The sequence below is a fragment of the Pseudobutyrivibrio ruminis AD2017 genome, assembly GCF_000424305.1.
Classification (GTDB): Bacteria; Bacillota; Clostridia; order Lachnospirales; family Lachnospiraceae; genus Pseudobutyrivibrio; species Pseudobutyrivibrio ruminis_B.
Genome location: NZ_AUJQ01000006.1, coordinates 115,343 through 173,013, shown reverse-complemented (window position 1 = coordinate 173,013; position 57,671 = coordinate 115,343). Strand labels below are relative to the sequence as shown.

Annotated in this window: 49 protein-coding genes (2 of these 49 running past the window's edge); 5 read left to right on the top strand and 44 right to left on the bottom strand. The window is 38.0% G+C overall.

Going from position 1 to position 57,671, the window contains the following annotated elements; all coding sequences use genetic code 11:
* The 3 genes from G611_RS15220 to G611_RS15835 all read right to left on the bottom strand — a co-directional run.
* Positions 1 to 555, bottom strand: the start of a protein-coding gene (locus G611_RS15220; RefSeq protein ID WP_051195088.1) for an HD-GYP domain-containing protein. The gene continues 786 nt to the left of window position 1, outside the view; the window shows 555 of its 1,341 coding nt (coding positions 1-555); its start codon is at positions 553 to 555; its stop codon lies beyond the left edge, outside the window.
* 22 nt (positions 556 to 577) lie between these two features.
* A complete protein-coding gene (locus G611_RS14015) occupies positions 578 to 2,314 on the bottom strand; it encodes an EAL domain-containing protein (protein ID WP_051195087.1) in 1,737 nt (578 codons plus the stop codon).
* A 138-nt stretch (positions 2,315 to 2,452) separates the two neighbouring features.
* Complete coding sequence (locus G611_RS15835; protein ID WP_196801542.1) at positions 2,453 to 2,602, bottom strand: hypothetical protein; 150 nt, start codon at positions 2,600 to 2,602, stop codon at positions 2,453 to 2,455.
* 272 nt (positions 2,603 to 2,874) lie between these two features.
* On the opposite strand from G611_RS15835, the gene G611_RS15215 reads away from it, so the two are divergent.
* The gene (locus G611_RS15215) at positions 2,875 to 4,524 is read left to right on the top strand and encodes a GGDEF domain-containing protein (protein ID WP_051195086.1); all 1,650 of its coding nucleotides are present in this window, start codon (positions 2,875 to 2,877) and stop codon (positions 4,522 to 4,524) included.
* A 66-nt stretch (positions 4,525 to 4,590) separates the two neighbouring features.
* On the opposite strand, the gene G611_RS0105485 is transcribed toward G611_RS15215, so the two are convergent.
* The 5 genes from G611_RS0105485 to G611_RS0105465 all read right to left on the bottom strand — a co-directional run bounded on the left by G611_RS0105485 (position 4,591) and on the right by G611_RS0105465 (position 10,487).
* Positions 4,591 to 5,688 carry a PfkB family carbohydrate kinase gene (locus tag G611_RS0105485; protein WP_028242776.1) on the bottom strand — a complete coding sequence of 366 codons (1,098 nt, stop codon included), beginning with the start codon at positions 5,686 to 5,688 and terminating at the stop codon, positions 4,591 to 4,593.
* A 15-nt stretch (positions 5,689 to 5,703) separates the two neighbouring features.
* Complete coding sequence (gene uxaC / locus G611_RS0105480) at positions 5,704 to 7,104, bottom strand: glucuronate isomerase (RefSeq protein ID WP_028242775.1); 1,401 nt, start codon at positions 7,102 to 7,104, stop codon at positions 5,704 to 5,706.
* Positions 7,101 to 8,597, bottom strand: coding sequence for a mannitol dehydrogenase family protein (locus tag G611_RS0105475; RefSeq protein WP_028242774.1), 1,497 nt, complete (start codon positions 8,595 to 8,597; stop codon positions 7,101 to 7,103). Before G611_RS0105475 ends, uxaC begins: the two co-directional genes overlap by 4 nt.
* Positions 8,598 to 8,663: 66 nt before the next feature.
* A complete protein-coding gene (gene uxuA, locus G611_RS0105470) occupies positions 8,664 to 9,731 on the bottom strand; it encodes a mannonate dehydratase (RefSeq protein ID WP_028242773.1) in 1,068 nt (355 codons plus the stop codon).
* A gap of 114 nt (positions 9,732 to 9,845) precedes the next feature.
* Positions 9,846 to 10,487 (bottom strand): bifunctional 4-hydroxy-2-oxoglutarate aldolase/2-dehydro-3-deoxy-phosphogluconate aldolase, encoded by a 642-nt coding sequence (locus G611_RS0105465; RefSeq protein ID WP_028242772.1) that lies wholly within the window; start codon positions 10,485 to 10,487, stop codon positions 9,846 to 9,848.
* Between the two features lie 123 nt (positions 10,488 to 10,610).
* Between G611_RS0105465 and G611_RS0105460 the strand changes: the two genes are divergently transcribed.
* Positions 10,611 to 11,489: a helix-turn-helix transcriptional regulator gene (locus G611_RS0105460; RefSeq protein ID WP_028242771.1), complete on the top strand. Its 879-nt coding sequence runs from the start codon at positions 10,611 to 10,613 to the stop codon at positions 11,487 to 11,489.
* Between the two features lie 4 nt (positions 11,490 to 11,493).
* Here the strand turns inward: G611_RS0105460 and G611_RS0105455 are convergent, their stop codons facing one another.
* The 4 genes from G611_RS0105455 to G611_RS0105440 form a co-directional block, all read right to left on the bottom strand.
* Complete coding sequence (locus G611_RS0105455; protein ID WP_028242770.1) at positions 11,494 to 11,886, bottom strand: hypothetical protein; 393 nt, start codon at positions 11,884 to 11,886, stop codon at positions 11,494 to 11,496.
* Positions 11,887 to 12,015: 129 nt separating this feature from the next.
* Positions 12,016 to 14,421: a glycoside hydrolase family 3 protein gene (locus G611_RS0105450; RefSeq protein WP_028242769.1), complete on the bottom strand. Its 2,406-nt coding sequence runs from the start codon at positions 14,419 to 14,421 to the stop codon at positions 12,016 to 12,018.
* 62 nt (positions 14,422 to 14,483) lie between these two features.
* Complete coding sequence (locus G611_RS0105445) at positions 14,484 to 16,865, bottom strand: ribonucleoside triphosphate reductase (protein WP_028242768.1); 2,382 nt, start codon at positions 16,863 to 16,865, stop codon at positions 14,484 to 14,486.
* A gap of 304 nt (positions 16,866 to 17,169) precedes the next feature.
* On the bottom strand, positions 17,170 to 18,123 hold the full coding sequence (locus tag G611_RS0105440) for a tetratricopeptide repeat protein (RefSeq protein ID WP_196801541.1): 954 nt from the start codon (positions 18,121 to 18,123) through the stop codon (positions 17,170 to 17,172).
* A gap of 91 nt (positions 18,124 to 18,214) precedes the next feature.
* Between G611_RS0105440 and G611_RS0105435 the strand changes: the two genes are divergently transcribed.
* On the top strand, positions 18,215 to 19,489 hold the full coding sequence (locus G611_RS0105435) for an HlyC/CorC family transporter (RefSeq protein WP_028242766.1): 1,275 nt from the start codon (positions 18,215 to 18,217) through the stop codon (positions 19,487 to 19,489).
* Here G611_RS0105435 and G611_RS0105430 read toward each other — a convergent pair.
* The 3 genes from G611_RS0105430 to G611_RS0105420 form a co-directional block, all read right to left on the bottom strand.
* Positions 19,452 to 20,198, bottom strand: a complete 747-nt coding sequence (locus G611_RS0105430) for a hypothetical protein (RefSeq protein WP_207636287.1) — start codon at positions 20,196 to 20,198, stop codon at positions 19,452 to 19,454. The genes G611_RS0105435 and G611_RS0105430 overlap by 38 nt on opposite strands.
* A gap of 83 nt (positions 20,199 to 20,281) precedes the next feature.
* Positions 20,282 to 20,803 carry a peptidylprolyl isomerase gene (locus G611_RS0105425; protein WP_028242764.1) on the bottom strand — a complete coding sequence of 174 codons (522 nt, stop codon included), beginning with the start codon at positions 20,801 to 20,803 and terminating at the stop codon, positions 20,282 to 20,284.
* Between the two features lie 12 nt (positions 20,804 to 20,815).
* Positions 20,816 to 21,676 carry an Mrp/NBP35 family ATP-binding protein gene (locus G611_RS0105420; RefSeq protein WP_028242763.1) on the bottom strand — a complete coding sequence of 287 codons (861 nt, stop codon included), beginning with the start codon at positions 21,674 to 21,676 and terminating at the stop codon, positions 20,816 to 20,818.
* Positions 21,677 to 22,080: 404 nt separating this feature from the next.
* On the opposite strand from G611_RS0105420, the gene G611_RS0105415 reads away from it, so the two are divergent.
* Positions 22,081 to 22,851, top strand: coding sequence for a threonine/serine ThrE exporter family protein (locus tag G611_RS0105415; protein WP_028242762.1), 771 nt, complete (start codon positions 22,081 to 22,083; stop codon positions 22,849 to 22,851).
* The gene (locus G611_RS0105410) at positions 22,851 to 23,309 is read left to right on the top strand and encodes a threonine/serine exporter family protein (protein WP_028242761.1); all 459 of its coding nucleotides are present in this window, start codon (positions 22,851 to 22,853) and stop codon (positions 23,307 to 23,309) included. Before G611_RS0105415 ends, G611_RS0105410 begins: the two co-directional genes overlap by 1 nt.
* On the opposite strand, the gene G611_RS14005 is transcribed toward G611_RS0105410, so the two are convergent.
* From G611_RS14005 to thyA, 29 genes are all read right to left on the bottom strand, one after another.
* The gene (locus G611_RS14005; RefSeq protein WP_051195085.1) at positions 23,272 to 25,026 is read right to left on the bottom strand and encodes a glycoside hydrolase family 2 protein; all 1,755 of its coding nucleotides are present in this window, start codon (positions 25,024 to 25,026) and stop codon (positions 23,272 to 23,274) included. The two genes, G611_RS0105410 and G611_RS14005, sit on opposite strands and share 38 nt — an antisense overlap.
* 168 nt (positions 25,027 to 25,194) lie before the next feature.
* A complete protein-coding gene (locus G611_RS0105400; RefSeq protein WP_028242760.1) occupies positions 25,195 to 26,559 on the bottom strand; it encodes an MATE family efflux transporter in 1,365 nt (454 codons plus the stop codon).
* 118 nt (positions 26,560 to 26,677) lie between these two features.
* The gene (locus G611_RS0105395) at positions 26,678 to 27,721 is read right to left on the bottom strand and encodes an electron transfer flavoprotein subunit alpha/FixB family protein (RefSeq protein ID WP_028242759.1); all 1,044 of its coding nucleotides are present in this window, start codon (positions 27,719 to 27,721) and stop codon (positions 26,678 to 26,680) included.
* Positions 27,722 to 27,739: 18 nt separating this feature from the next.
* On the bottom strand, positions 27,740 to 28,522 hold the full coding sequence (locus tag G611_RS0105390) for an electron transfer flavoprotein subunit beta/FixA family protein (RefSeq protein ID WP_028242758.1): 783 nt from the start codon (positions 28,520 to 28,522) through the stop codon (positions 27,740 to 27,742).
* Between the two features lie 30 nt (positions 28,523 to 28,552).
* A complete protein-coding gene (locus G611_RS0105385) occupies positions 28,553 to 29,722 on the bottom strand; it encodes an acyl-CoA dehydrogenase (protein WP_028242757.1) in 1,170 nt (389 codons plus the stop codon).
* Positions 29,723 to 29,746: 24 nt separating this feature from the next.
* A complete protein-coding gene (locus G611_RS0105380; RefSeq protein ID WP_028242756.1) occupies positions 29,747 to 30,619 on the bottom strand; it encodes a 3-hydroxyacyl-CoA dehydrogenase family protein in 873 nt (290 codons plus the stop codon).
* Between the two features lie 220 nt (positions 30,620 to 30,839).
* A complete protein-coding gene (locus G611_RS0105375; RefSeq protein ID WP_028242755.1) occupies positions 30,840 to 32,042 on the bottom strand; it encodes an acetyl-CoA C-acetyltransferase in 1,203 nt (400 codons plus the stop codon).
* A gap of 485 nt (positions 32,043 to 32,527) precedes the next feature.
* A complete protein-coding gene (locus G611_RS0105370) occupies positions 32,528 to 33,550 on the bottom strand; it encodes a hypothetical protein (protein WP_028242754.1) in 1,023 nt (340 codons plus the stop codon).
* A 212-nt stretch (positions 33,551 to 33,762) separates the two neighbouring features.
* Positions 33,763 to 35,883 (bottom strand): HAD family hydrolase, encoded by a 2,121-nt coding sequence (locus G611_RS0105365; RefSeq protein WP_028242753.1) that lies wholly within the window; start codon positions 35,881 to 35,883, stop codon positions 33,763 to 33,765.
* Between the two features lie 46 nt (positions 35,884 to 35,929).
* A complete protein-coding gene (locus G611_RS15210) occupies positions 35,930 to 36,277 on the bottom strand; it encodes a hypothetical protein (protein WP_051195084.1) in 348 nt (115 codons plus the stop codon).
* A gap of 118 nt (positions 36,278 to 36,395) precedes the next feature.
* Entirely contained in the window at positions 36,396 to 37,508 is a 1,113-nt protein-coding gene (gene glf, locus G611_RS0105355; RefSeq protein WP_028242752.1) for a UDP-galactopyranose mutase, read from the bottom strand.
* A gap of 99 nt (positions 37,509 to 37,607) precedes the next feature.
* Entirely contained in the window at positions 37,608 to 38,630 is a 1,023-nt protein-coding gene (locus G611_RS0105350; protein ID WP_028242751.1) for an acyltransferase, read from the bottom strand.
* Between the two features lie 37 nt (positions 38,631 to 38,667).
* Complete coding sequence (locus G611_RS0105345) at positions 38,668 to 40,905, bottom strand: polysaccharide pyruvyl transferase family protein (protein WP_081656976.1); 2,238 nt, start codon at positions 40,903 to 40,905, stop codon at positions 38,668 to 38,670.
* A gap of 35 nt (positions 40,906 to 40,940) precedes the next feature.
* Positions 40,941 to 42,113, bottom strand: coding sequence for a glycosyltransferase family 2 protein (locus G611_RS0105340; RefSeq protein WP_028242749.1), 1,173 nt, complete (start codon positions 42,111 to 42,113; stop codon positions 40,941 to 40,943).
* 14 nt (positions 42,114 to 42,127) lie between these two features.
* On the bottom strand, positions 42,128 to 43,216 hold the full coding sequence (locus tag G611_RS13995) for a glycosyltransferase family 2 protein (protein WP_051195083.1): 1,089 nt from the start codon (positions 43,214 to 43,216) through the stop codon (positions 42,128 to 42,130).
* Between the two features lie 16 nt (positions 43,217 to 43,232).
* Positions 43,233 to 44,279, bottom strand: coding sequence for a glycosyltransferase family 4 protein (locus tag G611_RS0105330; protein WP_028242748.1), 1,047 nt, complete (start codon positions 44,277 to 44,279; stop codon positions 43,233 to 43,235).
* The gene (locus tag G611_RS0105325; RefSeq protein ID WP_028242747.1) at positions 44,276 to 45,049 is read right to left on the bottom strand and encodes an ABC transporter permease; all 774 of its coding nucleotides are present in this window, start codon (positions 45,047 to 45,049) and stop codon (positions 44,276 to 44,278) included. The genes G611_RS0105330 and G611_RS0105325 overlap by 4 nt, the downstream gene beginning before the upstream one ends.
* Positions 45,046 to 45,807 (bottom strand): ABC transporter permease, encoded by a 762-nt coding sequence (locus G611_RS13990; RefSeq protein ID WP_051195082.1) that lies wholly within the window; start codon positions 45,805 to 45,807, stop codon positions 45,046 to 45,048. The genes G611_RS0105325 and G611_RS13990 overlap by 4 nt, the downstream gene beginning before the upstream one ends.
* Positions 45,807 to 47,372 carry an ABC transporter ATP-binding protein gene (locus G611_RS16040; protein ID WP_330362027.1) on the bottom strand — a complete coding sequence of 522 codons (1,566 nt, stop codon included), beginning with the start codon at positions 47,370 to 47,372 and terminating at the stop codon, positions 45,807 to 45,809. The genes G611_RS13990 and G611_RS16040 overlap by 1 nt, the downstream gene beginning before the upstream one ends.
* A gap of 53 nt (positions 47,373 to 47,425) precedes the next feature.
* A complete protein-coding gene (locus tag G611_RS0105310) occupies positions 47,426 to 48,838 on the bottom strand; it encodes a hypothetical protein (RefSeq protein WP_028242746.1) in 1,413 nt (470 codons plus the stop codon).
* 11 nt (positions 48,839 to 48,849) lie between these two features.
* On the bottom strand, positions 48,850 to 49,653 hold the full coding sequence (locus G611_RS13980) for a glycosyltransferase (RefSeq protein WP_036948260.1): 804 nt from the start codon (positions 49,651 to 49,653) through the stop codon (positions 48,850 to 48,852).
* Complete coding sequence (locus tag G611_RS0105300; RefSeq protein ID WP_028242745.1) at positions 49,619 to 50,788, bottom strand: glycosyltransferase; 1,170 nt, start codon at positions 50,786 to 50,788, stop codon at positions 49,619 to 49,621. Before G611_RS0105300 ends, G611_RS13980 begins: the two co-directional genes overlap by 35 nt.
* Before the next feature lie 13 nt (positions 50,789 to 50,801).
* Positions 50,802 to 52,238, bottom strand: a complete 1,437-nt coding sequence (locus tag G611_RS15205; RefSeq protein WP_081656974.1) for an LCP family protein — start codon at positions 52,236 to 52,238, stop codon at positions 50,802 to 50,804.
* Positions 52,239 to 52,457: 219 nt separating this feature from the next.
* Positions 52,458 to 53,174, bottom strand: a complete 717-nt coding sequence (gene deoD, locus G611_RS0105290) for a purine-nucleoside phosphorylase (RefSeq protein WP_028242744.1) — start codon at positions 53,172 to 53,174, stop codon at positions 52,458 to 52,460.
* Positions 53,175 to 53,211: 37 nt separating this feature from the next.
* Complete coding sequence (locus tag G611_RS15200) at positions 53,212 to 54,432, bottom strand: cell wall hydrolase (protein ID WP_028242743.1); 1,221 nt, start codon at positions 54,430 to 54,432, stop codon at positions 53,212 to 53,214.
* Between the two features lie 10 nt (positions 54,433 to 54,442).
* Entirely contained in the window at positions 54,443 to 54,952 is a 510-nt protein-coding gene (gene ilvN / locus G611_RS0105280) for an acetolactate synthase small subunit (RefSeq protein ID WP_028242742.1), read from the bottom strand.
* Between the two features lie 5 nt (positions 54,953 to 54,957).
* A complete protein-coding gene (ilvB, locus tag G611_RS0105275; RefSeq protein WP_028242741.1) occupies positions 54,958 to 56,649 on the bottom strand; it encodes a biosynthetic-type acetolactate synthase large subunit in 1,692 nt (563 codons plus the stop codon).
* A gap of 27 nt (positions 56,650 to 56,676) precedes the next feature.
* A complete protein-coding gene (locus tag G611_RS0105270) occupies positions 56,677 to 57,162 on the bottom strand; it encodes a dihydrofolate reductase (protein ID WP_028242740.1) in 486 nt (161 codons plus the stop codon).
* Positions 57,163 to 57,371: 209 nt separating this feature from the next.
* On the bottom strand, positions 57,372 to 57,671 hold the end of the coding sequence (gene thyA / locus G611_RS0105265; protein ID WP_028242739.1) for a thymidylate synthase. It continues 552 nt past the right edge of the window; only the last 300 of its 852 coding nucleotides appear in the window; its start codon lies beyond the right edge, outside the window; it ends in the stop codon at positions 57,372 to 57,374.

The following is a 57,671-nucleotide window of genomic DNA, read 5'->3' as shown; positions in this document are numbered from 1 at the left end:
ATCCTTTGTAGACTTAAGTGGTAATTCGGCTGAAGATGGAGAATCATCAGGATAATAAACGATATAATCCCCTTTTTTAAGAGGGATTAAAAGATCCTGCCCGGCAAGGTAATAATCAAGATTAATATCTTCAACATCATAGTTTCTAAGGTCCAAAACCTGAACCTTTTCCTTATCTGAAAATTGATGGACCTCGATTACACCATTCCATGCATTATTAAGATAGCAGTCTTCCTTGATGTTAATTCGAAGACGCCAGTCTGTTAATAGACATTTTGAATTGTTAGTTATGGTTGCCTCATAAATTTTGGCATTAATGACCTTATCAGGAAATGCATCATTCTTTTCCCATGCATCTGTAACCAGTCCTCTTGGATGAATATCCGTAGTAACCTCCATAGTTACAGATTCAGCAGTTACTTCTCTATCCATGCTATTAAACGAATTCGTCTGTATAACATGAAAGATAAATGCTATTAAAATAATTATTAAAATAGTTCCAAGGATAACGAATATCCTCTTCACCAAACCTTGCATCTGAACTAATGCATCCATTTAAACGTCCCCTAAAACATAATTATACAGAGCCCCTTTCCCACTCCATGCCTTTGTTATACATGGTATCCAACAGCTCTTCGAGTGGCATTGGCTTTCCAAAGAAAAATCCCTGTGCTCTTTCGCATCCTACTTCACGTAGGAATTGATAGTGCTCCTCAGTCTCAACACCTTCACATAAAGGTGATAGTCCCATTTCATTCGCAGTCTTTATTATATAACTCATTAACGTTCGTGTCTTCGGATTTTTGTCAATACTTCTAAGAAAAACCATATCAAGTTTTAGAACATCAAATTCGTAATCTGCCAAGGTAGTTAAAGATGAGTATCCACTACCAAAATCATCAATCCAAATTTCATGTCCTGCTTCACGAAGCTTCTTGCAGGAATTCATTATTAAACCAGTATTATCAGAAAAAGCACTTTCTGTGATTTCCACGTCAATCATATTTGAAGGCACATCATAGATTTCACAGTAATCTGATAGCATCTTATATACATCACATACTTCAAAATCAAGCCTAGAAATATTAACAGAAAATGGCACAAGCGCCTCTCCTTCCTCATACAATCTTCTGTAATCCTGACATACCTTTTTAACTACAAATTCATCAACAAAATGAATAAGATGGAAATGCTCTAAGGTCTCGATAAAGTATCCTGGAGGAAGCATTCCATCCTCTGGGTCCACCCATCTAACCAAAGCTTCATAGCCACATATCTCACCTGTTTTAACTCTGATGATAGGCTGATAAAATACCTTGATATAATCATTTGCAATAGCATCATCAATATTATCAACTACAAACTGCTGACGTCTTAGGCTATCGCGAATAATATCATCATAAATGCAGTAATAAACATCATGTCTACTCTTTATACTATTGCAGGCTAAACGAGCATGGTCGCAGGCTAATCCTACCTCTGCGCGCTGGTCATCCATGTAATAAATTCCAGCCTTAACCTTTATTTTTTTATTAACATCCTCATTAAGAAGCATAGTTCTATATACTTCTTCAACGCACTCTACCACCTCGGCCTTTGGCTGGGTTGTGAATACAACAAAGTGGTCATCTGAGAATCTGGCTACTGTAGCACCTAAAAATATATCCTTGATAGTTCTTCCCAAATCAATTAACAGCTCATCACCCATCTTAAAGCCATGGCGTTCGTTATACAGTTTAAAGTTAGGGATATCAAAATGAACGAAGGAAACATCCTGTCTTCGAATGTCTGGCTGAGATAGAAGAATCTGAACCTTATTATAAAAAAATGCCATAGTAAATAAGCCTGTAAGCTCATCAGTCTCTCTGTTAGATGCCAGAGCTTCGGCCTCAGCATAAGAATTTCTGTTTGAATTAATATATTCGTTTTGGTCAACATCCACTATGAAAACATAATAATAGCTTTTACCAGCTGTAGAATGGAGAAGGTGTCCAAAATCTTCAACATATCTTATATCACCCTTTTTGGTAACAATGCGGTAACGGACATAGTCATGGCGTTGTTCGGCGTAGATAGTCTGAGCCTCAATCTGATTTTCAATCTTATGCAAATCATCTGGATGAACCATACCTTTGAAGGTTCCCCCGATATAATCAATAAATTCGGCATAAGATTCGCAGCCAAAAAGCTTTACAATATTAGGCTCGGCAAAGATAATCTGTTCTTTTTCCCCAGCCTCATATATGAAAAAGCCTCCCGGCAACCCTGTAGGAATTACTCCACCCATTAGGGTATTGTAGTATTCTTCTCTCATTTTAACCCCCATTTTCCGGTGATAAATACCCCCATTCCGGACCTTGACCATTATCTGTGATTTTACTATACAATTGTGTCTAAAATAAGAAAAAAAAGAGATAGGCTAACCTATCTCTTGCTCCCCTCAAAAAAGTTCTTAACTCGCCTTTTTCTCTTGCATAACTCCAACGACCTGAAGAGTATTTCTTGCAATAAATACTGTTTTTACTCCCTTGTGCTGCAGGTCCTCTGCTCTCCTAAACAAATCCTCTGGACCTGTGCATGTAATAATTTCACCTATCGCCATTTTTTCATGCCTCCCCGTGGTGTGATATATTTTCTCCCACTGTGTTACTGCATCAGCAACCCAATGAACTTCTTTATAATAGTATCATTTACAGTGTTTGTCTATGCGAAAACTGTGAACAATTGATGAACTTCACTTAATCGTTTTCACAATTTTAACACATTCTAAAATACTTTCAGACTAGCTTAATGTATACAGTTTTTTCATATTTTTAAGATAATATGTAGTGTAGTCGATTATGACTAAAATTATATCCAGGACGTTGAGATTCTATGCAAAATAATCTGCTAAGAAAGATCACAACTGCATTTATCATTATCGTAGCTGCATTAGCCGTTTTGCAGTCTGGTTTTCATGTGCTTGTTCATTTTGAGAAGGTAGCTAACCATACTAAGGCTGAAGAAATAATTTCTCACGACTTAGCTGAAAACTGGAGTACAATGGACGAACAGCTTGCCACTATAAATGACATGATAAAAAACAAGCATCTTTACAACAATGATGCCGGGCGTCTTTGTGAACGAGCAAGTCTTATTTACCTTCAAAAAGGGGATTCCATTTCGTATTACAAATACTTAGGTTACGCTCTTTATTTTCTTAAAGACAGTCAGGACGATAAAACTGTAAATATCTATCTGGATCTTGCCAACTTCTATCTAAACAACTATGCATTTGATTATGCCGAAGAAATGCTAAAAAAAGCTGAGTCAATCAAGCCTATCGAAGACATTGAAAACCTACAAATTAAAAGCTATGCCTACAGAATGTCTGGCATAATGCATTTTATGAAATATGACTACAATGAAGCTGAAACTGATATCAACACTTCCCAGAAAATATTAGATACCATTCCTGATACAGTCTATTATGAAAGCTATTCCGCCATGAATGACGTTTGGCTGGCACGAATATACGAAGAAACCGGTCGTCTTCCAAAGGCCAAGGAAAAGCTGGACAAGTGGGATAACTCATATCTATTTGAATTAGATATTTACAGAAAGATATGTCTTAGAGATTTCATCATTCCATACTATCAGGCCAAATGTTACTATCTGTGTGCAGAAAACATCAAGGAATACTCAAACAATGTCAACATGGATAACGACGCCAAGGAACAGGCTGTAATAGATTACCTACGGGAATTTATGGTATTATGCGAGGAAAATAACTACGAAAAAGCTGAACTATACACTATCCTTAAGGTTCAAAGGGAATACCCAACCAGAAATGAAGCTATTCAAAAGGAATTAAACTTCATATCGAATCAACTATACGTTACACTATTCAACCAGCAAAACCTAACCTACGCCCATGTGATAAATGACATTGTACAGGATTCAAAGCTGGAACTGGAAAACAATTATTTTAACAGGCAGCTTACCAACAAACGCCGCTCATTAATTATATCTGCCTGCATTTTAGGTATAATCGTAATCATACTTCTATTTGTGCCTATACTTAATTCAAGATACGATTCCCTTACCGGCCTATACAATAGAGCGGTATTCAACCATAACATTACAAGGGTTAAAAAATCCAAAGTCCCTTACGGAATCATCATGATAGACATAGATGATTTCAAACGGGTAAACGACACCTACGGCCATCCTACTGGAGATTTAGTTTTAAAACGACTTGGAATGATTCTACTAAAGGAAGCCTCACCAGATGTTAAAGCGTACCGATACGGCGGTGAAGAATTCACCATCCTGGTGGAAAAAAATGCCCTGTTGCAAATAGAAAACATCGCAGAGCACATAAGATACTACATGGAAATCCAAGCCTGGGATTTCGACACCAACCTAACCATCACCGTAAGTCTTGGCTGTGCCACAGGAAGCGAACCCGTCGACGTAGTCAAAATCGCCGACGACAACCTCTACACCTCCAAGACCCGCGGCAAAAACCAGGTCACTATGTAATTAGCATGTGGATGCAGGGTGTAGGCCCTCCCTGCATACATATGCTAATATACTTTTAACCCACAATTAGCGTTTTACGCGGGCGCCGGCGCCACCCATGATGGCTTCGACTTCTTTGCAAGTAGCCATTGTTGTGTCGCCAGGTGTTGTCATGGCGAGGGCGCCGTGGGCTGTGCCGTATTCTACGGCCTTTGCTGCGTCGCCTGTTGTCATGAGGCCGTATACGAGGCCTGATGCGAAGGAATCACCACCACCAACACGGTCAAGAATTTCAAGACCGTTGTAATCCTTTGCCTTGTGGATTTGGCCATCGGCCCAGCAAAGTGCAGACCAGTCGTTAACTGTGGCTGTCTTAACTGTACGAAGTGTTGTAGCTACAACCTTGAAGTTAGGATAAACCTTTGCAGCTTCATCAATCATCTTCTTGTAGCCTTCGATGTTAAGCTCCTTAAGGTTTTCGTCATTGCCTTCAATCTCAAAGCCAAGGCAAGCTGTGAAGTCCTCTTCGTTTCCAATCATAACATCTACGTACTTAGCGATTTCCTTGTTAACTTCCTGAGCCTTTGCAAGTCCACCGATAGCAGACCACATAGATGCACGGTAGTTGAGGTCGTATGATACGATTGTGCCATATTTCTTAGCTGTCTTGATAGCCTTTACTACTGTTTCAGCTGACTTCTCTGAAAGTGCTGCATAAATTCCACCTGTATGGAACCATCTTACACCTAGTTCACCAAAGATATAGTCAAAATCAAAGTCCTCAGCTGTTGCCTGAGAAATTGCTGTGTTTGCTCTGTCTGAGCAGCTGAGAGCGCCTCTGATACCAAAGCCTCTTTCTACAAAGTTGAGACCATTACGGCATTCTCTTCCGATACCATCTGTCTTCTTCCAGTTGATTAAAGATGTATCTACGCCACCCTGAAGAATGAAATCCTCTACTAAATGACCAACCTCATTATCAGCAAAGCTTGTAATTACAGCTGTGTTCATGCCAAAGCATCTGCGAAGTCCACGGATAACATTGTACTCTCCGCCGCCTTCCCATACCTTAAACTCTCTGGCTGTACGGATACGGCCTTCGCCTGGATCAAATCGAAGCATTACCTCTCCAAGTGAAACTGCGTCAAATTTACATTCTTCTTTTTTTCTTAAATTCAAGTCCATCATATTTCTCCTAAATTACATATTAAAATATTCTAATGCGTTTTCTCCGCATATACGCTTTGTCATACTTCGTAAATACGATAAATCGTTAGGGTATTCACCTGCCTCTACCCAAGTGCCTATTTTGTTGCATAGGATTCGGCGATAAAGCTCGTGTCTTGGGAATGATAAAAAGCTGCGGGAATCTGTAAGCATTCCTACAGATGTAGAGATTAATCCAGCATCTGACATTGCTTCAATCTGGCGCTCCATTCCGTTTTTGTGGTCGCAGAACCACCATGCTGCTCCAAGCTGTACCTTTCCTTTAATACCCTCTTCATTGCTGCAGAAGGTAGATGCCATTACTGCAAGCATTTCTGTATCCTTTGGATTTAGGCAATATAATATTGTCTTTGGCAGTTCAGCTGTTTCATCCATTGCAGATAAAAGTGCTGCAAGCTGTGGAGCGTATGCAAAATCTGCCATGGCATCAAAGCCTGTGTCAGCTCCCAGGAGATTGTAGAAACGCTTTGAATTGTTTCTGATTGCACCTATGTGAAGCTGCATAACAATTCCAACCTTGTTATATTCCTTGCCAAGCTCAGTAAGAATATAGCCTTTGAATTTAGCTATTTCCTCTTCGCTAAGATCAGCACCAGCCAAGCCTTTTTTGAAGATGTCATTAGCTTCCTTTTCTGTTGCTTTTACGTAGAAAAGACCTTCTAAGCTGTGGTCTGATACTCGACATCCATTTTCCAAGAAAAACTTAAGTCTGTTCTTTAGTGCTGTGATAAGAGATTCAACATCTGTTATCTGAAGTCCTGCTGCACCACCAAGCTTTTCAATGTATGTGGCAAATTCAGGCTTTTCAATGCCCATAGCCTTCTCTGGTCGAAAACTTGGAAGCACCTTTATTTCAAAGCCGTCTTCTCTTATTTTCTTGTGCCACTCTAAACTATCTGCAGGGTCATCTGTGGTACATAGGACAGACACGTTTTGCATTTTTAGGAGGTTTCGAACAGAATACTCCTTTGTTCTAAGTAAGGCATTACATTTGTCCCAAATTTCCTTTGCAGTGTCAGGATTTAAAGGTGTTGTAATACCAAAGTAGCGCTGAAGTTCTAAATGTGTCCAATGATACAAAGGGTTTCCGATAAGGTTTTGAACTGTGTCCGCCCATGCCACAAATTTTTCAAATGGAGCCCCGTCTCCCGTAATAAGCTTTTCTGAAATTCCATTAGCTCGCATGGCGCGCCATTTGTAATGGTCGCCACCAAGCCAAACATCAGCAATATTATCAAAGCATTTATCTTCATAGATTTCCCTAGGATTCAAATGATTGTGGAAATCAATAATTGGAGCTTTTTCTACCTCTTTGAAAAGAGTTTTAGCTGTATCGCAGGTTAACAAAAAATCTTTGTCCATAAATGCCATCATAGATTGTTAAGTTCCTTTCTGATGTTGCCCTTTCCCTGAAGTCTTACGTATATTTCAAGTACTCTGGCTGCTAATGTATCCTCGTATAAATCTACCCCAAAAACATCTGTCCTCTTAAGCACATCCTTTGCAGGAAGCTTCTTTAACTCATCAAGTAATGGGTCTGGACTCTGCTCAAAAGCATTTCCTTCATCATCCACTCCCTCAAGATATCTTAAATATCCAGCAAGAACCAAAGGAATGATGTTAAGCTTTTCTGTTCCAAGTGAAGAATTAGCACGGTATGCCTTAATTGTTTCACCAAATCTGATTGGAAGCTTCTGAGATGTATCACAGGCAATACGCTGTGGTGTATCTGGCATAAATGGGTTTGGAAGACGCTTTGTAAGAACTGCATCAAGGAAATCGTTTGGCTTGATAACACCAGGATTTACAACAGTCTTCATTCCCTCTTCCTTACCAAGTATCGTTACCATTTTCTTTAATGCCCTGTCCTCCATTTCATCATGGATTGTCTTGTAACCAAGAAGGCATCCATAAATAGCAAGTGCTGTGTGAAGTGGGTTGAGGCAGGTGCAAACCTTCATCTTTTCAGTCTTATCAACTGTGATTCTATCCGTAAATACGATACCTCCCTTCTCTAATTCAGGGCGTCCGTTAGGGAATAAATCTTCAATAACTAAATACTCTGTTTCCTCCGCATTTACGAAGTTTGCAACATATGTATTCTTGCTGGTTACGATAGGCTCTGCACCTTCTACTCCATCCTCAATCAACATCTGCTTAACAGTATCATCAGGACGTGGTGTGATTTTATCTATCATTGTAAGTGGGAATGCAACGCACTTTGGGTTTTCCAAATAAGCGATGAAATCTGCCTCACACTTACCTTCCTTAAACCATTCCTTTGCAAGCTCTATAACAGCTTCCTTTAGCTTGTCACCATTGTGAGAGCAGTTATCCATACTTACGATGGAAATAGGAAGTGCGCCTGCTTTAAATCTTTCTAATATAAGGCCTACAACCTTTGACATATAAGCCTTTGTCTTATATCCCTTTTCTGTGATTGTAAAGCTTACCATCTGAAGAGATGGAGCTCTGAAAATCTCTCTTAATCTTTCGATTTCCTTTTCGTTTTCTTCATCTAAGATGCAAGATTCTGCAATAGAACCAACAACCTTTTTCTCAACTGTTCCATCAGCCTTTAATGTGGCAAGAATGCTTAGGTCATCACATGGTCTGTTGTACTTTTCAATGATTTCATAGTCATAGCCTTCTGCAACAATTAAACCAGTATCAAGTACACCTTCATCTAAAAGCTTGTCTACCACATTAGCCTGAAAGGCTCTGAAAATATTTCCTGCTCCAAAGTGAATCCATGTTGGGTTCTTCTTCGTATTTGCGATAACCTTTTGTCTATCATAATCTGGAAGCTTATAGCCTTTTGACTCCCATGCAGCTCTATCCTTTATGCCTTCATTGTTTAATACCATAATAAATCTCCTCTTTTTTACCCTCATCAGTCAGCTACGCTGACAGCTTCCCCCAGTGGGGGAAGCCTATTTGTTGCTCTTTTCTATAGCTTCCCAAAGTCCGTTGATGTAGGCAGCGCCGAGGGCTCTGTCGTAGAGTCCATATCCTGGCATAGCCTTTTCTCCCCAAATCATTCTTCCGTGGTCTGGGCGGATTGGGCCTGTGAAGCCTATATCATAAAGTGCCTTTACGATTTCATACATATCGAAGCTTCCGTCTGAAGAAAGATGAGCAGCCTCCTCGAAATCTGTAGGTGAATTGAACTTAAGATTTCTAACATGTGCAAAATGAATACGTCCCTTTAAGCTTCTAATCATATCTGGCAAATCGTTTTCTAGATTTGTTCCATAAGAACCTGAGCAGAAGGTAACACCGTTGTGTGGGTTATCTACCATCTTCATCATTCTATGGATATTTTCCTTGTTGATGATGATACGAGGCAAACCAAATACAGGCCATGCTGGATCATCTGGATGAATAGCCATGTTAATGTCGTACTGGTCACAAACAGGCATTATTCTCTCTAAGAAATATTTGAGATTCTCAAATAAATCCTCATCAGTAATATCCTTATATTCCTCGAAAAGCTCCTTAACATGAGCAAGTCTGTCTGGCTCCCAGCCTGGCATTACAGAACCATTTGTATCACCAGAAATAGATTCAAACATCTTCTCAGGAACAAGTGCATCTACTGCCTCCTGAGTGTATGCAAGAACTGTAGAACCATCAGGTCTTTTTCTTGCAAGCTCTGTTCTGGTCCAGTCAAATACTGGCATAAAGTTATAGCAAACAAGATGAATATCTTCCTCGCCAAGATTCTTTAAAGTCTCAATATAATTATCAATAAGCTCATCACGGCTTGGCTTGCCAAGCTTGATATCTTCATGAACATTTACGCTTTCAATTCCAGCGACCTTAAGGCCTGCAGCCTCTACTTCAGCCTTCATGGCATGGATGCGCTCACGGCTCCATACCTCACCTGGCTTTGTGTCATACAGTGTAGTGATTACACCGTGCACTCCCGGTATCTGTCTAATCTGCTCAAGTGTTACGGTGTCGAAATCCTTGCCGTACCATCTAAGTGTCATTTCCATCTATCTACTCCTCCAAATCCGGCTGTTACGCAGACAATGATTGTATTACAACGTCGCGAGATTGGCTCCTTTTGTAATACAATCATTGTCTACTACAGCCTCATCTAAATAATATTATGCTCTAATTTCCTTTACGATATCGGCGGCCTCGTGGGTTAGGGTCTCGATTTTTTCGAAGTCACCGCTTGCAATCATGTCGCCTTTGACCATCCAGGTGCCGCCGCAGGCTACGATGCGATTGCACTTAAGGTAATCGCGTACATTTTCCTTATTAATTCCACCTGTTGGCATGAAATTAAGCTTTGTGTATGGTGCTGCAACAGCCTTAATCATTGGAAGGCCGCCTGCTGGCTCAGCTGGGAAGAACTTTACAAAATCAAGTCCAAGATCCATAGCCTGCTCCATCTCGCCTGGTGTCTGAACACCTGGGCATACTGGATATCCTTTTTCAATACAATAGTTTACAACCTTAGGATTGAAGCCTGGTGCAACGATAAATTTTGCGCCAGCAGCCATAGCTCTATCCACCTGCTCACATGTTAGAACTGTTCCAGCTCCAACTAACATATCAGGGAACTCTGTTGACAAAATTCTAATAGATTCCTCTGCTGCATCAGTTCTAAATGTTACCTCTGCTGCAGGAAGTCCCCCTTTCATCAAAGCCTCACCAAGAGCCTTTGCATCCTTTGCATCCTCAAGAACAACAACTGGTATAATACCAATTTTTTCGAATTTTTCTTTTATCTCTTCGTACATTTTTCCTATCTCCTTGCAAAAACCATTTTGATGATAACATCATACATTAGGCCCCCCATTTCTCCCATTGTCACCCTTGCTTCTTACATTGCAATTTTTGCGATTGTATGATAATTTACTTACATGAAAAAGAATTTAAAATCGGAATTTAGTACAAGACAATATATGATTTCCAGGGATTTTGAGATTTACTATTATAGTGACAAAAAAATCCCTACTGTTTCTGCCCACACTCATGATTACTATGAGTTTTACTTTTTTATAGATGGGCACATCATTATGCATATCGATGGTAAATCATTTGTGCCAACACCTGGCACTCTTATTGTTATACCTCCTTTTCTGCCTCACTACGCTCAGCTGTTAGATGGAGAAATAGCTTATCGAAGATTTGTATTCTGGGTTACAAAGGATTTCATTAACACACTCTCCGGCGTTTCAGAGGATTATAATTACCTTCCAAACAAAACAACTGGAGATAACTTTTTCATTCACAAATTTACCGATATCGAATTTAACACTATCCAGGGAAAGGGCTTTACTCTTATAGATGAAGTTCACTCTAATCGTTTTGGCAAAGATGCCAAGATTCTTTTATCTGTAAGTGATTTTATTATCACTGTTAGCCGCCTTGTATATGAAAACCTTAATCCAAACATTGTTGATTCCGATAGCGATTCTTTGTACCAAAGCATCATTCAGTACATTGAAACACACATAGACGAGCCCCTTTCATTAGAGCTTATTGCGCAAAAGCTTCACGTTAGCAAATACCATATCTCCCATGTTTTTTCTGAAACCAATGGTATTCCTTTGCACAAATACATAACAAAAAAGCGCCTCGACATGTGCCGAGACGCCATACTTAGCGGTCAGGATATTTCTATCGTTGCAGAAGCCTATGGCTTCGCTGACTATTCTGTTTTTTATAGAGCTTTTGTTAAAGAATATGGTATATCTCCTAAAAAATATAAGGATGAAATACTAAGAAATAAAAGCTGATAGGTTATAACCTGGTGCCTGATATAGAAACCTTGTTTCGTTCCTTACGAAGCTGTTTTAACTGAGCAACAGACATCATTCTCTTTGGACGCTTAGTGTATTTAATCTTAAGCTCCTCTGGCTTATACATCTTCATTATTCCAGCGTAAGTGATAAGTGTTCCATCGGATTTGGTTACACATTTTCTATTAATGTGAATGTGATAATTAGAAACTGAATTGTTGATAATAAGCTCCGCAATTCCCTTATCATCACTTATCTCACCACTCAGAACCTTAGTCTGGAAGGTGTATATATCCATTATAGTAACGTTTGCGTCTTTTAATTTTCTCTGAGCATCCTTGGCTGCATTAATAGTTTCCTTGTCAGGACCATTTATCGTAAATCTGTTACCCACGGTATCCCCTCTGTATTATCTGATAATATTATAAATAAGCCTTCTTTTAGACATACTTGCTTATATTATATCATTTTTGCAAAAGAGTAAATATACATTTTTAACAAACTCACAAAAAACTCATTAATTTTAATCGAATTTCAAAATTGTATTAAGTATTCGTTTTGCATTAAGCTTTAACTGGTCATGGTCAAGTGCACCCTTTTCATCTGCAGCCTTAAGGCGCTCAGGGTAGCCGTTACCCATCTTAAGGTCGTTGCCTGCGCTTGATTCCTTGTAGTGCTCGCCACGTGTCCACCAGTCTGATGTGACCATGCCTTCATAGCCCCATTCTTCGCGTAAGATTCCTGTAAGAAGATCATAGCTTTCAGATGCACGCTCACCATTGATTGCATTGTAGGCGCTCATGATTGTGTAAGGATTTGCTTCCTTAACTACAATTTCAAATGCCTTTAAATATATCTCACGAAGTGCACGCTCTGATACTCTTGAGTCGCTGTGCTTTCTGTTAGTTTCCTTATTGTTGCAAGCAAAATGCTTTACTGAGGTGCCCACATGATTACTCTGAATTCCGTTTACAAGGGCTGCTGCAAGCTTACCTGCCACGATTGGGTCCTCTGAATAATATTCAAAGTTTCTGCCGCAAAGTGGATTACGGTGAATATTGATAGCTGGTGTAAGCCAAACTGCAAGGTTGTTTTCCTTAAGCTCCTCACCACCTGCTTTTCCTACCTGCATAAGAAGATGTTCGTTCCATGTGCAGGCTAAAAGTGTAGCGCATGGGAAGGCTGTTGTAAGTATGCCAGTTTCTGGTGCAATTCTAACACCAGCAGGACCATCTGCTGTCATAGCGCTAGGCACGCCGTATTCTGGAAGATTACCAAAACCAAATGTATTGGCAACACCTGTATTAGGCTGACCACCTACAAGATGCATTAAATCATCTAAGGATAGCTGCTCCACAAATTCATCTAAGGTAATCTTACCTTCTGCCACCTCAGATAAAGTGTGAGCACCTTCCTTAAATGGATGAATCAGGCAATAGCTTTCACGTGAGCGTACCGCTGGTGTTAATCCTTCCTCTGTACCAGGCTCCATCTTTGTGATAACGCTTTTGTTAATATCCTTATGCTTACCCTGTGGCAATGCTTCGTAAGAACCATTTGAGCTCATACGCTCCTTAAGCTCTACTGGTAATAGCTTGTGTGTAAGCTCTTTAATGATTTCATCCTTTTCGTTGTTCCAAACAAAATCTATCTTAGCAACATCTAAAGAATCATTTCCAAGGCAGAAGCGATATTCACCTGCCTCTAATACGTAGCTGGCTTCCTTCACTTTTCCTAAATCATCATATGATGACATCTGATATTTACTAACTGAAAGTGTAAGTATCTGGCTTTCACCTGGCTGTAAGCACTTAGATTTAGCAAAGGCTCCTAGCTCTCTTGCTGGCTTTCCAAGCTTACCCTGTGGTGCACTGTAATAAAGCTGTACCACATTCTTACCTTCTTTTGCCCCTGTGTTTGTAACCTTAACTGTGAAATAGAAGGTATCATCACATAAAGACATTGAAACTATACTGCTTTCAAAGCTAGTGTAGCTAAGACCGTATCCGAAAGGATATACGATTTTCTTCTCAGCCTCTGGAATAGTAAGGAAATATCTGTAGCCAACATAAATATCTTCGTTGTAATTTACATAATCAAATGACTCATGAAAGCCCTTAGTTGAAGGATAATCATCTAAGCTTCCTGCAAATGTATCTACTAATCTTCCTGATGGGTTAACTGCACCAAGAAGAATATCAGCTGCTGCATCGCCGCCTTCCATGCCTGCCTGTCCCATATAAAGGGCTGCATTTATTCCATCCTCCTTAAGCCATGTTAAATCAATAACACCGCCAATGTTAACTACTGCAATTACCTTTTTGAAATTGCTTTTTACAGTATCAATAAGCTTCTTTTCTTCCTTTGTAAGATAGAAATCTCCATCTGGGAAAATCTCGCCTGCTATCTTTGGCATAGAGGTTTCTGACTCCCATGGATTGTATTCGTTGTTACATTCAACATCACTTCTATCCCAGCCTTCACCTGAGAATCTGTTGATAACTATTACAGCTGTATCTGTGAATGCCTTAGCCCCATTTAATAGCTCATCTGAAACTGCTGGCTCTGCAGTCATTCCAGGAACTCGGCCGTTTTCATACTGATGTTTTAAATCATTCTTGTAAAAACTAATAAGTGGCTCGTACACTGAAACGCCCTTTGCCATAAGACCATCATACAGGCTATGTACGTATTTACAATGTACATCACCTGAGCCTCCACCGCCCTTTACATAATCTACGCTGCCTTTTCCAAACAATGCCACTGGCTTGTCCTTAGCTAGTGGAAGTGTTCCATCATTTTCAAGAAGAACCATTCCCTCTGACGCGGCTTTCCTTGAAATCCTAATATGTTCATCACAGCCTGTCACTCTCCTATCCCCATATAATGGCAGAGCTGGCTGATATAATAATCTAGACCATTTTTGCATTGTGTGCCTCCTCTATTAAAAAAGTGCTTTGGATTTATTCCAAAGCACTCTTAAAAATCAAATTAGTTTTCGTCTACATATCTTTGAATGTTGCTTGCATTAGCATAACGCTCAATATCATCTCCGTTTACTACAACAAGTGTTGGTGCCTGCATAACGCCATACTTTTTAGTTAAATCAACCTGCTCCTCTGCATCTACAAGGATGTAATCTTCATCCTCTAATATTTCCTTTGCACGTGCGCAGTTAGGACATGTCTTAGTAGTGAAGAGATATTTAACACCTGTTGTAGGCTCCTCTGTAACTACCTGAAGATTGATTTCTGGCTGAGCGGCCTTAGCTGCCTGCTTTTCTCCTGCACGACGACATACAGAACCTGCGATATCATAAAGCTTACGGTTCTTGAACTCCTGAGTCTTTCCTTCGTTCCAGTTCTGAACTGGGCGATAGTAACCAGTGATTCGGCTATAAACCTCTGCTGGCTTGCCACAGTGAGGACATGTAAAGTGCTCACCTGCAATGTAGCCATGCTCCTTACATACTGAGTATGTAGGAGAAAGTGTGTAATATGGAAGCTTGTAGTTTTCAGCAATCTTTCTAACAAGGTTAGCTGCTGATTCCCATGTAGGAAGCTTCTCACCAATAAATGCATGGAATACAGTACCTGATGTGTAAAGTGTCTGAAGCTCATCCTGAACCTCAAGGGCATCAAAGATATCTGTTGTGTATTCTACTGGCATGTGTGAGCTGTTTGTATAGAATGGTGTATCACCTTCCTTACCAGCTGTAATGATATCTGGGAACTGCTCTCTATCATGCTTTGCAAAACGGTATGTTGTAGATTCTGCTGGTGTAGCCTCAAGGTTGTAGAGGTCACCGTACATCTCCTGATAATCAGAAAGACGCTCACGCATATGGTTAAGAACATCCTTTGCAAACTGCTGAACCCTCTTATCTGTCATATCTGCACGAAGCCAATTAGCGTTAAGGCCTACTTCGTTCATACCGATAAGACCGATTGTTGAGAAGTGGTTATTGAAGGTTCCCAAATATCTTTTTGTATAAGGATATAATCCTTCCTCAAGAAGCTTTGTGATAACGCCACGCTTAATCTTAAGTGAACGTGCACTGATATCCATAAGCTTGTCTAATCTAGCGTAGAAATCTGCCTCATCTTTTGCCTGGTATGCAATACGAGGAAGATTGATTGTAACTACACCAACTGAACCGGTACTCTCGCCTGAACCGAAGAAACCCCCTGACTTCTTACGAAGCTCTCTAAGGTCAAGACGAAGACGGCAGCACATAGAACGAACATCGCTTGGCTCCATGTCTGAGTTAATATAGTTGCTAAAATATGGTGTTCCATATTTAGATGTCATTTCAAATAATAATCTGTTGTTTTCTGTATCAGACCAATCAAAATCACGTGTGATTGAATATGTAGGAATTGGATACTGGAATCCACGTCCATTAGCATCACCTTCGATCATAATCTCAAGGAATGCCTTGTTGACCATATCCATTTCCTTCTTGCAGTCCTTATATTTGAAGTCCTGCTCCTTGCCACCAACGATAGCTGGAAGCTCGGCCAAGTCGTTAGGTACTGTCCAATCCAATGTAATGTTAGAAAATGGAGCCTGTGTTCCCCAACGTGAAGGTGTGTTAACACCATATATAAACGCCTCAAGGCACTTTTTAACCTCTTCGTATGAAAGATTATCTGTCTTAACAAATGGTGCAAGGTATGTATCAAATGATGAGAAAGCCTGTGCGCCAGCCCATTCATTCTGCATGATACCTAAGAAGTTAACCATCTGATTGCAAAGTACTGACAAATGCTTTGCTGGAGCAGATGTAATCTTACCTGTGATTCCGCCTAAGCCCTCCTGGATGAGCTGCTTAAGTGACCATCCTGCGCAATAGCCTGTAAGCATAGAAAGATCATGGATGTGGATATCAGCATTGCGGTGTGCCTGTGCAATTTCCTCATCATAGATTTCTGAAAGCCAGTAATTAGCTGTGATTGCGCCTGAATTTGAAAGGATAAGTCCACCTACAGAATATGTAACTGTAGAGTTCTCCTTTACACGCCAGTCCTCTACCTTAACATAGCTATCTACAACGTTCTTGTAATCAAGAACTGTAGACTTCATGTTACGCATTTTTTCGCGCTGCTTTCTATATAAAATGTAGGCCTTTGCTACATCTGTATAGCCAGTTTGCTCTAAGACATTTTCAACTGAGTCCTGGATGTCCTCAACTGAAATTTTGCCCTCCTTAATTTTTGACTGAAAATCTGCTGAGACTCTGAGCGATAATAAGCCAATAATATCGTCATTGTAAGCCTTGCCAGTAGCTTCAAAAGCCTTAGCTATCGCGTCATTGATTTTTCCTAAATTAAACTCTGCGATTTTTCCATCTCTTTTTACAACATCAAACAATTCTACTCACCAATTTCCTTTCCCTAGTATCCTTAAGTGTGTCAAAAAAGGACTCCCCTTTAAAACCTTTTGTTGTCCAAATCTATCGTTCATCTAAGGTACTTTCGACTTGTTTATATGTTATCAAAATATAGGGTGGCATTCAATGGAGAAAAACTAGATATAGTGTTTTTCGTCATAATTACCTAAAATAACGTTTTTAATTTGATTATTTTCTAGGTAGAATCGTGTTTCAACACACACAATATTTAGTATTTAGACACAAAAAGAACACACTAAATATAGTGTGCTCTTTTTAGACATTTTATCGTGTTTGTAGGAAAGTTAACTCCTTTGCAGCATCCTCATCTTCTGGGTAAGTCTCAAGATATTGTGTCAAGACTTCTTTTGCTTCGGAGTATCTATCCAGCTTTTCTAATGCTGTAACTTTTCCCTTTAAAAGGTTTGGCATATTGTCAATGGAATCAAGACTCAACCCAGCATCATAATAGCTTAAAGCATTTTCATAATTGCCATTTGTCATTTCTATATCGCCAAGTGCTGCCATTGCATCACTGGTAACCTCGTCAGATTCAGCATATTCCTTAAGCAGTACCTGCGCTTTGTCATAGTCTCCTGAATCCTGATAAAGCTTCGCCAGATAAAGCTTCGCTTCTATTACATCCTTATCAACTGCCGCCTGTAAATTGCTGGTAGCCTCCGATGTCTGACCTAACATGTAGTAGATTCTACCTTTATAGTATTTAGCATTAGCAGATTTATCCTTGATTTCAAGTGCATCATTAAGATAAGCCAACCCCTGATCTGTATAGCCCAATGCTTTCAGGTTATCGTATATCTGAATGTATAGCATGTAGTTCTTAGGATCAATAGAAACAGCTGAATCGTAATCAGTAATGGCCTCTCCTATCTCGCCTTCATCAGCATAAATGCTTCCGCGAAGGAAATATGCCTCGTAATTGTCCTTGTCATATCTGATAAGATAGGTGTAGGTTTTAGCCGCCTCCTTAAATTGACCTGCCTTAAACTGAGCTGCTGCCTTGTAGTAATTAATGTCAATTTCTAAATCTGTGACCTTGCCTATGGATTTTCCAAGAGCCTGATTGAATAAATCTATAGCATCATCATAATTGCCCGCATCAAGCGCCTGTATTCCCTGATCTCTTAAATCTATCTCAGATTGATTATATTTACCACAGCCAAACAATGCTGTAGCCATAGTTAATGTTAAAAGTAATGTTATAAATCTTTTTCTCATAGGTTTCATTTTAACAAAGATAGCCTTCTTTGTGTAGTAATATGATATAATAATTCCTAATAAAAACCATGAATAAAAGGAGAAGGATTAATTGGACACACACCTGTTAATTAGATTTATTATTCTTGTATTATTACTAGCTCTTTCAGCTTTCTTTTCTTCCGCTGAAACCGCTCTTACCACAGTCAACAAAATCAAGCTTAAAACCATGGCCGATGATGGAGACAAAAAGGCAGCACGTGTTTTAAATGTTGTCGGCCGTCCTAAAAAGATGCTTTCTGCAATACTAATAGGAAATAATATCGTAAACCTATCAGCATCTTCCCTTGCCACCACATTAGCGATTGAAATATTCGGTAGCGTTGGAGCCGGTATCGCAACTGGAATCCTTACACTGCTTATATTGATTTTCGGTGAGATTACACCTAAGTCTCTTGCTACTCTTAATTCCACAAAGCTAAGCTTACTATTTGCTCCTGTAATTGCAGCACTTATGTGGGTGCTTACACCTGTTATTTCTATAATAAACTTTCTTTCAGGACTAGTTATCAGGCTGTTTGGCATAGACCCTGATTTCAAGGATGAAACAATCACCGAAGAAGAAATTCGTACCATGATAGATGTAAGCCATGAAAATGGCGCCATCGAAGGTGACGAAAGAACCATGATTCACAAGGTTTTTGATTTCTCCGATGCCTGTGCCAAGGAGGTTATGATTCCTAGAATCGATATGACAATGGTAGATGCCGATATCAGCTATCAGGATTTAATAGCTGTTTTCAAGGAGGATATGTTCACCCGTATCCCTGTCTGCGAACCAGATTCTGAAAACATTATCGGTATTGTTAATATGAAGGATTTCCTCGGACTTATCCCTTCAGAAAACTTCAATGCACGTGATTACATTAGAGATGTTTACTTCACATTTGAAATGAAAAACGTTTCAGATTTATTTGATGAAATGCGTGAGGAATCCGCTACAGTTTCTATCGTATTAGATGAATATGGTGATTTGGCAGGTATGATTACTATGGAAGACCTGCTTGAAGAAATTGTTGGTGAAATCCGCGATGAATATGATGAAGACGAGGAAGACCCAATCATCAAAATCAGCGAAAGGGAATATCAGGTTCTAGGCTCCATGAACCTAGAAGACCTGTGTGATATCATCCCTCTTGGTTTCACCAGTGAGGATTATGACACCATCGGTGGCTACATAGTAGGCGCATTTGACCACTTCCCTAACGCAGGTGAAACCTACGTTTCAGAAAATGGTGCCATAATTAGAGTACTTGCTGTTGAGAAAAAGCGTATCACAAAGCTTCGCATTAAATTGCCTGCATCAGAAAACCAACAGCAACCATAGAAATATTGATTATAAGACCCAGGCTGGCAAATGCACTAAAGCATCTTTTTATTGTATTTGCAGGAGCCAGGGTCTTTTTTCTTTTGGCCTTCACTTCCACAAGCTTTCTTTCTCTAAATTCCAAAACAGCTATTACACTTTCATAATCAAGCACAATAAACCAGATTACCCCTATGGTGTTAACAATGATAAATATTAAAAAGCTGTAATCGTTTTTCAGATAATAAGCAAAAGCAATGTTTGCCAGAAAGAATATTGTTTTATTTAGTAGCAATCGGATTTTGTTTTTGAGCATAGTCCTTTTCATTTCCTTCATGGAGAACTCCATGAGTCTTAGCTTTTCAACCACTTCTTTTTCTAAATTGGCTAAATTGCCTCCTCTAGTAAAAATATATTCGTGAATTAATTTTACGGTGTCACAGCCTATATGTTTTTCAATGTAGGAAAACTGTTTTTCTATAGCACCCTGCTTAATCGCCCTTATCAATATTTTCTTTAATCTGCGATTAGTGACGCTGAAATACAGGTCATGTAATAGTTTTTCCTTAGCACAGCCCTTCTTTAAAAGGAATGTTATTAAGTTGCAATATAAGCGTTTTATTTCGAATTGGGAATTAATGGATTTACCTGAAAAAAAGGTATTCAATAAAGAGGCCATCTCAACTATGGCCCATAGACTAATACAATATATAAATGTATTTGTTTGCATATATTATTTGTATGGATTAAAAAACGACACGCAAAAGCGTGCCGTTATAATAACAAAAATACTTTAACATGTAAAGATAATTTTTACATTGTCTCTGGTTCTGGATAGTCAACACCAAAAGTCTCAACTGTAACCTTCTTCATCTTCTGCTCTTCAACAGGTCTGTCTGACCAGTCTGTTGCTGTCTCAGCAATCTTGTTAACTACGTCCATACCTTCGATAACCTTACCGAATGCTGCGTAATCTCCATCAAGATGTGGGCTAGTCTTGTGCATGATGAAGAACTGGCTTCCTGCTGAATTAGGAAGCATTGTACGAGCCATTGAAAGTACACCTGGCTCATGCTTTAAGTCGTTCTTAAAGCCGTTGCTTGTGAACTCACCCTTGATAGAATAACCTGGGCCACCCATTCCTGTTCCGTCTGGATCGCCACCCTGAAGCATGAAGCCGTTGATTACTCTATGGAAGATTACTCCATCATAGAAGTTGTGGTTAATCAAGCTGATAAAGTTGTTTACTGTGTTTGGAGCGATTTCAGGATAGAGCTCAGCCTTCATGATATCGCCATTTTCCATCTCAATTGTAACTACTGGATTCTGTGCCATATTAATCTCCTTTTATAGTTTCTCTATTATTTCCTTGGCAGATGCGAGGTAGGTATTTTCTACGTCGTAGATGCGGCCTGCGTCGGCTGCTGTTGCGAAGCTTCTATCCATTGGCATCTTGCCAAGTACTGGAATGTTAAGTGAAGCTGCTACCTCATCTACATGGCTCTCACCAAAGATTTGGATTTTCTTTCCACAATCAGGACAAGCGATGTATGAATAGTTTTCTACAAGTCCGATAACTGGGATGTGCATCATATCTGCCATGTTATATGCTTTCTTAACGATCATCTGAACAAGCTCCTGTGGGCTTGTTACGATAACGATTCCATCTACTGGAAGTGACTGGAAGCATGTAAGTGGAACATCACCTGTTCCAGGTGGCATATCAACGAATAAGTAATCAACGTCACCCCACTGTACATCTGTCCAGAACTGCTTAACTACACCAGCGATAACTGGACCACGCCATACAACTGGTGACTCCTCATCATCAAGTAAGAGATTGATGGACATGATTTTTGTTCCATCCTCTGCTACCTCTGGGAATGTTCCGTCATCATTTCCTGTTGCAGGACCATGAACACCAAACATCTTTGGGATAGATGGGCCAGTGATATCTGCATCCAAAATTCCTACCTTATATCCTGCACGTGCCATAACGCCTGCTAAAGATGAAGTTACAAGTGACTTACCAACGCCACCCTTACCAGATACTACACCGATAACGTGCTTGATATGTGAGTTTTTATTTGGCTCCTCTAAAAATGCTGTATTTCTAACACCCTTTTCAGCTGCCGCCTTTGAAGGACAGCCTTCGCAAGAGCCTCTGCTACATGTGCTTGCTGAAGCGCATGAATCTTTCTCTGCCATTTTAGACCTCCTGTTTACAATCATACTAACCGTCATATTATATCATATCTGCCAAATATGTACGGGTTTATTTACAATACATTACTTAAAAAATGTATTAGTTTGGGATTGTTGATAACTGCATCAACCAGCCATATGAGTTATCCACAATATCCACATCCTAAAAATTTTGGTTGAGGATAACTTCAGTCAATTCTGTCACTCTCTCATTTATCCACAATAATATTGTTAATTTCTGCCTATAAATGTGGATTTTTCGGACTATAATACTGAGTGAGACATATTTCAACGAACATATTTTCCACAGAAGTTATCCACAAATGTAAATAACTTAACAATCTCATTGAAAATCTTTTCAGAATAATAGATAATCAAAAGGAAGTATTTTTTAAACGAGGAATGTTATGAGCAATACAAAAAAAATCTTATCCTTCGCAGTTGAATTAGGAGACATCTTACTTCGAAACGGAGCGGAAGTATATAGAGTAGAGGATAGCGTTCTTGCCATTCTTAATGCATACGATATCACAGACTGTGATGTTTATGTTTTAAGTAACGGTATTTTCGCCAGTGCCGAAGAAGTAACAGAACATGGCAGTTCGATGATAAGACATGTGCCGATGTATCCAATGCACTTATCAAGAATCGCAGCTCTTAATTCTTTATGCAGAAGATTTTGTGCTAAAGAAATAGAATTAGATGATGCATGGAAAGAATTAGAAGAATGTAAAAAGATTCCATCATACAGCTTACCTGTATTAGTAATCGCAACAGCAATTGGCTGCGGCGGCTTCTCGTATATGTTTGGCGGATCTATATTAGATGCGCTGTGCGCCATAGTGGTAGGAGCAGTTCTTAAATTATTCTTGGATTTTGAATCGAGAACTACTCATTCCAAAACAATAACAAATGTGCTTGGAAGTATGGTAATTGCTATCGTAGCAGTACTCTTCTACATCAGTGGGCTTCCAGTTCATTTTGATAAAATTATAATAGGAAGTATTATGCCTTTGGTACCTGGAATCCCTATTACAAATGGTATTAGAGATTTCATTAATGGCGATTATCTGTCAGGTTCCATCCGAGTTATCGATGCATTGCTTACAGCCTTTTGCATAGCGGTGGGAATAGGTATTGTTATTTCAATAGTTCAAATCGGAGGTATAATCATATAATGGTTTTAGATTACATTGTTCAGTTTATTGTTGCTATGGTAGCAACACTTTGTTTTGCCATAGTTTTTAGTGCTCCTAAATCAGAGCTTATTTATTGTGGTTTGTCAGGGGCTATCGGCTGGATATTTTACATACTTATCTCAGCAGTTTTATCAGCTCCAACTCTTGGTAACGTGGTAGGTTCATTCTTACTTACTACTTTTTCAAGAATACTTGCTGCTAAACGCAAAAATCCCGTCACCATTTACATTATCGCAGGAATCTTCCCACTAGTACCTGGTGCCGGAATTTATTACACTTCTTATTATTTAATTACAAATAACGTTGCAGAATTTGCTACCTATGGCTTATCAACACTTAAGACAGCCGGTGCGATTGTAATGGGAATCATCCTTGGTATGGCATTCCCACAAAGCTGGTTTAATACATTTTTTGCACCTTCCTATCGTAAGTCATAAGACCATTTAATTCGTCTTCTATATCGGTGGCCTGTGTATAAACAGCCCCGCTTAGTCCCTCTTTTTGGAGGGACTTTATTTTTTCCATAATTTTCTCGTAGGCATCCTGCATATCCTTGGCGTGTTCATATTTCTTGTAGCCATACACCGCATCTCGTTTTACATGATTACCTACTTTAAGAGAAAATCCACCAAATTCTGAAATGACATAAGGCTTATCTGTTATCTTAACCTTTAAATCTTCAAAATAAACATGCTCAGAGAAGACATCACCGCAGCCCTCATGGAACCAGCCGCTTGCAGCATCAAAAGGACGTGATTCATCAAATCTCTTGGCAAATTCTAAGCATGATTTAGCATCAAACTGTCCCCAGCCTTCGTTAAACAGACACCACTGTCCAATGCATGGAACGTTTCTAAGCTGCTTTATTGTTTCTTCGCATTCTGTAAACCATACTTCCTTTGATTTGGCAGTGTTTCTGCCTGTAAATCTAAGGAACAAACGGTTCTTATCCCTGGTATTTCCGAAAGGTCTGACCACAGTTGGGATATTGCAAATCATGTTCATATCGTACTTGGTTCCGCCATTTACAATGTCCTGCCAAACAATCATGCCGATTCTGTCGCAATGGAAGTACCATCTCATAGGCTCTATTTTGCAATGCTTTCTAATCATATTAAAGCCAAGCCCCTTGATACTTTCAATATCATTTATCATTGCGGCATCTGAAGGTGGTGTCATTAAGCTTTCTGGATAATATCCCTGGTCTAACACCCCGTTCATGAAATATGGCTTATTATTTAATGTAAGCCTTGGGATTCCTTCCTCATCCTTGCCTACGCCAAACTTTCTCATAGCAAAATAAGTAGAAAAGACATCCTTACCATATTCAATATTAATAAAATACAGATTAGGCTCCTCTGGACTCCAAAGCTTGTAATCCTTCAGGTTTAATGTCACATAAATCTTGTCATCCTTGATTTTATCAACGGTAAAGTCTTTTATTAAATCCTGATTAGAGGATGATATATTCACATGCCCTTTTAACTCAGACACCTTTAGCTCTATTTTTACATTGTTCTCATCTATGTTTGGAATCATGGTAAGGTTTGAAACATAAACCTGAGGCACCCACTCCATCCATACTGTCTGCCAGATACCACTTTGAGCACTATACCACATTCCACAAGGGTCCAAAGACTGTTTTCCTCTGGCATAGCCAATCCTGTCAGTGTAATCCCTAACTCTTACCTTTAGCTCGTTTTCACCTTCTACTACATAATCTGATATATCAAAAGAAAAGGATGTAAATCCTCCTTCATGAATTCCAATGTTTATTCCATTTACCGACACGTAAGCCACCTGATCAACAGCACCGAAATGCAAAATCAGATGCTTTGTCTTTCTTACCTTGTCGATAACAAAATGTTTTGTATATTCAAGGGTTTCTTCTGGAAGAAGTGTGTGCCTGTCTGTTCCAGACAAAGCGGTTTCCGGAGAAAATGGGACTTCGATTAAACCGTGGGAAACCACCTCGCCTTTGCCGCTGATGATGCGGTAGTTCCACTTACCATTAATATTTATATAAGATTTGCGCTGTAATTGAGGGCGTGGATATTCCTGCAGTCCCTCATACTTATAGTCTGTGCTAAGCTCGTAGCGTGTGGCATTCTTATCAGGCTTAGCAATTGCTCCTAGCATTTCCTTCCAATACATTTTGGTCCCCTCCTCAGTATTTTCATAACTCTGGTCCGGCTGTTACATGGCTAGCCGGTAGTCCGGCTGTTACGTTCACAATAATAAATATTACTCCGTCGCGGGATTGCTCCTTGAGTAATATTTATTATTGTTAACTACAGCCTCATCTAAAAATTCATATATTTCTTATATACGTACTTCAGACGATTTACGTTTGACCCAACTACGGTATACGTATGTCAGGCAGATGGTGTGGGCGGTTAGGGTTAGGAGCCAGCTTCCTGGGTAAGAGAAGAATAATACGTTTTGAGTGCGATTAATCTGGAAGTATGTGGCAATCCAGATAAGTCTTGTGGCACAGGCTCCTATCAATGATACAATCATTGGAACTGTAGATTTACCTAATCCACGTAAACCACCTGTTAATGAATCCATTATTCCACATAGGAAATATGGGCAGCATACCCAAAACAGACGAAGTGTTCCTGCTGCGATAGCATCGGCACTATCTGTGTATATTCCAAGTAATGGTGCTGAGAATATATATGCAAGATTTCCAAGAACTAATCCTACAACGGTAACAATCCCAAGGCACTCAAATATTACCTTTCTTACTCTCTTTTCATCTCCCGCTCCATAGTTCTGGCCTACGAATGTGACGCAGGTCTGAGATACGGAATTCATGGATACATATACAAATCCTTCGATGCTTGATGCTGCAGATGAGCCTGCAATAACAGCTGTACCGAAAGAATTAATTGCTGATTGAATAACTACGTTTGATAGTGAGAACACTGTTCCTTGGATTCCTGCTGGAAGTCCAATTCTTATAATACGATTTAATATCTTTCTATCTATTTTAATCTTGCTAAAATTAAGCTTTAGCGCATCCTCCTGCCTTGTAAAGAATACTATCAGCATGCCGCAGGAAATATAGTTAGATGTAACGGTAGCAATAGCAACACCTGCAACACCCAGATTGAATACAATAACAAGGATTAAGTTAAGGATAACATTAACAACACCTGCAACTGTCAAAAATATAAGGGGATGTGTTGTATCACCGGCAGCCCTAAGAATGGCAGCCAAAAAGTTGTAAAGCATTATTGCTGGCATAGCCAGAAAATATAAACGCACGTACAATGTAGCAAGACCAATAACATCCTCTGGCGAACCCATTATTTCCAAAATAGGTTTAGCCAAAAACAGACCTATAAATATAAGAACAAATCCACAGATAATAGAAAAAGCCACACTTGTATGCACAGTTTTCTTAACATCCTTTTCCTGGCCTGCACCGTAAAACTGAGCTGCGCACACATTGGCACCTACAGACATACCTATGAATAAATTGGTCATGAGATTTATAAGTGAATTAGTGGAACCAACCGCTGCAAGGGAAGCCTCGCCAGCAAAACGCCCCACAACAATTACATCAGCTGCATTAAACAAAAGCTGCAAGACACCTGATAAAATAATTGGAATGGTAAAGATTATTAATTTGCCCAAAAGTGGGCCATGGGTCATATCGATTTTCTTACTTGAATTCATAGATTGATTGTATCACTTTATATAGCTAAAGGCGAGTCCGAAGACTCGCCTTTAATAAAATTAAAGAAAGAAATTATAGGAAAAATCTAATCTTAAAAGATTAAATGTAGTCCTTGAATTATTTTGCAGCTAACTCAGCCTTAAGAGCTTCTGTAAGAGCTGGAAGGATCTTGTTAAGATCTCCAACGATACCGTAGTCAGCTACGTCAAAGATAGGAGCTGTCTCATCCTTGTTAATAGCAATGATGATGTCAGACTCTTCCATACCTGCTGTATGCTGGATAGCACCAGAGATACCGATTGCGAAATATACATTAGGACGAACAGTCTTACCTGTCTGACCTACCTGAAGATCCTTTGGCTTCCAACCAGCATCTACAACTGCACGTGAGCAAGATACTGTACCACCAAGTACCTCAGCGAGGTCATCAAGAAGCTTGAAGTTCTCTGCAGAACCAACTCCACGACCACCAGATACAAGGATCTTAGCATCCATGATATCTACTGTTGAAGTAACGTTCTTTACAACGTTAAGGATCTCAACGAATCTGTTGTTAGGCTTGATTTCTGGGTTGAAGTTGATAACTTCTGCCTTACGGCCAGCAACCTTCTCAAGCTTTTGCATAACACCTGGACGAACTGTAGCCATCTGTGGACGGTTGTCTGGGCATGCGATTGTAGCGATTGTGTTACCACCGAATGCTGGACGAGTCATAAGAAGCTGATTATGCTTCTGCTCCTGACCCTCGCGTGGCTGAAGTGGAAAATCACCAATCTCAAGTGATGTACAGTCAGCTGTAAGACCTGTTGCTACTCTAGCTGAAACTGTAGGACCAAGATCACGACCGATAGCTGTTGCACCAACGAGCATAATCTCTGGCTTGTATTCATTAATGTATGCAGCAAGTGCCTGTGCATAAGGCTCTGTACGATATGTCTCAAGCTCCTTGTTATCAATAACAACTACCTTGTCTGCACCGTACTCACCAAGCTCATCTGCAAGGTTAGCGATACCTGAACCAAGTACTACTGCTGTTACCTCTGTTCCTAAATCTGCTGCAAGCTCATGTGCCTTACCGATAAGTTCGAAGGCAATTGAGCTAAGTTTATTATCAACCTGCTGAGCGAATATAGCTACGCCCTTGTATTCTTCTAATGACATTATGTTTGCCTCCTCTTATTAAATTACATGCTTTTCTTTAAGCTTGCCAACGATATAATCAACTGACTCCTTAGGGTCAAGAGCAACCTTCTCGCCTGCTCCCTTACGAACCTTATCAGATGCCTTAGCAATCTTTGTTGGAGAACCAGCAAGACCGATGTTAGCATCATCAAGATCTGTAAGATCATCTCTACCCCAAACTGTTACTTCCTTATCAAATGCATCGAAAATTCCGCCTGGAGTCATATAACGTGGCTCGTTAAGCTCTGCAAGAGCTGTTACAAGACAAGGCATCTGAGCCTTAATCTCGTGATATCTATCCTCGTACTGACGCTGTACGATAACGTTGTTTCCTTCAACCTGAATCTTCTCAGCGTATGAGATAACTGGAAGACCAAGGTGCTCAGCGATCTGTGGACCAACCTGTGCTGTATCACCATCGATAGCCTGACGACCTGTGATGATAAGGTCATAATCAAGCTTCTTAAGGCCTGCAGCGATTGTTGAAGATGTTGCCCAAGTATCAGCACCACCAAGACGTCTATCTGTGATAAGAACTGCCTCATCAGCTCCCATTGCAAGAGCTTCGCGAAGCATATCATCAGCCTTTGGAAGACCCATTGTTACAACTGTAACCTTTGCGCCTGTTTCATCCTTAAGACGAAGAGCAGCCTCAAGACCTGCCTTGTCATCAGGGTTCATAATAGCAAGCATGCTTGCTCTATCAAGAGTTCCATCTGGGTTAAACTTTACGCCGCCCTTTGTATCAGGAACCTGTTTAATACATACTACGATATTCATGTATTTAATCTCCTTTATATGATCCTAATCTTACTTGAGCATTGAGCCAGAGATAACCATTCTCTGAACCTCAGATGTTCCCTCATAAATCTCTGTAATCTTTGCATCACGCATCATACGCTCTACGTCATACTCTCTTGTATAACCGTAACCACCGTGAAGCTGAACAGCCTTTGTTGTAACTGCCATAGCAGCCTCAGCAGCGAAAAGCTTAGCCTCAGCAGCCTCTACAGAGTAGCTTGTCTTGTGATCAACAGCATACTGATCCTTTGTGCAAGCAGCCTTGTAAACTAAGTACTTAGCAGCATCCATTCTAGCCTTCATATCAGCAAGCTGGAATGATGTGTTCTGGAATGCAGCGATTGGACGACCAAACTGCTTTCTTTCCTTTACAAAATCAATTGTCGCGTCGATTGAGCCTTCGCCAATACCAAGAGCCTGAGCAGCGATACCAATACGTCCACCATCAAGTGTGTGCATAGCGATACCAAAGCCCTTACCTCTTGTACCAAGGAGATTCTCCTTTGGAATACGGCAATCCTGGAAGATAAGCTCGTATGTAGAAGAAGCACGGATACCCATCTTCTTCTCCTTTGTACCGAATGTAAATCCAGGAGTATCCTTCTCTACGATGAATGCAGAGAACTTCTTAGACTTACGTCCCTTAGCATCTTCAACGATATCTGTAACTGCGATAACGATGTAGACGTCAGCTTCCTTACCATTTGTGATGAAGCACTTAGAACCGTTAAGTACCCAAGAATCTCCATCCTCAACAGCCTTACACTGAGCGCCCTGAGCGTCTGTACCAGCACCTGGCTCTGTAAGAGCGAATGCACCAAGCTTCTTACCACTTGCAAGTGGAACTAAGTACTTCTGCTTCTGCTCTTCTGTACCATATGTAAGAATAGGATCGCAGCAAAGTGATGTATGTGCTGAAACGATAACACCTGTTGTACCGCAAACCTTTGAAAGCTCCTCTACGCACAAGATGTATGTAAGAACATCACATCCCTGTCCGCCGTACTCCTTTGGTACTGGAATACCCATGAAGCCGTACTTCATCATCTTCTCAACGTTCTCACGTGGGAAAACTTCTGTCTCATCAATTTCCTGAGCAACTGGCTTTACTTCATTCTGAGCGAAATCTCTGAATAACTGTCTAGCCATCTCATGCTTTTTATCTAATGTAAAATCCATGATCTGAATCTCCTTTTATTTTTATTACTGAGCATCTACTGCTGTCTTAGTACGATCTGCGTTGTATACGTAGAATCCCTTACCAGACTTAACACCAAGGTTACCACCACGTACCATCTTACGAAGAAGTGGGCAAGCACGATACTTGCTGTCGCCTGTTTCGTTGTAAAGAACGTCCATGATTGCAAGGCAGATATCAAGACCGATGAAATCACCAAGCTCAAGTGGTCCCATTGGGTGGTTAGCACCAAGCTTCATAGCAGCATCGATACCAGCGATATCAGAAACACCTTCCATCTTGATGAAAGCAGCTTCGTTAATCATTGGGATAAGGATACGGTTTACTACGAAACCAGCAGCCTCGTTAACCTGTACAGGAGTCTTACCGATTTCCTCAGCAATCTTCTTAATCTTCTCTACAGTCTCAACTGGTGTGTTAACACCTGCGATAACTTCAACAAGCTTCATTCTGTCAGCTGGGTTGAAGAAGTGCATACCGATCATTGGACGTGTAAGTCCGTTACCAATCTCTGTGATTGAAAGAGATGATGTGTTAGAAGCAAAGATGCAGTCAGCCTTTGCAATCTTGTCAAGCTCTGCAAATGTTGTCTTCTTAACTTCCATGTTCTCGAAAGCTGCCTCAACGATGAGGTCGCAATCTGCACAAAGGTCTTCCTTAAGACCTGGTGTAATCTTAGCAAGGATAGCATCTACTGTAGCCTGCTCCATCTTGCCTTTTTCAACAAGTCTTGCATAACCCTTAGCAATCTTGTCCTTTCCACCTTCTGCCCACTCCTGCTTAATATCGCAGAGTGCTACTTCATAACCGTCTACCATTGCAAAAGCCTTTGCAATACCCTGGCCCATAGTACCAGCGCCAATTACGCCTACTTTCATTTTTATTCCTCCTGAATAATTTAGTCCGTGACAATTCCTCTATTCTTACATGCTCCCGCAGGCCATCTCCCATACTTTCGCTCCGGTGCAGTAGCTCCTCACTCGGTATGGGGCCCTCCTGCTCGCGCTTGCCTAGACTGAGAAATTGTCACTCACTTAATATTTATAATTTATAGAATAATTAAACTCTAAAACGTATGCTTATCGTCTTAACGAACGATTAGCCTTCGTACTTCTCGATGATTGTTGCGCAACCCATACCGCCACCGATGCAAAGAGTAGCAAGACCCTTCTTGTACTCTGGGTTGTGAATCATATCGTAAATTAATGTTACAAGGATACGAGCACCTGAAGCTCCAACTGGGTGACCAAGTGCGATAGCACCACCGTTTGGATTAAGCTTGTTAAGGTCGAAGCCAAGCTCCTTACCAACTGCTACTGACTGAGCAGCGAATGCTTCGTTTGCTTCGTAAACGTCAAGATCTTCGATTGTAAGACCAGCCTTAGCAAGAGCCTTCTTTGTTGCAGGAACTGGACCAACACCCATGATTTCAGGAGCACATCCGCCAAGTGCACCAGCTACGAATGTAGCGAGTGGCTTAACACCAAGTTCCTTAGCCTTCTCCTCAGACATAACAACAAGTGCAGCTGCACCATCGTTGATACCTGAAGCGTTACCAGCTGTAACAACTCCGTTTGGATAAAGAGCCTTAAGCTTAGCAAGACCTTCCATTGTTGTACCAGGTCTTGGGCCTTCATCTGTATCAAAGATAACTGTTTCTTTCTTCTTCTTGATTTCTACAGGAACGATTTCGTCCTTGAATGCGCCAGCTTCGATAGCCTTGCAAGCCTTGTTCTGAGAGTTAACTGCGAACTCATCAAGTTCTTCTCTTGTAAGCTTCCACTGCTCAGCTACGTTATCAGCTGTCTTAATCATATGGTAATCGTTGTATGCATCCCAAAGAGCATCCTTAACCATTGTATCTACTAATGCGCCCTGGCTGTTTGATGGCCAAGTCATTCTGTAACCATAACGACCATTTGGAAGTGCGAATGGTGCAAGTGACATGTTCTCCATACCACCAGCAACAACTACATCAGCATCACCACACATGATCATCTGAGCTGCCTGGTTTACACAGTTAAGACCAGAACCGCAAACAACGTTTGTAGTAACTGCTGTTGTCTCATTTGGAAGACCAGCCTTGATAGCTGCCTGACGTGCAACGTTCTGTCCTAATCCAGCCTGGATAACGCATCCCATGTATACGTGCTCAACGTCCTCTGGCTTGATACCAGCTCTCTTAACTGCTTCCTTGATAACGATTGCACCAAGCTCTGGTGCTGGAATTGTGCTAAGTGAACCGCCCATTGTACCAATGGCTGTTCTACATGCGCTAGCAATAACTACTTTTTTTCCCATGTTTTCTTTCTCCTTTGATTAAATAGATTATTGGGTCGATTTGATTTTCTTTCTCTTTGTACATTTTCTACAAATTGAAGGTTGTTAAACTGTTAATTTTTTAACGAACCTTGTCAAAAAAAAAGACCTCAATCGCCCACCGATGTGAAAATTTTAACACACTTATATCTGAAATTCAATTGCAATTTTTTGTCATAGCCCTACTGTTAAGATGTTTTTTCTGAATATTGTGAGGATAATCATTCAATTCTCTAACTCCGCTCGTTAAAAAATTATCAAAAAACCTTGATTTTTCGTTATAATGGAAACCGCTTCTATCTAGGACAGTTTCCTAATTGTGTCTTTTAATGTGACAATTTGCATAAAATTCGCAATTTCCCTATATCGAGTTTAATCTCCTATAGGTATTATTATAAAAAGACTACGTCTGTATCGCTTTACCAGCGATACAGACGTAGCTACATAAATATTTCAATACTAAACCTTTAGAATCCAACTGTTGTAAATCTATATGTATATAGATTATCACTCCAACTTCCTATTGGATCTGCTGTACTTACAAATAATATTCTGTACAATAATCGTCCACTACCATCTCTTGCAAAACAGCCATTATGATTTCTTTCATGCCCCGTTGTTTCAGCACCAACTCTTGCTATCATCTGCCAATTTAGCCTATCCATTGATTCTAGACTACCATCCCAAACGGCACTGTATACAGATTGGACAGCTGAGATAAAATTCAGTGGTCCATCTGGAAATGGGTGTGTATCGCAGGTCATATAAATCATTCCATCTAAATAGGCAAAATCAGCATTACTAATGAAATCATATCTACAAGTAATTTGTTTCTTTCCCAAGTGAACGACATTATTCAAATCTGAGCAATCAAGCTGTTCAACATATGTTGTCGTTTGTGATGCTGAGCCACTGGTGTAAAATAGAAAAATGTTCCCATTGTAATTGAGCAATGATGGTTGACCTACACCCCAGAAGCCATCTCTGGTGGCCCATATAACTCTTCCAGTTTTCACCCAATTTACCAAATCATTGGATACCGCAAAACCTATTTCATTTGCGGTGCAATCGTATGTAGCGCAGCCTAAATATGCCATTAAATATGTGTATGCACTTCCATTAAAACTAAAATCACCAGATATAATAGATGGATCGCAAACCTGCACTGAATCCCAATCACCTTTTGTTGTAGCAAGAACTCTTTGCCCATTGCAACAAATGCCATCCATAACTTTACCAGGTGTTGCCTCATTGGAACAATAGAATACAGCACCATCAATACATGTTGGACAATATTTATAAACCTGCTCACCAGCAAGAGGAACCTCTTCTTCATAAATTGGTGATTCCTCTTCTTTTGGAAATAATTTATCGTATATATACTCATACTGGTATTTGTCCACAGTAACAATACCTGTCACTGAAACTACAACGACAAATACCACTAGAAATATAAAAAGATTTTTCTTGTTAAATAACCCCTTACGCATTACCAGGTCCTCCTTTTAAATCGGGAGGGGTGGTATTACAAATCCCCTTATATAAAGAGTATCATTAGTAAAAACTAAAATAAGCGTTTTCACAGAGGTTATACAAAAGTTTAACTGTCTGTTAATAAAGATTTAACAAAAATTTCAAAAAATTGATTGTTGCGGATTTTGGATAAAAAAAACCACATGTCATAAGCGACATGTGGTATATACTACACTACATTAGGTTCTAATTTGAATCGGTCTCTTATAGCTTTGAGATATCTTTCTTTGTTACCAGCTGCTGCAAGTATTGGTGCGTATGCATCTCTACCGCTGATGTTATAAAGATATTTATAATTGCCATCTACAGGTGAGCCAAACATACTTATATAATCCTGACAGAATTCTATGATACCTCTTTGAGTTTCTCGTATTCCTTCAAGGTTATCATCATAGTTTCCAAAGTCATACCCTACAGAGCCATTGTCTAAAGTTTTAAAGCCCTTAAACTGTCTTGTTGGAGAGCCCAAAATCAGCTCCCAAAATACATTATAGTCCTTTGCCGGATCATGTTTTTTCAATAAATCACGATTAAAACTCTGCGAATACAAGTATGCATTCATGATGCCAGTTTGTAAAAATGTTTCTGTCTGATATGGTTCAGCATTATGTACTGTATTTGTACCAGCAATCATTCCTATTATCTCACAAGGAATATTCCATTTTTCCTGACATAATCTGCGAATTGCTATGGCTCCACTACCTGCCCAACCTATATCTACAAGAAGAGCCTTATTTGCTCCTGCTAGCATCTTTTTATAATACTGCCTAGCAGCCTTATCTCTATCCTGATATAAAGAAGCTATTCTAGACGCATTTTCTTCGATAAAGATTCGTAAGATTTCAACGTTTTTAGTAGTAAGTTCATCCTCACGGTGAAGCTTTATTTTTTTACCTTCATCACCAATTAAAACTACTTTCTTACCTGCTACTGAATAGCCTTCAACTTTATCAGAAATTGAACTTAATTCCATTGATGAAAGTATCTCTGAAATCTTATAGTTCTGATTAACCTTATGATATAAAAATCTTCTGAAATAATCATTCTTATCTAACTCAAATGTAAGAATTGTAGCTGCTTTTCTAGACCAATAAGCATATTCTGTTTTGCCAGAATTTGCTTCATCAGGATACATGATTTCGTATACTTGCTTAAGTGTATCACCATCACGTGACAAGAAAAGGAGCTTATCTATGTTATGAAATTTCGCATACTCATGTATGTGTTGGCAGTAACCTAGCGCAAATAAACCGCCATAAATATATCCATACTCATATTCCATAGATGTAGATTTTGAATCTATACCTGAATAGATTCTGTTATTCACAACACCTCTATATGTACCGCCAATGATTGGAGACATATCATAGGTTCTGTAAAGCAGTGTATTTCTGTTTACGTTAGGATAGTAAAGTGTATTAAAACCATGCTTTTTAGCCATTTTAATATCACTGTGAGTGTTGTCGCCAACATGTATATATGAACAATCTTCACCCATTTTCTTCTTTACAACATCATAAAGCAAGCCATCGCTTTTACTCTTATGATATTCATTAGATATAAAAATATTCTCGTAATCCTTGTATCCATTTTTCTCAAGCATCTTTACAAGAAAATCCTTTGTAAGATACATATCAGAAGTAATAATGATTCGCTTTCCTATTTTTTGAAGACGTGTAAATACTTCCTTCATAAATGGATTAGCATAGCAAAATTGGTATTCCAATTCTTCTTCGATTTCTATTCCTTTAGATGCATCAAGGCCTGTAATGTCTTGCATACGATTCCATATGTCGTTAATATCGATTTCGTAATCAATCTTTTTCTTTTGTTTTTTAAGACCTTCAGCTCGAATTAGTCTGGCCTCATATTCGGCACGCGCCCTTAAATTCCTAAAATCCAAATAGTTTAATTTGCATCCAATTAGGAAGAATAAATCACCTGGTTCAGAGAATGGTCTAAAAATTAGCGTATCAAATATATCAAAAGAAACTACATCGTATTTGGAAAGTTTATCCACAAATGTATCAACTGAAACATCAGGAAACTCTTTTTTGAAATGCTCCATTTCAGATGATTTATATTCGACATTCTTGGACTCATACAACTTGCTTTTATCGTCTTTACCTAAAAAATGCAGGAACAACACATAGTATGCAAAATTTAACCAAAGAAGATAAAACCAAGATAAGGCTCTCACTATACCTGTAGTGTTATCATGCAGGGCATGATATCTTTTTCTTATACCAGCATGCTTATTAACCAAAATATTGTATATTAATAATCTCATTATTTTCCCTTTAAAATATCTCCCACCTATTGGTGGGAGATATTAATTAATTATTGTCGTTAGAATTAACTTTTTCTTCAAAATCTTTTAATTGCATATTTGCTCTTTTGGCTGCCTCTTCAATATCAAGTAATCCATCTCTAACTAATGAAATCAATGTATCAAGAGTGCCTTTTGTTTCGCCTTTAACTATGCCTTCTGCTATGCTTTTTGCTTTTATTTCCTCAACTGCTTTACACATATTATACTGGCCCTCCTTGTCCTTCTTTGTCAAACGAATGTCAGTAAACTCGCCCATAATTTCTGCTGTTTCTCTGTCTATTTTTAAAAATGCAGCATCATTTGAAATAGTCTCTATAAGTTCTATGCCATTATTTCGTTTGCTAAGTAACATAAACAGTTCTCTAAGCCTCGCAGAAATTCTCCAGCACCTAAAAAAAGTGAGACTTCATAAAAAATAAGAAGCTAAAAGCTTTGCAATAATCTTTCATTAATATTGCAGTTATTCATTCTTATAGTTCTTTCTCTGCAAACTTCAATGCTGAATCAATTACAGCATCCATATCGTAATACTTGTACTCACCCAAACGGCCGCCGAATAGAACTTTATCTTCTTTTGCAGCTAACTCCTTGTACTGCTCATAGAGTTTTCCATTCTTTTCGTCGTTAACAGGGTAGTATGGCTCGTCACCAGGCTTCCACTCTGAACTGTACTCACGGCTGATAATAGTCTTAGGAATGTCGTTTCCTTCATCATCCTTACCAAACTCGAACCACTTGTGCTCGATAATACGTGTCCATGGAGTCTCAGCATCTGTATAGTTTACAGCTGCATTTCCCTGGAAGTTTGGCTTATCAAGTGTTTCATTTTCAAATCTAACTGAACGATACTCGAGAGTACCAAGCTTGAAATCAAAATATGCATCGATTGGACCTGTGTAAACAACCTTGTCTGCAAGTGCATCAAGCTCTGCTTTGTTCTCGAGGTAGTCTGTGTTGAGACGAACCTCGATGCCATCAAGCATCTTCTCAACCATCTTTGTGTAACCACCAACAGGAATACCCTGATATAACGCATTGAAGTAGTTGTTATCAAATGTAAGGCGTACTGGAAGTCTCTTGATGATGAACGCAGGAAGCTCTGTACAAGGACGTCCCCACTGCTTTTGTGTGTATCCCTTGATAAGCTTTTCATAGATATCTGTACCTACAAGAGAAATAGCCTGCTCTTCAAGGTTCTTTGGCTCTGTGATACCAGCTTCTTTCTTCTGCTCTTCAATCTTAGCAGCAGCTTCTTCTGGAGTAACCACGCCCCACATCTTATTGAAGGTATACATGTTAAAAGGAAGTGAATAAAGCTCTCCTTTATAGTTTGCAACTGGTGAGTTAGTAAAACGATTGAATGTTGCAAACTTAGTTACATAATCCCATACATGCTTCATGTTTGTATGGAAGATATGGGCACCATATTTGTGTACGTGGATACCCTCAATCTTTTCTGTGTATATATTACCAGCAATGTTAGGTCTCTTGTCGATAACAAGCACCTTCTTACCAGCATCTGTTGCTTGACGAGCGAATACTGCTCCAAAAAGGCCTGAGCCAACTACTAAATAATCGTACATAATTTTCTCCTTATTAATACAAAATATTGTTAGCAATCACTTTAATATTTTTATATGTTATTTAAAACTTAAATAAACTATTTATGCCAATCATATTTCTTATACTAAACCTATTTTTTCAAAATACTTAAAGTCCTCTTCATCATTGTAAGTAACATTTTCCCTAGTCCATGAAACGTCAGTTTTTAATACCCTTGCAGGCATACCAACAATTAATGAGTTTGGTTCAAATTCACCTTTTATCATACTTCTGTATGCTAAAATACATCCTTTACCGACGTGAGTATGTGGTAATATAGCACACTCTCCGCCTAGCCAAACATGATTTTCAATATTTATCGAATCGGTATGCTCTATAGTATTATTCAAAGCCTTTTTTTCATTTAAATCCCAAATTAAATGTCCATCAGCGCCAAGAATCACAACATTCCAAGAAAACATACAATCATCACCAATTGTTATCGTTTGATTACGACCTGTATGTATTCTACCCGTAGCAATTGTATTATTCTCACCAATATTCAATATAGATTCGTTGTTAATAAAAATAACCATTCCCTCTATCTTTGTTCCACAACCGATTTTCAATGATACATCGTCCATCATCCTGTAACTTAGAGGTTTAAATACTACATTGTCGCCTATATAAATACTTGTATTATTTCCTATTTTCAGACTAAAATTTGGCGCCATTTTTACATTTTTACCTATATAAATTTTATTATTACCGCCTGTAATGGACATTTTTACGTCTGATAAACATTCAACATTATTTCCGAAATAATCGGTATAATTTCCAGCTTTGCCTAATTCAATTGGCTTATGTGCTGTCCATAAAAAATCTTTTTCTGGATGATACCCCATTTTTATATATCGATTATTATCCCAATCATTAAATGGTTGTTCCGGAAGGATCACCAAATAATACTCATTTGATTTTCCTTCCAAATAATCATCCAAAAACGTCATTTCATCAACCCTATCAGGATTTCTAGTAACATAGATTCCAGCTTTTAATCCAGTCTGTTCAAACAATGCCTTTTCAAAATTACTATTCTTATAACGCAATGCTAGTTTTCTTCCACGACTTTTTTCTAAAATCAAGTCAGCTACATACTTCAAATAAGAATTCACCTTAGAAACCATCCTATTTATACTTTTATTTATTTTCTATTTCATGAAGCTTTTGTTCTAGCATTTCAATTCTTCTGAGCAACGTATATACTGTTTCCTCTGAGCATGTAGTATTCTTTTGAATTGCATCTGACAACCATTTTATACCAGTTGCAACATTCTCTTCCATCAGTTTATTTGTATATTCATAATCTATATCAATAAACTCTGAAACATCTACTTTTTTACCGGCCTCAAGTGTAATAACACGATCCTGTAATCCCAAAAGATTAGCTACAGTAAAGAATCTATCAATTCCTCTTAACTTATTACCAACAGCAATATAGTTTTTATTATATTTTATTCCCATGCATACACCATGATGAGAATCAGTAAACAAGAATTGACAATTCTTTATTAAATAAACAAATTCCTCTATAGAAACTTTTTCTAAAATACGCCCAAGATTCCAATTTGCCCTCACAGCATCTACTTCTCTCATTCCTGGAATTGTAACTACTTCAAGATTACGTTCTTTAGCTATTTGTTTAGCTACTTCAAGTTTTTTATCATCTGGATCTAAAATGTAACATAACATATACTTGTCAGGAACATCGTAGTTCTTGACAGAATCTGCCAATTTATCGAATTCCTCAATATCAGCCCAAAAAATAGGATCAATAATCTGCTTTGCTTCAATACCAAAAATATCTTTGCAAATTTGAACACCGCTTTCTTCTCGAACACTAACTGCATCGAATCGTTTTAAATAATCTCTAGATGTATTTCGTATAGTAATGTCTCCAGTATATCTACCCGCTCCAAACGAAGGTGCACATGCTATTTTTTTCTTATCCAAATCTACAAAGTCTAAGAAAAATGAATAGCCAACCAACTTAGTTGTACTTTCTGTCCACATCTGATCTGAACCAAGTATAAATCCATCGCAGAAATGATTATACTCTTTCATATGTTCGACATCTCTTTTTCTAGCTATTCTAAAATATCGTCCTATAAAATCTTCTACAACTTTAGTTCCTGAATCCCATGGAGAATTATCAAGTTTAGGAATAGGGATAAAAATAGGTGCTTTACCCATGTTCTCTAAAGTTTTAGCCAAAGCGTAGTATGTTAATGCACTACCATAATTTGATGCAAACCACCATCCAACTAAACCAAAATCCCATCTCATTCCACGACCATACCACAATGATTTGTGATATCCGTGTTTATCAAGATGTGAAAAGAAAAATTTACGAGCTGGACTTTGCTTCTGTGGCCAATTTAAATTTCCATTATACTTTCTTATTTCTTCTAATGGAATTTCTTCAGAAAGTTTCATTGAGTCCTTTAATAAATCATATAATTTCTTAGCTTTTTCAGAATTAACAAGTATTAAAGAAGTACCTATACCATCATTTAAGTTAGTATTAATTCTTCCAACTTGCCATGCATCACCCATTGTAAAATCCGATACTCTTTCTGCTCGAGCGAACTGGCATGTTGAACAGTTATCCCTATTAATTACACCTTCCAAGAATCCTTTATACCAAAAGCAATCATTATAGTTTTGTTTTACGACTGTTCCATCCTCTAAATATGCAACAGCTGGAGTTGACCATCCAAAAAAGTTCTTATCTCTAAAATCAAGCCTCTTAATTGCTCTTCCATCTGTGAATTCATTTAACCATGATTTATATGCCTTTACAGAATTAGCAGCATGACAAATAAAATCTACAAGCCATAAATTTTCGTATTCTTTTCCTAGAAACAATCTTATTCCAGCAATTTCACATGGCGTTCCCGTATATAAAACAAGACGTCCGGCATCCAAAGCTTTTTTTGCACGCTTATATGAATCTTTTGTCTCACAGAATACATACTTCGAGCCTCGCATTGGATTCAATTGTTCTATTGATTCTGCCTCTGTAATGTATACGCTTTTAAAATCATCTGAATATACAGCGCCAAATACAACTCCACCTTGAGATAAAACATATGTAGCAATAATGGAAAAGAATCCACCTGATGAACTTACCTTTCTGATTTCATCATCCGCCATTACTGCATAGCTTTTTGGTACAGGATGAAATTGAAGTGGTGTAACAGCCTGGCATGATGACATACATTTACCACAATCTATACAATTTTCACCAACTGTTGGATATAAGAAACCATCATTATCATATTCCATTGTAATAGCTCCAACAGGACAGATATTTTCACAGGCCCCACACCCAGTACATTTGCTCCTATCAACATTTATAACTGATTTATTACTCATATTTTATTAACCTATAAACCTTTTTATTACTGTAATTATGCGCCAAATGCATCTAAATCCAATCTTTGATCAACTGGAGTTAACATTCTACCTGCTTTGAAAGCCTTAGATCTAATTGTTTCTTCTATTTCATATTTTTCTCTCTCTATTTTAGAAGCAACTCCTAGCATAGCCTTTTCTTCAGAATAATCATTTAAAACCCACTCTTTCATCTCCATATAATGATCGATTTCATACTCAAGAACAATATATGCTCCCTCATTATATTTATTTTCGAGTAAATCTATAAATTGCTGTGCATACTTCTTTTTAAACTCAGCAGGGAAATCAATTATTGTCCAATATATTAAGCTAACCGCCCAAGTCCACAATTCATCTTTATATGAATCATATAAGCCAGATTCTTTCCAGTTTTCGACTACCTTTTTTACTATTTCAAAATGCATTTTTGTTTTAGTAATTCTTCTATGATTATATAACTGCATTAATGAAGCATTCTTTGAAATCCTGTAGTTATATAATTTATCCTCAATTACTAAAATATTTTTCGCTCTTGGAACATATTGGAACTGGAATATTTGATCTTCTCCTAAATCCATTGACTCATCAAAATAAAGAGGAGTAGGATTTGTTAAGATTGACTTCTTTATTAAATGCAACCATAAAAATGGCTTTGCTGCTTTTTCTTTAAAAATAACATCCTGTCTATTGTTTCTTCTTTCACAATATGAAGTTGTTAAAATACTTGTGAAATAATCATTTGCCTCACCTACTACATTACCGCCAAAAATAATCAAATCCCATGAATCATCTTGTTCAAGCTTATTTACTAATATTTCATAGGCATTGTACTCAAGAAAATCATCAGCATCTACAAAGCTTATGTAATCTCCAGTCGCCTTCTTCAATGCTAAGTTTCTTGCTGCTGCAGGTCCTGCATTTTTCTGAGAAAAGATTTTTATTCTATAATCCTTCTTTGCAAAAAGTTCTAGCAACTCTAATGAATGGTCTGTAGATCCATCATCGACACAAATAATCTCTAAATTATCATATGTTTGACAAATGAGTGTTTCCAAACATTTCTTTATATATTTCTCTGCGTTATATACTGGAACAATAACGGAAATTACAGGTCTACTTTTTTCTTTATCATTTTGCATATTATTCATTTCACTATCCTTCTTTTCTTTTATTAAATCTATAGCCATCTGTATACTCTTAACTATTTAACATGTAATAATTCTTTTACTTTCAAGCCACGTTCAAACTCTTTAGAATTTCTTATAGCTATTAACTGACTATGAACTTTATTATATTCTTCTCTATATTTCACAGAACAATCCTCAATCATAAATAACTTTGGTGAATCAATTATTCTGTTTACCTGAGCAAAAATCCATGGGTCAAGAGATTCTATACGTAGTAAAGGATCCTTTAAATCATCTTCAAACTCTTTACTAATATGTTCAAGAAACTCAAGCTTATACTCGTTAGAAACTCTATTATAAGAATTCAAATAGTTAAATAGTTTTTTCTCGAAGAAACGTTTATGGATTTCCTCTCCAAATTCCTTATGACTATTTAATATCTCTTTCATAAATTTATATTCATCACAAATACAGAATACTTTCTTCTTACTATTTATAGATGAATTAGGATTATCCTGTCTGTAGTAATAAAATGCCTCATTAATAAATACTACCTTTTTTGCCATCGATATTGCCTGGAACCAAAATCCGTTATCCTGGAAACTTGCTCCTGGAGTCTCATTATGTCTAATATTGTTATTTCTGAGGAATGATGTTCTATAAATACCAGTCCAATTCATCATAGTAAAAGTAAAAATTTCTGGACATATTGATGCATTAAGCACTCTATTGTAATATTCCTGTGGACATACAGCTTGGAACTGACTTTTATTTTTACCATTTTTTGTTGAGAAAATATAATGATCTGATTTAACAATATCAGCATCATATAATTCAACTGTATCTAACAGTCTTTCTAACATGTGTTCATCTACATAATCATCTGACTCGATAATACAAATGTATTCTCCACGAGCTGCATCCATTCCAACATTCATAGTATTTCCATAGCCAGAATTTGGTTTTGTAATTACTTTAATTCTACTGTCCTTTTTCTCATAACTACGAAGAACATCTAAAGAATTATCTGTAGATCCATCATTTACACAAATTGCCTCAAAATTCTTAAATGTTTGATTTAAAATACTATCTAAGCATTCTCCCAAGTATCTCTCTACATTACATACTGGTACTACAATTGATATTTTTACATTTTCATTCATTTCTATATATCCTCCCTTAAAATGAAAATATTATTTTTCTAATATATTTTTTTAATTTCTTTTTATAATTATTTTCAGATGCATATTTCAAGTACTTCTCATAATTTGCCTTGCCTTCATTCACTATCATATTAGGCTTTTTTATAAACATCTTTATAGCATTCGAAAGACTATCCGCATCATTAGTTTTTACTATACACGCCTTATTATCAACTATGTATTTGGCCCCTGTGTTTTCAGTTACTATCAAAGCCTTTTTTAACATAGCTGCCTCTAACGCAACAAGAGAACAAGATTCATCTCTAGACGCGACAACAAATACATCCATAGATTTATAAAGCTTCATCAATTCTGCTCTATCAGATATTGCCCCATGATAAATAATAAAATCATTATCAAGCCATTTTTCAGCATACTTCATAGACCACTCAGGAATTTCTCCTATAACATGCAATTCAATATCATGATATAAATAATTACTTAACGCTTGGACTAAAATATCTAATCCTTTTCTTTCTTCTACTGTTCCTGATAGACAAAGTCTTATTGTATCATGAGACCCTTTTTGTTCTTGCTCAACGTCATATTGACTAACATAATTATTTAGTACATATAAATTTTTAAGGTTGTAATTATTACATATTTGTGTTTTAGCATAATCGCTTACACAAAAAGTGTGTCTGATACCTAACAAATATTTCTTATCAATACCACATTTGTTCATAAGCTTTCTAATATTCGCCGCCTCGTGTATATATAACGCTGTTTTCTTTATTCTCTGTGTATAACAAGCAAACTCTGCACAGAAAATAGTATGACAAATAACTAGCTCATATGACCTTATTCTTTTATCTAATAATTCTCCGGCATCGCGTGGAAACGATATGATTTCAACCTGATATCCTTCTTTCTCAAATTCAGAAGCATAAGGTCCATCATTCAATGCCCATATTCCAACAAAGTAACCACAATCTCTAAATGCGTTAGCCATATTCAATACTGCTTTGGGCGAACCAGTGCATGATAACTCATAACTTACTAATAAAACGCGTTTTTTTATCATAATCTGTTAATACAATCATCTCTTTTCTTTTCAAACAGCCAATTTGAATAAATAAATAATAAAATGGCCCATACTATAAATTTCACCCATGCTGTCCAATACGAAGGAATACCATATAACAAACTATTTCTATATAAATAGATTGATAAAAATATTGGATTATACGTTAACGCTGTTTTAATTGAAGCTGGATACCTTCCTAAAGGAAGAAATGTACCTGAAACAAAAATCAGCATTGTCATTAGTACCGAATATAAATAATCAATATCAGCAAAGTACACATACCAAATTGCTAATATTTTTCCAATACTCGAAATAATCAATGTTGTAATTAACAAAATTGGAATAACGAGCAATGCTCTCCACGTTAACCTAACCTTAAAAGCAATAAATATAGGAATAATCGCTATAGATGAAAATAAGAATTCTCTAAACCCTTCATATATTTTACTTTTAATAAAAATATCAACTGGTTGTTTTGTTTTGATTAATAAATTCTTATTATTAACTAAAGATTTCAAAGCCCCTTTAGTAGCAGTATTATAATAGTTATAAATAGTAATTCCTGTAAAAACAAACACTGGAAATCTATCTATATCATGTATAATTACGTTCATATAATACGTTGAAAGAATTATCATATATAAAAGAGGATTTAGTATATTCCACAAAAACCCTAGGCTAGTTTCTGCATTTCTTTTCTTTTGTTCTTGATAACCTATTTGCTGTAAAACAAACAATGTCTGTTTTATTTTTTCAATATTTCTCATAATTTTTTTACAATACTATTCTCTAATAATTTAAAAACACTTAATCCTACGATAAGAACACCTATTGCCCATATAGTCATTAGTTTTATTTGCACCAAGTCATATGTTCCATACAATAAGCTTTTTCTTGCAACATCAGGATATATAAATAAAGGATTATATAACGTAATCTTTTGAACTGACGCCGGGTATTTTTCTATAGGATAAAAAATAGCCACCATATGTATTAATAACACAATTATATTTCTCCAAATAAAAAGAATATCCTTATAAAATACATAAATTGAAGCTAGAAAAAATGAAACTCCAATTGAAAAAGCTAACTCCAACAATACTGCTAGTGGGAAAAAAATTACAGTCCAAGTCAATTTAACTCTAACAACAATCAAAACAATTACTAGAGCAATGGTAGAAAAACCTAAATTTACTAATGCTGTATAATCTCTAGAAAGTACAAACACTTCTCTAGGTATTTTAGTTTTCTGAAATAAATTTTTATTATCTTCAAAAACTGTCATCGCTGTAGTCGTCGAAACATTAAACATTGTCCATAATGTAAAACCAGTCAAATAGTAAACAGCATAGTCAGTACTTTTCATAGTAAATCCACTAAAAACCATAGTCATGACCACCATAAACAACATTGGTTGTAACACCGACCACAATATTCCAAGCACCGATCTCGAATACTTTCTCTTTATCTCTCTAGCCGTGAGTTCTCGTATAACAAAAATGTATTGTTTTATACCATATTGCATTACGACACCTCACTCACTGCTTTTATTGGCTCAGGCACACCTTCTTCTTGCATATGCTGATATGCCTTACACACAACATCAGGTGTTCCAACCATTCTAAGCTTACCCTTTTCAATCCATACAACCTTAGAGCAGTTATCACGAATAGTACCCATACCGTGGCTTACCATAAGAACAGTGCTTCCGCCATGTATCATTTCCTTAACTCTCTTAAGTGATTTCTTTCTAAAGAACTCATCACCTACTGAAAGCACCTCATCGAGGATGAGGATTTCTGCTGCGTCACCAGCTGTTGCGATGGCGAATCCAAGACGGCTGACCATACCACTTGAATAATTCTTTACCTTTTCATCCATGAAATCCTGAAGTTCTGCAAACTCTACGATCTCATCATAGTGATCATCTAAGAATTTCTTTGAATATCCAATAATCGCACCATTAAGATATACATTCTCACGTCCTGTAAGCTCCATATCAAAACCTGTACCAAGTGTAAGAAGCTGAACCTTTTTTCTATCAACTTCAACAGAACCTGATGTTGGTCTTAAAGCTCCTGAAACAATCTTAAGAATTGTAGACTTACCAGAACCATTGGTTCCTATAATACCTACTACCTCACCCTTTGATACATCAAAGCTAACATTATCAAGTGCATAAAATTCTCTGTAGGAAATATTTCTCTTTAAGAACTGAATAATATAATCCTTGATACCTGATGTACTCTGTGTGGCCACCTTAAACTTCATAGTCACGTTCTTAACAGAAATGACTGTTTCTGGATCAGTTGAAACTTCGGCCTCTTCAACCTCTTCCACCGAATCTAAATCTTGAACCTTTAAGGCTTCAGCAATATGCTGGTTACGTCTAGCGACTCTTATGGCTTCACGCTTCTTGCGTCTCTTCTTTCTGCCAATAAACAGAACAACTGCTACAATAAGCGCTATAACCGCCACTATCAAACCAACTGTTAATCCAATCATTACTGGATCATTAAGCAATGTCGATTCAACATTCTCAAGTAAATTTGTTTCTAACTTCATATCTTCTGGATTTTCACTTTCTCTTTCTTCAACACTATCTTGTGTTGCAACTACATCTGTTACCGGTGAAATCTCATTGGATGTCTCTTCTAACGCTGCCGCTTCTCGCTCTGCCTCTGCTTGTTCCAATGCCAAGGCAGTATCTTCACCCTCTATAAAAATATTAACGTTGAGTAACTTATCTATATCCTGCTTGTTTGAGCCATCTGCGTCTGTTGTGTAACCACTTTGAACTGACAGATATGCCTCACCACCTGATATTGTTTCAAAAGAAAGCATATACTTTCTTCTTGAAGATAAGCCCTTACCTTCTAATGTAATAATGCCATCTTCTTCAGAATCGCCACCTTTGATGTAGCTCATTCTGTTCTTATCATATTTCAACTCAATATGATAAGTCTGATTAGTATCAGTTGTGCTGATGTAAACGCCAATAGGAAATTTTGAATCCTCTGGTTCGCTGTATTCAAGTGAACCAAAGCTGACTTCACCTCCAGCAGCATATACATATTGATTGTTAAGCATTAAGCAGGATAGTATTGTTAGCGTAGCAACTAGTCCTCTAAAATTATGTCTTCTCATATCTCTCGCTTTCTTATCCAACGTTTTCTTTTGCAATATTGCAAATAATACTTATAGTGTTTGTATGCCCATAAATGGTATTTAATATGGGATGGTTTAGAATACAGCATTACTGAACCTTCATACCATCCTGATATATTTACAACGTGCCTTTTTCCAAAAATCATTCCTTTTAATTCAATAAAAACTCTTCTAACAAAGTGGTTTTCATTTAAATCTTTTTCAGAAAGATTATTGGCTAACACGGCGTTGTTATAATCTATTACATCATCTGAAAAATGCATTCTGCCAAAAGCTTTTGCTTCTTCATATGATGGTTTAGCCATAAAGCTAAACAAAACATTCTCAATAGCTTTTCTAGATGTAGGATTTCCAAATAATCCACAAGCTTCTTCAAAACTACTGCAAGATGTAAACAGTTGATCAAGATATCTATCCACAATTGTTTCTATCTTGTTCAAATAATCTATCTGGCCCTGGGTAATTGTTGATAAAACAGGTGTAACCTTTTCATCCTTCATATACCGCAAAGTCATACCATGAGGTGCTGAAAAAATACATTCAAACAGGCAATTGTTAAACTGCACTTTGTTTTTCAGCTTTGACCTTGGACCAAACAAGAATGAATGATAATATTTTTCTTCTGCTTTATCAGGTATTTCATAAAGGCCATAGTAATACCCTTCAAGCTCATCAGCCTGGCCCAGATACTTACGGAACTCACCTAAGCTCTTTTGTATCGAACCAACCCAACCGCTATCAACGATTGCTATTTTTTCGTTTGCTCCAAAGCCTGATTCTTCCAAGTACTTTAACGCACATGAAAACTCTTCCTTGGATTTATTAATCAGCAACTGACAAAAATCCTTGTCGTCACTTAGAAGAGATTTGACCTCTCCCAATCTGTTACGCGGTATTTGCTCGTCTTCTTTTATATTTAGATACTTAGCAATCTTCGTTATAAACTGGCTTTTATCCTCCTCAGGCAAACCTGAGCGATTAATTACTTTTGCAGGTGTAACATCCACACCGCTTAAAGTAATGTATGATAAGGCCTGGTTAATATCCATGTGATACAAAGGAACTCTAAGAGATAATCTTGAAACGTACAGATATTTACACTGAATATTAAGATTAAACTGCTTAACATATCTTTCAGCTATTACATAGTAAAAATATGCATCTCTAGCTAAAAAGAAAAGTGTTTTAACGCCTTTATTTATTGCATCTTCTAATAAGTACAAAACAAAACTGTTTAAAACTGGAGCAAAAACATATCTACCAGTTTGAGCTACCACATCTTCAGCATCAAATTGTTCACTGTCGACTTTTAAATCAGTGGACAATCTTGCAAGGGGTGGCACAGCTTTATAAAGCTTTTCGTACTCTATTACTTTTTCATTTTTCACACATAAAACTCCTAAGACTTATATCCATTTCTAATTGCAAAAGCTAATCTGTTTGGGACTAGCCATACAATAATTGGCTTTAATACATAAAAAAGTTCATGCCATGGATTCAAGCCCATTTTTTTAAATCCATTCCATCTAATGCCAACTTCCTCAATCTGATCAGATAGCTTCCTTCGTCTATAGCTGTCTTTTGTTTCTCTATATTGAAGTAAGTCCTCCTGCAAATTGTAGCCTTTGACTCCTGCAGCTGTCAGATTCATAAACAGTTGGTAATCTTCTCCCCTGCCAGGTGTTGTTGCATTTCCGTATGGATTTTTCATAGTCAACACGCTCTTCCTAAACATAATTGTTGGATGTGCATATGGTTGAAACTTCAAAAAATCCTTGCGCTTTGGCCTTTCTGGGTAATTGCGTTTACCGTATACCTTGTCATCTGAATCCATTAGTAGCAAATTGCCTCCAACGAATCCGTATTCAGGATGAGTTTCTAAGAATTCATATTCTTTTTCGAATCTATCAAGTGAGCTGATATCATCTGCATCCATCCTGGCTAGGTATTTTCCTTTTGCTATCTTTATCATTTGATTCAGCGCAAAAGCCAGACCGTGATTCTTATTTGATTTTATAAAAATAATTCTCAAATCAGTTTTCGAATAATCTTTTATTATGCTTTCAACATCGTAATCTGAACCATCGTCATAAATGATCAATTCAAAATCTTTGAATGTTTGGTTCAAAATAGATTCAATAGCTTTTTTTAGATATGAAACTTCGCAATTATAAACCGGAAACAGTACACTTATTGATGGCATCTTCGTATACCTTCTTCATGATTTTTTTTGACTCAGCTTTTTCAAAATTCATAACCGAGTTTCTTATCATTTCTCTTCCATAAATAGATTTATCTTTTTTACCGTAATATAAATCTTTTAATGCTTCTGCATAAGCATCTACACTGTCTTCTGAAACAAGAATCCCATTCTTTTTATTTTTAATGTATTCTTTCGATCCTCGATTAGATGAGGCGATTACTGGAAGTCCTGTAAAAAGTGCCTCCAACGCAGCCATGCCAAGCCCCTCTCTAATAGAAGGAAAGATCATGGCATCCGCAGCCTTCAGAAATGTTCTTATTTCCAATTCATAGCCAAAAAATCTAACATTATTTTCTATACCATGTTCTTTTACATATTCTTTAAGTTTGTCTTCCTGTCTGCCATGTCCAATCACGCCATAGATAATGTTCGGAGACTTAGGATTATGCTTTTTAACAATATAATCCAATGTCTCAATCACTCTCTTTTGATTCTTGTTAGGACGAATCTCACCTACGGTAATCACGAAAAAATCATCCTCTGCAATACCAAGATTTTTTCTTTCTTGTTTTCGTTCTTCTTCATTCGTCAACATAAAGAAATTGGAATCAATTCCCTCACCTGGTATCCTATAGACTTCATCAGCATGCATTCTTTTAGCAGCTGATTCATCCTCGTGATTAATTGTTACAATTGCATTTGTATTTCTACTCATAAAATCTTCGGCCAAGTAGAAAACTTTATTTCGTAATCTAGAACCACCGTTATAAAAATGGAATCCATGGGCAGTATAAATAATATAAACGCCTTTGATTCCTATACACGCAAGTCGTGCTACCATACCCCCAGTAGGAGTATGACAATGTATCAAATTTATTTTCTCTCTTTTAATGATTTTTCTAACTTGTATGATTGCTTTTAAATTAGAATAAATATTATGTGGTTGCTGTTTAATAGGAATATCATGATAGATAATACCGTACTCATCTACAATGTCCTCACAATCTTCGTATACCACATTAGTGCTATTTGAGGCATAGTGAATTTCTGCACCCATACTTTTTAGCAATTCAACATTCTGACGCTCGAATTTAGTCAAAAAACCATATACCGAAGAAACAATTAAAGCTTTCACACATTCTCTCCCACTAACGCTCATTCATAATTTCTTCTATTCTCTCTCGTGCATAAGCTATATCTTCCTCATTAGGAACCATAACATAGCAAGTCTTACTGAGAGAGTACACATGATTGTGCTCGCCTCTTCCACTAACACTCATTTTTTCAATATTCCACTCGCCCGGATTTGATAGCTGGTATGCAACCAGATCTGCTATCTCCTCAGTAGAAAAATCGGTGGCAAATGTGCCATCGCATTCTTTCATAATATCTCCGTAATTAATCAAAGTACTCTTTGATGTCATCTTCTGAACAACTGACTGAATTACATTCATCTGGTTTTCACCACGCTGAACGTCGCCTCTTGCAAATGAATGTCTTTCTCTAACAAAAGCTAAAGCAGCCAATCCATTAAGATGGTTCTCGCCCTTGCTAAAATGACCAATGTTTTCTACATCGAAAGCATAGTCAGACCAAACTGTAATTCCACCCATTGCATTAATGAGTCCTTCGAAGCCACTGAAGTTTACCTTGAAATAATGATCAATGGCGATGCCATATAGCATTTCCATTGTATCTTCAGACACATCAGTTCCGTATATTCCTGCATGTGTCAGTTTGTCCTTAATTCCATTTGAAATAGATAATGGAACGTAATAATCCCTAGGTGTCGAAACAAGAAGTATATGCTTCGTACCAGGATTAACAACTGCCAGGATGTTTACATCAGAACGACTTACTACCGAAATATGGCCCCATGTATCCTTACCACTTATATAAACGATAAATGGGTCCTCAGGGGTTACCACATTTGGCTTTTCAACAACCTTAGAAACATCAACCTCTTCTAGCAAACGAAGTCCTACCTCTAAGTTTTCACCAGATTCAGGATCTTCTAAAATGCTTACGTAGGATGAATTTAAAATTGCTCCATCGCATTCCTTGCTTGTTAAGCCCTTCACCAAGGATAATTGACTATCGTAGCTTTTGAGATTGAAATCATACTTTGTTAACTGCTCTGCCAACTCGTTATCTGATAACTCGTCATCTGGCATATCATCAGAAATACCAACTGTTTTACCAAACAATTCATCAACGGAATTAATATCGGAAGTTTCCAATACATAGATTCCATAAGTGGTAGTTTCTGTTGCCTGATTAGCAATTGTACTTAAAGCCTTAATGCTGTTCTCGTACAAATAAATTCCTTCAATATCCGCTGCAATAACTAAAAAAGTCAATACTAACCCAGCGATTTTCATATAGATTCTTTTTCTAAGCTGCAGAAAAATACCTATTCCGAAAATCACTATAATAGCTAGAATGATTGCCACCGCATAAGAAATCGGAAGGATGCTGATACGTGTCATTTGATAAATCAAACCACCTGTCAACAGCGTAACAAAAAATATACATGCCCCAATAAAAGCTGCATGCAATCTCTTTTTTCTTATTTTGTTTGTCATTACCTTGCCTTACTTTATTAATTTCTTTTGAATTTTAGCCCGCCAAAAATGATGTTAATTAGAATTGAAAATATTCTCCCTATTTCAATGCTTTAAATATTTTAGCATATAACCTTTGTACATACTATATAAAAAATCGTCTATTACGTTAAAAATTATATTAAAAAAGAACACACAACAGATGTTGGTGTTCTTTACATGATAATATTTAATTGTCAATTAAAGGGCAATTGCTGTCTCAAGTGCAAGTTTCATCATCTCTGTAAATGACTTCTGACGATCCTCAGCTGGGATTTCCTCAGATGTAACAAATGAATCAGAGATTGTAAGCATACATGTAGCGTTCTTTCCAAGCATGTTTGCGTTGTTGAAAAGTGCGAAGCTTTCCATTTCTACGCAATCGCAACCGCAACGCTCTTTAACTGCCTGCCATCCGCCCATCTCTGGAGCTGTATAAAACTGATCTGCTGAATGTACCTTTGCAACCTTTGCATTGATACCAAGTTCCTTAGCCTTTGCGATAGCAATATCGTTAATCTTCTTGCTAGGATAAAGAGTCTTATCCTCACATCCGTTTGTGTACTTAGCAAATGTTGAATCAGAATATGCGCTCTCAGAAATAACTACATCGAGAACGTTAAGCTTGTCTGTGTAGCTTCCTGCAGAACCGATACGGATGATGTTTTCTACATCATAGAATGCGTAAAGCTCGTATGAATAAATACCGATTGAAGGCATTCCCATACCACTGGCCATTACTGATACTGGAACTCCCTTGTATGTTCCTGTAAAGCCAAGGCAGTTACGAACTGTGTTTACACACTTTACATCCTCCAAGAAATTTTCTGCTACGAATTTAGCACGTAATGGGTCTCCTGGCATAAGAACAGTCTTTGCAAAATCGCCCTTCTTCGCCTCGTTGTGTGGTGTTGCCATAATAATTTCCTCCTTATTAATTATCACATTAATTATATTATAAGTAATTATAGAAATAATGGGCATTAATTGTAGTGCCCGATGTTCTATCTAAAAAACCTGACTGCCCAGCTGCCACCTGCGAATCATGCAGCGCCTGAGCATATGTATATGTACAGAAAAACAGTGCATCTGTATTAGTGTTTCCCGCTATAGCCTGTGCGGCTGCGTACTGGCAGGCACTGTTTGGACCTTCCGCTAAAATAAGGGCAACTCGTCCTGATGTTACAGGAGCAAACTGTCCCGATGCGTAAACTACACCTGAAACAGTATTAGGGAATTTGGAGCTTGCTACTCTGTTCATAACAACAGAGCCTACTGCAAGTCTTCCTGCATCACCCTGGTTAGCTGCCTCCGCCTGGATTAAAGCTGCAAGGATAAGGGTTTCTTCGTCTGTTGTAGTGTAACCACCAGAATACCCACCATGTTCACCAGCAAGCTTTTCAGCCAACGCAACCTGCGCATCCTGATACTGCTTCTGAATTCGTTTTTCATAAGCCTTAGCATCATCCAACTGCTTTTCTAATTCTGCGATGGCAGCTTTGGTATCCGCAATCTGCGAATTAGTAACATTTAATGCTGTGGATGTATCGCTAACCAAAACTCCAAGCTGGGACTTTTTAGATTTTAAATTATCCTGATAAGCACTAAGCTGTTGTCCCTTTTCTTCTATTGCACTTTTTGTATCTTCTATTTCTTTTTGAGTGGCTGCAAATCTTTCAACAGCTGCCTGATCATAAGCAGTGATTTGAGCCATATATTCTAATCGCTGTAAAAACTCAGATATAGATCCACTTTCTAAAAAATTAATCAATGTGTTAGTGGATCTATTTTCATACATATATTGAATACGAAGCTTCATGCTCTTTCTTTGAGCATCTAAAGAAGCCTGCGTTCTTTCAAGCTGTTCATTCAACGTTTCAATATCAGCTTCTACTTCAGCTATATCCGCTTCTGTTTCTGAGATTTCCCCAGTAACACTAGATATTTGATTATTCAAACTAGAAATCTGTCCCGTAAGACTGTTTGCCTGTCCCTCCAATTGCTGCTTTGCGCCTTCTACCTGCTGTTTTTGATTATTAATATCTTTAACAGCATCAGACGCCTTTTGTGATTCTTCCTTTAATCTGTCCACCTCCGACTGTGACGCCTGGGCAGATGATGAAAGGCATAGGACTGCAATCAGAACAATCGCAAGGCATCCTTTGAATCTTTTCATTGCCTTCTCCCTAACGGCACGAGCTACTAATTGATTCTACCGCAACTGCGCCGCCCCTAGTAACCTCAATTTTCTTAAATCTAGATTTTAAAAGAGCTATAAGCTCATTGTTTTTGTGTTCTGTTAATGTGCATTCAAACAAAACAGAATCTTCTCCGATATCCACTATCTTAACGTTTCCGCCCTGATTGAATACCTGAGCAATCTGGAAAGCCTCTGTCTTTCCTTCCGGTTTCAATGCTGAAACCTTTGCATAAAGTATTTCCTTCATATGGATTGGAAGTGTTGTAAGATCGATAACCTTAATTACCTCCACCATAGCATTTAACTGCTTTTTAATCTGTTCGAAGGTTGCATCATCTGCCATAACAGATATGGTCATTCGTGACACATCATCTCTTTCTGTGGTACCAACTGTGAGAGTCTGCAGATTATATGATTTTGCAGAAAACAATCCTGATACCTTTGCTAAAACACCAACTTGATTTTCAACGTATAAAGCAATCCATCTATTTTTCATTTTATCTACCTCAGAATCATGTCACTAAGTGGAGTTCCACTTTTTACCATTGGAAGTACTAAATCATCTGGAGAAACTATAAACTCTAAAACTGTAGGCCCCTTCTTGTTAGCCTTAGCTTCATTTAATGCTGATTTAATTTCTTCATCATTAGTAATTCTTATCCCCTTACAGCTATAGCTCTTGGCCCATTCCATAAAGTCTGGATAATAATGACCATCACTGTTAGATAAATCTGTTATCTCATATCGCTTTCCGTAGAAAAGCTGTTGCATCTGTCGAACCATGCCAAGATTTGAATTATTAAATATACATATAATTATTTGATGTTTGTTAGCCATGGCGGTTGCCATTTCCTGCATGTTCATTTGGAAACCACCATCGCCTGTAATAAGTACTACTGGCTTGTTGGGATTTCCTATTGATGCGCCGATAGCTGCTGGGAATCCAAAGCCCATGGTTCCCAAGCCTCCTGATGTGATAAACTCCTGTCCCTTGTTAAGCTGAATGAACTGAGTAGCCCACATCTGGTGCTGTCCAACATCTGTAACTATATTAGCATTTGGAAATACTTCATTGATGGCTTCACATACATCCTGAGGGCAAACACCAATCTTTGATTTAGGCATCGACAATGGATGCTCTGCTTCCCAGGCTTTGATTTCTGTAAGCCATTCCTTGCATTCGATTTTTTCTGCGTATTCAACTAATCGATCTAATGCGATTTTGGCATCTGCTGTGACTGGCACATCTACAGATACGTTACGTGAAATGGATGCTGATGCTATATCAACATGAACGATTTTGGCCTTTGGCGCAAACTCGTCTAATTCACCAGTTATTCTGTCGTTGAATCTGGTACCGATAGAAAACAAAACATCGCACTCAGTTACTGCTTTGTTAGCAGCATATCTTCCGTGCATTCCACAGTTTCCTATGAAAAGAGGATGGTTCTCAGGCATAACGCCCTTAGCCATGATAGTTGTAGTAACTGGGATGTTCATTTTCTCAGCAAACTTAACCAGCTTATCTTCAGCGCCTGCTATTCTTACGCCACCGCCTGCAAGTAACAGTGGCTTCTTAGCAGTTTTTAGTAATCTATAGGCCTTTTTAAGCTGACCAATATGTACTGTTTCGTTTGGATGATATCCTCTGATATCAACATGCTCTGGGTATTCCGGATCACCTGAGATGGTTTGAATATCCTTTGGGATATCTATAAGAACCGGACCAGGCTTTCCTGTAGATGCAATCTGAAATCCCATCTTTATGATTTTGCCCATATCGTCACGGTTTCTGACTGTAACGCCGTATTTTGTAATAGAACGAGTCATTCCAACGATATCTACTTCCTGGAATGCATCGTTACCTATAAGGTGAAGTGGCACCTGTCCTGTAAAAATCACCATAGGAATGCTGTCGTAATAGGCATCCGCAATACCTGTAATGGTATTGGTTGCGCCTGGGCCTGATGTGACAAGCACAACTGCTGTCTTACCAGTAGCTCTGGCATACCCCTCTGCCTCATGAACAAGAGCCTGTTCATGACGTCCTAAAACAACATTAATACCCTCAGTTTTATAAAGCTCGTCGATAATATCTGTAATCATACCACCTGGGTACGCAAATATTGTATCAACGCCCTCTTCCTTCAGTGCTTTTACGAACAACTTTCTTCCAGTAATATTAAGTGCCATTTTTCATTCCTCATAAAGCTAACTAAACTAACGTGTGTATGTTCTAAAATAAAACTCTATATCGTAATATGTCTGTTCATCTGACTCTTCTGCAAGCTTCCAGTCACTCATTTCATCTAAATTAGGGAAATAAGTATCGGCATCGTAAGCATAATCTACATATGTAACAAAAGCTCTGTCGCATTCATCTAACATTAATCTGTAGATGCTTTCGCCACCGATGATGTAGATGTCATCGGAATTATATTTTTCTAATTCTTTATCAAGCTCTTCCTTAGAATGTACAACGACAGCACCCTTGGCGTCGTAGTTCATATCTCTTGTAAGTACAATGTTCACTCTGTTAGAAAGTGGCTTGCTGTTTGGGAAGCTCTCTAGAGTCTTTCTGCCCATTACTACTACCTTGCCTGTAGTGGTTTCTCTAAAAAACTTCATATCATCTGGGATGCTAACTAGCAGTTTATTATCCTTGCCGATAGCCCAGTTTCTATCTACTGCTACTATTAAATTCATATATAATCCTTTCCATAATCAGCCTTCTAGTACTCCGTGCTCCCGGAGGCCACCTCCCATTGCGGTCAAGGAAACCTCCCTAAAGGGTCCCTCCTTAACCACATGGGGGTCTTCGTTCCACTTCGGTCGTTGCTAAGCAAAGGTCCACTGGACCTTTAGCAACCTCCTCCTCGCGCTTGCCAAGGTTGTGATGCTGATTATTGATTGTATTAAACCGCTATAGGTATGTTACGGATTTGTTCGCCGGCTTCGTAGCCCTCTACGATGAGGTCGTCTGTGGTGAAGTCGTAGAAGTTTTTGACTTCAGGGTTTAGGCGAACCTTTGGAGCTGGGAGCTCTGGGCGGCTAAGTAATTCTTTGATTGCATCAACGTGTCTGTCGTAGATGTGTGCATCTGCGATAACGTGAACAAGCTGACCGGGAATCATATCGTTAACCTGTGCAACCATCATAAGAAGGATTGCGTACTGGCATACGTTCCAGTTGTTTGCAGCAAGAATGTCCTGTGA

What these genes read in the sequence shown, in the direction of transcription:
- G611_RS0105270 (WP_028242740.1), bottom strand. Translation starts at nt 57,162, where the DNA reads ATGAATTTAATAGTAGCAGTAGATAGAAACTGGGCTATCGGCAAGGAT.
- G611_RS0105345 (WP_081656976.1), bottom strand. Translation starts at nt 40,905, where the DNA reads ATGAGTAATAAATCAGTTATAAATGTTGATAGGAGCAAATGTACTGGG.
- G611_RS0105325 (WP_028242747.1), bottom strand. Translation starts at nt 45,049, where the DNA reads ATGAGAAATATTGAAAAAATAAAACAGACATTGTTTGTTTTACAGCAA.
- G611_RS0105375 (WP_028242755.1), bottom strand. Translation starts at nt 32,042, where the DNA reads ATGGGAAAAAAAGTAGTTATTGCTAGCGCATGTAGAACAGCCATTGGT.
- G611_RS0105450 (WP_028242769.1), bottom strand. Translation starts at nt 14,421, where the DNA reads ATGCAAAAATGGTCTAGATTATTATATCAGCCAGCTCTGCCATTATAT.
- G611_RS0105460 (WP_028242771.1), top strand. Translation starts at nt 10,611, where the DNA reads ATGAAAAAGAATTTAAAATCGGAATTTAGTACAAGACAATATATGATT.
- G611_RS0105420 (WP_028242763.1), bottom strand. Translation starts at nt 21,676, where the DNA reads ATGGCAGAGAAAGATTCATGCGCTTCAGCAAGCACATGTAGCAGAGGC.
- G611_RS0105440 (WP_196801541.1), bottom strand. Translation starts at nt 18,123, where the DNA reads ATGAGAAAAAGATTTATAACATTACTTTTAACATTAACTATGGCTACA.
- G611_RS0105385 (WP_028242757.1), bottom strand. Translation starts at nt 29,722, where the DNA reads ATGGATTTTACATTAGATAAAAAGCATGAGATGGCTAGACAGTTATTC.
- G611_RS13990 (WP_051195082.1), bottom strand. Translation starts at nt 45,807, where the DNA reads ATGCAATATGGTATAAAACAATACATTTTTGTTATACGAGAACTCACG.
- G611_RS15210 (WP_051195084.1), bottom strand. Translation starts at nt 36,277, where the DNA reads ATGTTACTTAGCAAACGAAATAATGGCATAGAACTTATAGAGACTATT.
- G611_RS0105365 (WP_028242753.1), bottom strand. Translation starts at nt 35,883, where the DNA reads ATGAGATTATTAATATACAATATTTTGGTTAATAAGCATGCTGGTATA.
- G611_RS15835 (WP_196801542.1), bottom strand. Translation starts at nt 2,602, where the DNA reads ATGGCGATAGGTGAAATTATTACATGCACAGGTCCAGAGGATTTGTTT.
- deoD (WP_028242744.1), bottom strand. Translation starts at nt 53,174, where the DNA reads ATGGCAACACCACACAACGAGGCGAAGAAGGGCGATTTTGCAAAGACT.
- G611_RS0105485 (WP_028242776.1), bottom strand. Translation starts at nt 5,688, where the DNA reads ATGGACTTGAATTTAAGAAAAAAAGAAGAATGTAAATTTGACGCAGTT.
- glf (WP_028242752.1), bottom strand. Translation starts at nt 37,508, where the DNA reads ATGTACGATTATTTAGTAGTTGGCTCAGGCCTTTTTGGAGCAGTATTC.
- G611_RS0105395 (WP_028242759.1), bottom strand. Translation starts at nt 27,721, where the DNA reads ATGTCATTAGAAGAATACAAGGGCGTAGCTATATTCGCTCAGCAGGTT.
- G611_RS0105330 (WP_028242748.1), bottom strand. Translation starts at nt 44,279, where the DNA reads ATGATAAAAAAACGCGTTTTATTAGTAAGTTATGAGTTATCATGCACT.
- uxaC (WP_028242775.1), bottom strand. Translation starts at nt 7,104, where the DNA reads ATGATGGCATTTATGGACAAAGATTTTTTGTTAACCTGCGATACAGCT.
- G611_RS16040 (WP_330362027.1), bottom strand. Translation starts at nt 47,372, where the DNA reads ATGCTTAACAATCAATATGTATATGCTGCTGGAGGTGAAGTCAGCTTT.
- G611_RS0105380 (WP_028242756.1), bottom strand. Translation starts at nt 30,619, where the DNA reads ATGAAAGTAGGCGTAATTGGCGCTGGTACTATGGGCCAGGGTATTGCA.
- G611_RS14005 (WP_051195085.1), bottom strand. Translation starts at nt 25,026, where the DNA reads ATGTATTGGAAGGAAATGCTAGGAGCAATTGCTAAGCCTGATAAGAAT.
- G611_RS0105400 (WP_028242760.1), bottom strand. Translation starts at nt 26,559, where the DNA reads ATGAATTCAAGTAAGAAAATCGATATGACCCATGGCCCACTTTTGGGC.
- G611_RS0105390 (WP_028242758.1), bottom strand. Translation starts at nt 28,522, where the DNA reads ATGAATATCGTAGTATGTATTAAACAGGTTCCTGATACAAAGGGCGGC.
- G611_RS0105340 (WP_028242749.1), bottom strand. Translation starts at nt 42,113, where the DNA reads ATGGCTATAGATTTAATAAAAGAAAAGAAGGATAGTGAAATGAATAAT.
- ilvN (WP_028242742.1), bottom strand. Translation starts at nt 54,952, where the DNA reads ATGAAAAATAGATGGATTGCTTTATACGTTGAAAATCAAGTTGGTGTT.
- G611_RS0105415 (WP_028242762.1), top strand. Translation starts at nt 22,081, where the DNA reads ATGAGCAATACAAAAAAAATCTTATCCTTCGCAGTTGAATTAGGAGAC.
- G611_RS0105430 (WP_207636287.1), bottom strand. Translation starts at nt 20,198, where the DNA reads ATGCAAACAAATACATTTATATATTGTATTAGTCTATGGGCCATAGTT.
- uxuA (WP_028242773.1), bottom strand. Translation starts at nt 9,731, where the DNA reads ATGGAAATGACACTTAGATGGTACGGCAAGGATTTCGACACCGTAACA.
- G611_RS13995 (WP_051195083.1), bottom strand. Translation starts at nt 43,216, where the DNA reads ATGAATGAAAATGTAAAAATATCAATTGTAGTACCAGTATGTAATGTA.
- G611_RS15200 (WP_028242743.1), bottom strand. Translation starts at nt 54,432, where the DNA reads ATGAAAAGATTCAAAGGATGCCTTGCGATTGTTCTGATTGCAGTCCTA.
- ilvB (WP_028242741.1), bottom strand. Translation starts at nt 56,649, where the DNA reads ATGGCACTTAATATTACTGGAAGAAAGTTGTTCGTAAAAGCACTGAAG.
- G611_RS0105465 (WP_028242772.1), bottom strand. Translation starts at nt 10,487, where the DNA reads ATGTACGAAGAGATAAAAGAAAAATTCGAAAAAATTGGTATTATACCA.
- G611_RS0105425 (WP_028242764.1), bottom strand. Translation starts at nt 20,803, where the DNA reads ATGGCACAGAATCCAGTAGTTACAATTGAGATGGAAAATGGCGATATC.
- G611_RS0105370 (WP_028242754.1), bottom strand. Translation starts at nt 33,550, where the DNA reads ATGCGTAAGGGGTTATTTAACAAGAAAAATCTTTTTATATTTCTAGTG.
- G611_RS0105410 (WP_028242761.1), top strand. Translation starts at nt 22,851, where the DNA reads ATGGTTTTAGATTACATTGTTCAGTTTATTGTTGCTATGGTAGCAACA.
- G611_RS13980 (WP_036948260.1), bottom strand. Translation starts at nt 49,653, where the DNA reads ATGCCATCAATAAGTGTACTGTTTCCGGTTTATAATTGCGAAGTTTCA.
- G611_RS14015 (WP_051195087.1), bottom strand. Translation starts at nt 2,314, where the DNA reads ATGAGAGAAGAATACTACAATACCCTAATGGGTGGAGTAATTCCTACA.
- G611_RS15205 (WP_081656974.1), bottom strand. Translation starts at nt 52,238, where the DNA reads ATGACAAACAAAATAAGAAAAAAGAGATTGCATGCAGCTTTTATTGGG.
- G611_RS15215 (WP_051195086.1), top strand. Translation starts at nt 2,875, where the DNA reads ATGCAAAATAATCTGCTAAGAAAGATCACAACTGCATTTATCATTATC.
- G611_RS0105475 (WP_028242774.1), bottom strand. Translation starts at nt 8,597, where the DNA reads ATGGTATTAAACAATGAAGGCATAAAGGATAGAGCTGCATGGGAGTCA.